Origin of the sequence: Fictibacillus phosphorivorans, from assembly GCF_023715845.1 — a bacterium.
Lineage (GTDB): Bacteria > Bacillota > Bacilli > Bacillales > Fictibacillaceae > Fictibacillus > Fictibacillus phosphorivorans_D.
Genome location: NZ_JAMBOR010000005.1, coordinates 1 through 56,917, shown reverse-complemented (window position 1 = coordinate 56,917; position 56,917 = coordinate 1). Strand labels below are relative to the sequence as shown.

The window sequence follows — 56,917 nt, the reverse complement described above, 5'->3', positions numbered from 1 at the left end:
AAATCACCATCTTTTATCATTTTCTGAATCTCATTTTTTAACTGTTCATATAGAGGCGCCGAATGTTTTCGATCTAGCATACTATCACCTTCTTCACTTGTTATGACCTATTATATCCATCGCACATTAGAATGAAAAGCATTTAGTTTCGTTGTTATTCTCTATAATATTAATAGATTGAATGTAAAATTAAAGGGTTTATATGACTATTTTATTAAAAAATCGTTTGATAATTCAAAATACTTTGATATAATTCTCTTAAATGTTATGACCACTTGTTTCTGGTTATAACCATAAAATGGAGGTGTGTGTAATGTTTGGTATTCCAGTAGCTATTCTATACCTTGCTGCTTTGTTGCTTTTTGTCGCCATTTTATTCGTAGTTTTCAAGCGGCCCATGTATGAGGTTATGGCTTTATCATTCGTTTTTATTGTAGTCATATCCGGTTCCTATGAATTATTTTGGGAGTCACTCATCTTTCCATCAACCAGCTCCCTTTTTTATGCAATCTTTGCTTTTATGGTGGTAGCTGTCGTATTTGATGCTACCAAAGTCGTCGATAGCATCATTAAACTGATGTTATCCATTGTAGGGAGATTTAGGGGAGGCGCTGGATATGTGGCTCTGCTAGGGAGTACTTTTATGGCTTCTTTATCAGGTACAGGACCAGGAAACGTTGCAACAACAGGCGTTTTCACGATCCCCATGATGAAGCGATCAAATTACCCCCGTGCCTTAGCGGCAACGACAGAAATGTCAGCCAGTATGCTTGGTAATATCATTCCACCTTCAGGAATCGTAATCTTAACGTTCGGGATTTTAAATAATGTCTATCCCGACAGAATCTCATTGAGCAGCTGGATGGTCGTGGCTTACGGAATCGGATTCTGGTTCTTTGTGCAACGTTGGCTTACCTTATGGGCACTCTGCCGTTACTATAAAGTGGAACCCGTTCAAAAAGAAGAACTGCCTACGTTTAAAAGAAGTCTATCACTCGGATGGCCCGCATTAATCTTACCTGCACTTATTTTTGTTCCGTTGTTAGCTGATTCTCATTTCAAGGATTTTATTATCGGTCGTATTGGTGAAGCAGGTGCAGGGGCGTATTCTTCTTCGGTATTAATGTTTACCCCAGCCTTAGCAGGGGCTTACGCGCTTGGAATCGGCCGCAAAGCGCTCCCGTCAAAGCGCATCAATTTTACTAACCTTTTTAACATGTTTCGTTCTTCATTGTTAAAGGTCGTTCCAATTGGCGTTACGATCTATATGGCCTATGCCATCTCACAAGTATTTGTTGGACTTCAAATGGATACAGTTGTTAGAGACTGGTTTGTATCCTTTAATCTTAGTGTAACCGCCCTGATTATTATTTTGCCGCTTTTCTTCATGATCTTAGGAATGGTACTGCCAGGTTCCGCACAGGTCGCTATTTTAGGTGGAGCGATGATTGCTGTCTTCGGTACTCTTGGAGGAGATCCGGTACTGTTGGCTGCATTACTTCCTGCGATGACTGGAGCTTTAGAAGGGATGACGCCTCCTCTTGCGTTAGGGTTATACGTAGCCATGGGTATTGCAGGCTCGACTTTTAAAGAAACCGCAAAACTCGCCGTACTTTGGGTGATCCTTCACGTGATTCTCAGTATGATTTTATTAACTGGTCTATTACCGATTTTAGGATTGTAACAAAAGGAGGAATAAAAACATGCATACAACGTTTATGGAAAGAACCTATACTTGGTTAACATTAAGTACGATGCTTCTCGGTGTGGTTATTGCAGGAATGTTTGGTGTTTCGCTTTTGATCGGCGGAAGTGCTGGAGAAAGTTTGGCTGTATTTTCCGGCAAACTGATGACTTGGGGCATCCGACTGGCGGCGATCGCCACTTTAGCAGGGCTTGTACACATTTATTTAAGTAAAAAACATTCCCTTACGATGGATGCAGACACCGATCTACCCGAGGAAGAAGAAGTGGTGGAATTGAACTCTTTAGAAAGACGAGCTCTATAAATGACAACGCGTCTAGCAGTCGGAATCACGGTGCATGCGGATGAAGGACAAGAGCATGAATTATATCCAGGCCATCCCCTTTTATACGTTGAACGGGATTCTGTAGAATTATTAAGAAGTGTTGGCTTAGAACCTTATCTCATCCCTATTTACCGGGATGGTTCATTACCTTCTTTGACATTTTTGAAAGCGCTTTTACTAACAGGAGGCGGGTATCTTTCGTTAAATAAACCCAACTCGCAATTAACGAGTCTTCAGACCACAGGACCTAGCCGATATGAAGCGGATGAAAAATTAATAAAATATGGGATAGAGAATGGTCTGCCTATGATCGGAATCTGCAGAGGCGCTCAAATGATTAATGAAGTCTTGGGAGGAACGCTAGAGAATATTACTGAAACCGAAGTTGATCATCATCAAGAAAGACACCAAATCCCGCCTGAGCTTCCTGTTCATGAAATTGAATTAGATGAGGATAGCCAACTCTTCTCCTATATTCATAAAAAAACATTGCCTGTAAACTCTTTTCATAGGCAACATATGAAAACATTAGGAGAAGGATTGAAGGTTGCAGCTCGTTCACGAACTGATGGATTAGTAGAAATTTTTGAATCTGAAACCCATCCATTTTTATTCGGCTTTCAATTCCATCCTGAAAAATTATGGACGAAGCAACCAACATGGATTAAGTTTTTCGAGGAGTTTGCTAGGGCAGCTAAGAACGTTGAGGCTATTCATCAAAGATAAATCCACCCCCCCATTTTTGAGAAATGGGGGGTACTTTTATTTGTTCATACTAAAATCTTCTTTTGATGTGAGTGCCTGTTTATACTCTTTTGTTAGCTCTTCCACTATTTCTTTAACCGTTGAGACTTTCTTTATGTTTCCTACCCCTTGCCCCGCTGACCAAATATCTTTCCATGCTTTGGCTTTTGATTCTGAAAAAGATAAATCTACTTCCTTTTTATTTAGTTGTTCAATATCAATTCCCGCCTTTTGTAAGGATGGCAGAAGATAATTTCCTTTGATTCCGCTTATCGCATCTGTGTAGATCAGATCTTCTAGCGTCGATTCAATCAGCATCTGTCTATATGCTTCACTCGCCGATGATTCTTCTGTCGCAATAAAGCGCGTTCCCATGTATACGAGATCTGCTCCTAAGATTTTCGCCGCTAGGATTTCTTCACCTGTTGAAATGGCTCCTGCTAAGACCGTTATGCCCTCCCAAAATTCTTTTACCGCTTTTAAGAAGGCGAACGGGTTAAGTGTTCCGCCATGCCCTCCTGCCCCGCTGCAGACTAGGATGAGGCCATCAATGCCTGTTTTAGCCGCTTTTCGGGCATGATCGAGTGAAATCACGTCTGAAAAAACGAGCCCCCCGTAAGCGTGAACGATTTTCGTTACGTCGCTTGGGTTCCCTAGGGATGTGATGACAATCGGCGGTTCGTATTTTTTGATAAGTTCCATGTCGTCCTCGAACCGTTTGTTCGTACGGTGAACGATTACGTTTACGCCCCAGGGTGCTATTTTGGCGGATGGATCTGTTTGTTGAGCTTGTGTGAGTTCTTCTGAAATTCGAATCATCCAGTTTTCTAAAAGTTCTGTTGTACGAGCATTTAATAACGGAAACGTACCGACAATGCCGTTTTTGCAGCTTTCGATCACCATATCTGGACTGGACACTAAAAACATGGGTGCATTAATAACGGGTAATACGAGTTGATTCGACAAGTTTAATGGCAATTTTTCCGACATACTGCTTCATCCTTTCAATCTATAACATGAATTTGACAGAAAATTCTACACTTTAAATTCCACAATCCCTTCTATAATCCTTTAAAAATCATTTATAGGGGTTGTAATACTTTTCTAATATTACATTTATATTACAGTCATTTTCTGACAACATTTTCTAATTTGCTTGTATATAATCAATTTGTGTTAGGAAATTTTTCCTAATGGTCCTTCAGACAAGGGCAAACATTCTCGAAAGAAATGGACGCAAAGCCACGGGTCTAAAGCATACGCCATGATCGCCGGGTTACCTGAACAATATGCTTCTGGAGGGATTTTTTAGTGGACAATATTTTAAAGTTGGATCGTGAGTGGGTCGAATTGATGAAAGAAGCAAGGGATCACGGTTTTACGAAAGAAGAGATTATGAATTTTTTAAAAAATCCTCAGTTGTTCATGCAGGAATACCTTTTGCAAGAAAATTAAATAAAAAGCTGTTTCAGAATTTATTTACTTCCCAAAAGTAGAAAGCTATAATAAAAGCAAATGACTACTGAATGGGGATTGCAAATGATGATTGGTGAACGTGTAAAAAAATACCGAACTGAAAAAGGCCTCTCCATTACGGCACTGGCTGATAAAGCAGGGGTGGCAAAGTCGTACATAAGTGCATTAGAGCGTAATATTCAACAGAATCCATCCATTCAGCTTCTTGAGAAGATTGCGGATGTACTGAATATTTCGGTAGATCACTTAATAAAACCTGAAGTAGACACTCAAAACTTAGACCAAGAATGGGCGGATCTTGTTAAAGAAGCCATGGGATCTGGTGTAAGCAAAGAGCAATTCAAAGAATTCCTTGAATTTAATAAATGGAAAAATAAACAGAAGTAATGGAGCCACCAGATGATGATCTGGTGGTTTTTTTGAACTTTTTTGGTTGGTGTCTTCGTGGAAAGAACAAAAGAGCGGTTTGTCTTTTTATGGGGACAGACCCGGGTCTGTCCCCATGTCGAAAAATTTATGTTTCACAGTCAAATAATTAGGGTAAATGATGAGGGTATTTGCTATTTTTAGCCTATGGAGGACGTATAGATGAATAAGACGCCGGATGAATTATTTCAAACTCAAACAAGTGTAGATGTAAACGGTTCTTCTTTTATGTGGGACACTTCCAAGGGAGTTTTCCAATTTGAGGGCGGAGACGTTATGTTGTTTTGGATAGATTCTGCCTTTAAAGTTTTTCTCGATTCTATAGAGGAGATTACCGGTGAAGGGACAGCGGATCTTGTTTATGAAACAGCTGGTTACCGTACTGGATTGGTAGTTAGTGATTTTTATAAGAATAAAATTGGCGATATTAAAAAAGCGCTTGAAGCACTGCCGAATACCTATGTAGCAGCAGGGTGGGGAAAAACATTCATCGAAGTAGATATTGAGAAAAAGGAAGCTGTTATTTCCATATCAAACAGCTGGGAAACGAAAGTAAAAAAGGCGCAGGGAAGTAATCGCATGGGCCGCTTCTTACCTGGCCATTGGGCAGGTGTTTTGACAGGATTATTCGATACACACATGTGGTATGAAATCCTAAGGGACGAATCCCCAGATATATTAAAAATAAAAATTACCGAAACTGATATTACCCCGAACGATAATATTCGCGACCTTGTTCAGCGCGAGGAACAAAATGAGATCATGAAACTTGAAGCAATGGTTGAAAATCGCACAAGAGAGTTAACGGATTTAATAAGAGAAATTTCATCACCTATTATTCCGGTAACGGATCACATTGTCGTTATCCCATTGATCGGAAAATATAATGAGCTGCGGTCTAAAGATATGCTGGAACATACTCTTACTTCCCTTCCGCAGCATCGAGCAAAGTTTGTCATCTTAGACTTAACGGGTATCAAATCCATCAATTCCGAGCTGATTGATATGTTAAATAAACTCGTCTCTTCTGCCCGACTTTTTGGAATGGAAACACTATTGGTAGGTATCTCACCAGAACTCAGTATGGAAGTGACGAAGCATCAATATTCACTAGGTGATAGCACTTATTTTAGAAATTTGAAGCATGCCATTCATTTTGCTTTCGCAAAAGAAGGGATGTTCATACAAGAGCCGAATCAGCCATAAATAATAAACGTAAGCCACGCCATTATAAAGGCGTGGCTTTTTTGTGCTGAATTATCCCCGGAGTCCACCTAGGAAGGACAAAAAAGTGGTATTTGTATTTGTGTGGGGACAGACCCGGGTCTGTCCCCTATATGTACATTTGTCCCAAATTTTCACAAACCCCATCATTCGTCTATGCAACTCGTCTCCCCCTACATAATATATAGAGAATCCGGAGCCTGGAAACAGGAAACCGGTACCATACCAGTGAGGTGAAATTGTTAATGTGTTATAAGTGTGGAGATTTCGACCACTGCGCGTTCGAGGAAGAGAAAAAGCATGACAAGCATGACATGAAGAAAAAGCATGATTGTCATTGCGAATCTAGCGTTGAAGTCTTGAAGTGCAAAAAGGTCAAAAAGAAGAAAAAGCGTCGCCATTGTTGCTGCGACCCTTGGGCAGAGATCTTGTTCTGCTAAAAAAAGAGGAGACCGAAGTCATCGGTCTCCCTTTTTTAATTCTATTACAGACGTTTTGTTCCAATATATCGAGGCTTCCAGTAGCTGTTATCCATCTCAGAGATCGTAACACCTGTAGATGAACCAGCATGAATGAACTTGCCGTTTCCAATATAGATTCCCACATGAGACGCACCAGGCTCATACGTTTCAAAGAATACGAGATCTCCTACTGCCTGTGTTGAAACTTTGTATCCTGTGTTCGCCCACAAGTCTTTTACGGTACGCGGAAGGGTAATGTTGTGAGATTTCTTAAATACATAATTGATGTATCCAGAACAATCGAAGCCTTCAGGAGTTGTTCCACCCCACTGATAAGGTGTTCCTACATAACGTTTTGCATAATCTACTAAATATGGGTTGTTAACGTTATAGACTCCTAGTTTATTGAATGTGTTGCGGCCCGCAACTCCATCCACTGTTAACCCTTTGGCACGCTGGAAGCTCTTAACGGCACTTTTTGTATATGAGCCATAATACGTAGTCGGTGATCCGGTGTATGTAAAATAACCTTTATCGCGCAATATTATTTGAAGTGTTTTTACATCTGAATGCGTCATCGTTGGCCGAAGCGTTTGATCTCCGATATTAGCAAAAGTTTGTACGGGTGACAGTAATAATGCCGAGCCTAGAACAGTAGTTGTAATCCATTTTTTCATAATATATCTCCTACCTCTTTTATTTTCCAAGTAATCTATTATTATCCTACTATAGAAAAAGAGGGTTGTGTTTTACGCTTTATTTACGAAAAATAGGAATATCGTCCATCTTGTCAAAAGATGGCGCTTCATCTTTAACCATAAAAAAAGAATAACCTCTAATGAAGTTATTCTTTCTATTCTCTATCAACCTACGATCTCACCTAGCGTCTCCGCAAAATTCTTCGCCTGCGCCACTGAACCGAACTGTCTTACTTTTTGCTTTGAACCATAAAAGAGCAGTTCACCTTCTTTTAAGATCAAGAACGACGTACATAGTGTTTCAAGTTCTTGTGCGTCATGACTCGAATAAAGGATCGTCTTCCCTTCACTCCCTAGCTCCCGCAGGTCATTCACGATCTCCTGTTTAGCTGAAATATCGATTCCAACAGTCGGTTCGTCGAGTATCAGAATATCAGGATGATGCAGCAAGGCGATCAAGATGTTGAGCTTACGTTGGTTTCCACCCGACAAGTGCTTCACTTTTTTATCCAGATGGGGAGCGAGCTTCCACTCTTCACACCTTCTCATCCAGCTTTCTTCCGATGAGTTCTTCGCTAACTTCGCAAAAAAACGAAGGTTTTCCCGTGCAGTCAGTTCGTGATACACCGCGATCTCCTGTGGGACATACCCGATCTTCTCACGGATTTTTTTCGTCTCTTTTTTTGTATCCAATCCATCGATCTGAACAGATCCATTCGTGCCTCTCATGATTGTTGCGATAATTTTTAATAGAGTAGACTTCCCTGCTCCGTTAGGTCCGACAACGCCGACGATTTCCCCTTTTTGAATGTGAAAGTTTAGATTTTGAAGTACTTCTTTTCTGCCAAACTTTTTTGATAGATTCTGTGCTGTAATCAAGCGTTGTCACCTGCTTTCATGGTTGAGATTCCGTATAAAACGATGCTGCTTCCGACAAACACCAATGGAATCATAAGTGTCTCTTGGTTTAAGGCGGAGATCATCCAATATTGCGGTGTCCATTGTGCTGCTTTTTCTAAAATACTCGAAAGTTCGTCACTCGGAAAAAACGTTCCGCTTAAAAGCGATGTTGCGAGTACGACAAAGAGTGTAAGTGCTTGCCACGTTCGATGGGAATGGACAAAAAAAGAAAACAAAAGGGATAAAGCATTTAAAAACATGATATAACCGAATAAAGCTAGAACAGTCGAGGCATTCAACAACAGCTCACCTTTCCACCAACCAAATCCGGCTAACAGTAAAAGGAGTACAAGCTGAAGAATGAATACACCTAGCGCATTACCTCCCCAATAGACTGAAAAACCGCCAACGGAGTATGGCACCCGTGAACGCATGCCCGAATCTCGGTCTTTAATCGGCCAGGTGTTCCATAAAAAGCTGAACAGCATGAGCACAACAAGCATTCCAGGAACGTAAATCGATACGCTTTGATCTTCAACAGATTGAGCTTTTTCTTTAGTGGCACCAATCTTGTAATTAACCGTCATCAAAGGCACAGGCTCCCAATGTTTATCACTGTACGCCCAGGCTTCTTTCCAAACAGAAGCCTGTTCTTTTGCGTTCAGCTTTTCGCTTTTTCCATACGTTCTTAAAACGGTATTGGCACCATAAGAGTTGCTGGATAACCGTTTCACTTCACTTGCAAAAATTTCACGAACTAAACCGTGTGAAAGGGTGCCTGTCGAAAGCCACATCGTCACGAGTTCGTCGTCATCATTCTTTTGAACGTGTTCCATAAATCCTTCTGGAATCAAAAAGCCGATCGCCGCTTTTTGGGTCTCGATTTCGTTTCGTGCGTTTTCTTCATTCAGGATTCTGACGGCAACTGCTGGGTTCTTGCGCACACGCTCTATAACCGTCTTGGAATATTCAGATGTGTCTTCGTCCACGATCACAACGGGGATCTTCGTAGCCTGTGCTGTTTTTTCCACAGTCAGATCGAAAAAAGCGAGCAAGCATACAGGAAGGATAAGCCCTGCCCAGCTCCACGGACTTTGAAGTAATAATTTTATACGTGTAATGGCAATTGTCCAGACCATGGCAACCTCTTCTTTATTAGGATGATCAGGATTCCCGTGACCCAGAAAACGACGGAGAACCCCATTAATGTGCCGACCAAGCCCCATTCACCTGTACCTGAAAACAGCGTCTTCACTAATCCAGCATGTGTATGATGCAGAACGTTTAAAAAGCTTACATTCTGCCACAGCTCCGGTAAATAGGATAGCGGCAAAACACTTCCACTTGTTGCAGTTAAGCCGATTACAAGCAGAAACCCCGCTCCCCATTTTGTTGCGTTTCGCTGAAAGAGCTCTTGCAACACGGCAAACAATGAAGAAACAGCTAAACAATAGGCTAATAGAATAGCCGTCGCAAGCAAACTCCACGTTTTTGTCACGCTATAAAAAAGGATAATCAAGAGTGCACTTTGGACCACGAGCAGCATGAATACCGATAGGATGTTACCGAAAAAGAATACAGAAGACCTCACTCCTTGCAGCGAAAGCCGTTCCCGCAGTGCGGTTTGTTCCCCTCTTGAGGTTAAGCTCATACTGAACAAGCCACCGATCAAAAGCAGGGTCATCACACCCGATAAGCTGTAAAACTCAACAGGTGTAATACCTCCAAATGCACTCAGCGTTTCTGTTTCATAGATCTTATTTCGGTTCAGAGCCTGCAGTGTAAAATCGGTTATAATCGCATTTCGGTAAGTCGCAAATTCGTCCGAACTCAGTCCCATCTTTCGCAAATAATGAAAAGCTGCGTTCGCTCCGCTTTGTGCGGCAGATATCAAGTTGGCGTTCGAGACCATAACTTGCTTTAGGAGTTCGGCTTGAAACGGACGTTCCGGATTCCCGATTACGGTAACAGGGATGTTGTTACCGCGACGGATTCCTTGCGTAAATCCATCAGGGACAATCACCATTCCAGCGATTTTATTATCCGCCAGCATCTCACTCGCTGTCTTCCCATCTGTTTTTTGAAAGGAAAGGACGGCTTTTAGCTCTTCAGATTCTTCGTATTGTTTCATTAACATTTTCGTTTCGAAGGTGTTGTCTTCATCCACGATTGCTACAGCAAAAGGCTCAACCCACTGTTTTTCGTCTAAAAGTGGCTTCAAGCCCAGATACGTGACACTGAGCAGCAAAAGCGGAAAGAGCATCATGGCGAACAGCGGCATCGGCTGCTTCAGCCAGCATTTCACCGTCAGATGGGCAATAAGAAACGTTTGCCTCATAACAAAATTCCTTTCGCTTAAGAAAATTTGAGTGCGCGTTGTTGCACCTGTAGGGAAGGTTTCCGTTCCAGGTTGCTCGCTTTCCGCAGAGTGTGCGGTGAGCCACTCATCCTGCAGGAGTCTCGCACCTTCCACTCCAACCTTCTTTTCAACGAAACGCACCCATTAAACATTCGATAGCAATATAAAAAGTGTTTAAAAAAAGGACAAAGATTTAAGTTATCTCTGTCCTTTTTATTATATATTACATGCCTTGGAACATTTGTGCGTTTTCACCGATAAATTGTTCGATGTTACGCTGGATTTCAGACATCATACCCATCATTTCAGCGTCACTCATCTCTGCAACGTTAACTGCTTTTCCTTCTGCTAACTCAGGGAAATTAAGCTTCTTGCCGAATGTTGTTTTTGTCTTGATGTTCAAGCCAACATTGATGTTACCCATTGAAGGGTCATTTCCTTTTAACGTTACTTTGTAATCATGGTTCGCATAATCTTTATCAAGGTTTTGGTCCCCTTTATGTTCGATCTCAACCGTCATATCAGGAAGTTCCATTGGTGCTTCACCTGCCGGTACAAGTTGAACCGTCCAGTTAGACTTCTTATCTGTGCCTTCACCTTTTACTTGGAATCCGATACCTTCTGTTGTACCGTTTTCGTTCGTTTCAAATTTCGCTTTAATGTCGCGTTTCTTGCCTTCTTTTCCTTTTGGTTCACTTTCCATTTTCACATCAACCAAAAGTTCTTCGCCTTCAGGACCTGCGTTGAGAACCCATGTATTGTGCTCTACATCGCCTTTCGCCCAGCTTTCAGACTTGTAATTCACCGGAACAGCTTCTTCGCCTTCAGCCGCGATTTTCATAGAAAGATCTCGGCTTACTACTGTATCCTCATCATCCACGATCACAACTTGCTTCATGCCGCCAGGGATTTTCAGATCATCTTTAATTGCTTTTTTAGCATCCGCGAGCATTTTTTCGATTTCTTTCTTCGCATCTTCTTTGCTCATTGGAGCTGTTGAAGCGGAAGTCATGTCGAGGTTAAGCCCGCCTTGTAGAGCTGTTTGCTCAGCAAGAGCATTCATGATCTCTTTGTCGTTCTCAACTTTTTCGATGAAGTTGATCAGAAGTGTCTTTGTTTCTTTTTCAGAAAGAGAAACAGTTAACTGGCGAAGCTTCTCGCCTTTGAAATCAACGTCATCTTTTAGTTTTACGTTTTCGTCTTTCACACTATCTGCATACACCTTCGCAAACTCTTCGAACGCTTCATCGCGCGCCTCTTTACTCAGGTCACCTTCAACGGCTTTAAAGAAGTTTTGAAGGTGTTCCATACCTGAGTATGCTGGATCGAACTTGCGCATCACATCGCCAAACTTGTTGTTCGGGAAGTATACGTGCTTATCGTAAGCAGCAGGTACGCTTAATGCCGTTTGTTTATTGTTTTGATAGAATTCCGCTTTAACAAGATCTGTGTTGTTCAAAACAAGTGCAAAATCAGCTGACCCTTCTTCTTTCTTAGGGTCGTGTTGTGTTGTCATTTTAATCTCACTGTTAGATAGAACAGAACCAATCATCGCTGCTTCCATTCCGCCCGCTCCGAACATGGACGGATCCACTTCCACACCAACACGTGCTTCAGACTTATATGCTTCGTCCATTTGCTTTTCTGAAAGTGCTATTGCATCTCCAAAGCTCTCTTCAAATGACTCGTTCATCGCTTTGAACGTGTTCATTTCTGATTTCAAATAAAGTTCACGTGGTGATAGATCCATAAACATCGCATAAGCGGTTGCTCCAATCGCTAAGACTGCGATAAGTGCGAGCCCAATTATCAACGGACGTTTCTTACTTGTACTTGGATTAACTTGAGTTTCCATCGTTTGGTTGTCCCCCTCTTAATAAATGTATAAGCTTTTCCCTACCAACTTATTACACTGTCATTCTAAAAAAATATTAGCTTACTTCTCTACTGGCAAAGATGGGTAATAAAGGAATTTGATACCCGCAGTTTTCTACTATACCTTAATTTTTGAATTATATCCATCAAAATACGTAGTAAGAAAGTATCGTTTTAATTGGCAGATAAAACTGTCCGAAGCCTCTTGATCGCTGATTTTCTCCACGATTTTACAGCATATACGGTGACCCCATACATTTCTGCAATCTCCGCCTCACTCTTCATCTGAACGACGCGCTGAACCACCCATCTTTGCTGATTTTCTGTCAGATGGATCAAATATAGATTCATATTTACATCCTCTAGGTATGGGATGGTGTCTTCGTGAGAAAGTGTTTTAAACGTCATAGATTCATGGGGATCCTGTATCTCTTCTGCTTTCTGGCGTCTCGCCTCTCCCCTTAATTCTTGAAGAATACTCCCCCTGACGAGCAGGAAAGCATATGAAGAGAACGTTCCTTTTTCAGGATTGAACGTCTCATAAGCTCTCCAGAGTCCTAGTAAACCAGCTTGGTAGTATTGATCAAAATGATTCGACAAATGGTAGAGCTTGATCTGAGATTTAATAAGCGGATCATACATAGATGCGATTTTTTCGAAGGGCATTTCTTTCATGAGAATTGTCCTTTATGAATGTGCGCACATTCGGGAATTCCGCGGTATCCTCACTATAAAAGTTGAAATGGAACGCCTTCAAAGTACTGTTTTTTAAAAGTTGGAATCTGTCATGGATCAGAAAAACCATTTTCACAGATGATCATTTATAAAGTTATCCACAGAGTAAAGATCATCTGACAAATTACGACACATTTTCGGTGCGATATTCTCGATATCGAAAAAAATCACGTCTATTTTGGAGTAAATCATCGACAGCTGTGGATAAATCACGGTGCGAAAATTTTTTCGGGGATGACTCTTTTGCCTATTCACTCTGGAACGTATGAAGTGAAAGGAGGTGAGGCACATGGCTACAGCAACATTGGTTGATTCCGCAATGCGTTTAGAGCTTGACGGGGGTTTAGATGCAGACAACAAACCGGTGATGAAGTACAAAACCTTTGCACACGTTAGAATAAATTCAACACCGGACCAGCTTGAAGCTGTTGGGACTGCACTTGCAGGACTTCAGATTTATCCTCTAGTTGGAATTCGCCGCAACGACGCTCTCTCGATTCTGCGATAATGACTGATTTGTAAGGAAAATATAGAGGAAAGGAGGGATTTCGATGGCCAAAGTACTTGAATTGCAGTTTCTAAACCAGGAGAACAAAACAGTGACTGTCCGTTTGGATGCACCCATTGAGCCGGTTGATCCAGTAGCTGTCAACGCTGCGATGGACACAGTAATCGCCCAAAACATTTTCATTTCATCAGGCGGAAGATATACGAGTAAAAAAGGTGCGCGTATTGTTGACCGTGAAGTGAGTGACATCAACCTCGGTTAGTTCACCTTTTAAGCGACTTTAAGCGACCAAAAAAAACGTCCTCTAGCCAATTGGTTAGAGGACGTTTTTTTTATGTTGTGGATAATGTTGATAATGTGGATAAGTAGTGCTATTTATACACATGTAGGAGAATTTCGCTTTTGGCTACTTGTGGATAAGTGGGGCTCGATACATTGATTTCTACCGTCATTGACTCTTTTTCAATAGCTTTGACGGTTCCTTCTATGCGGATGGTCTCCCCCACTAGAACTGGCGCTTTAAATTTCATCTCATATGTTTTTACCCGATACCCTTCCTGCAGATAAGGATCAATAATATGAGACGCGATCGCCATGGAGAACATGCCATGGATGATTTTTGACGGAAATCCTTTTTCTCTTGCAGAACGATCATCAAAATGAATCGGATTGAAATCTCCTGATACTTCGCCGTATTTGGTTACCATCTCTTCCGTTACTTCTATATGGAGAGGTTCAAGTGTGTCACCCGATTTTATAGAGCCAGCGTGCATTCTTTACTCCGCCTCCTTTAGAAGTGTCGATTTTGCCGAAAATACAATGTTTTGATGTTCGTTTTTGCCGATAAGCTCTTGGTCCAAAACAAGAAATTGGCGTCTTTTTTTAACCGATTTTAGGAAAACCGTACATTGAAGTGTATCTCCGATCGAGATAGGATGTTCGTAATGAAACTTTTGATCTTTGTGGATAAACGATTGCTCGTGAATCCACGGGACATTTAAATATTGATAAAAAATCATCGGCAGAGCTGGCGGAACATGATGTGAATGATTATTAAGAAAACCGGTCGTTTCATAATAAGCATCCACGAGTTCTTTCGTTACTGTAATGGAAACTGGCAGTGTAGTGGCACCTTCCCACTGTTTAAAATCCATAATGCTCACACCCTTCAAATAGCGTCGCGATGCCAAGCCCGCCGCCAATGCCTATTGTCGCTATACCATAGTGGTCCTTTGGCTTCATTTCCCTTAGGAGTGATGCCACTAAAATGGCTCCTGATGCCCCATAAGGATGCCCGAATGCGATGGCACCGCCGCCTTTGTTCAGCTTGTCCCAAGATATTTCAAGTTCTTGGGCAGACGCGACGACTTGGGCCGCGAATGCTTCATTCAGTTCAAATACATCAATAGCGTTGATCGAAAGGTTCATCCGCTGTAAAAGAGTATTAACAGCTGGGACCGGTCCGATTCCTGGTAAGTTTGGATCGACACCAGAAGTAACGGCGTCAATAAATTTTAATCGAGGTGCGAGATTCAGCTCTTCCGCTTTTTCTTCACTCATAACGAGTACGATTGAAGCACCATCATTTACCCCACATGAATTCGCAGCGGTCACCGTTCCATTCTCTTTAAACGCAGGTTCCGCTCGTTTGATCATTCTCTCGATCACAGACATCCTCTTAATACCTTCGTCGATTAGAGGCGTATCCTTGAAGGTAACGAGTTCTTTAGTAAAACGATTTTCCTCCATGGATACAATCGTACGCTTGTAACTTAACAGCGCATATTCATCTTGCATCTCACGAGTGATGTGGTATCGTTCGGCCACATTTTCAGCTCCAACACCCATGTCAGGGTCACCTATCGAATCAGGGGAAAAGCGAGCTCTCTTTGGAAGCGTTGAAGTACTGACTGACTCAGTGCCACCTGCTAAATAAATGTCTCCTGCGCCTGATTGGATGAGGCGGCATGCGAGATTAACCGCTTCTAGCCCAGAACCGCATTGACGATCGACTGTAAAACCTGGAACAGTGACCGGGAGCCCTGCTGTTAAAGCTGATAAACGTGCCAGGTTTCCGCCCGGTCCGACTGTATTTCCTACTATCACATCTGACACCATCTCAGGAGGTATGCTATTTTCTCGCAGTATTTCTTGGATGACAGCGGCCGCTAGTTTCTCAGCTCCCACATCTTTAAAGTAACCCGCTTTTTTTCCGATCACTGTACGTTTAGCGTCGATAATAACAGCATTTCTCATGAATTAAAAACTCCTTGGCCATACATCTCTTTTACTTTTGAACGCGCAATTTTCCCGCTCGACGTATAAGGTAATTTTTTTTTGAAAATGATGTGCTTTGGCACTTTATATATGGATAGATGCTTTCTGCAAATACGTTGGATGTCGCGAGTTGTCAGTTCTTCATGCTCATTCAATAGAATAGCGGCCGAAACCTTCTCTCCCCAATATGGATCCGGTATGCCGAAAACAACGGCTTCTTCTATACCCTTTAGTGAATGGAGCACGTTTTCGATCTCCTCCGGATAAACGTTTTGTCCACCCGAGATCATCATGTTGTTGCTGCGTCCGATAATGTAAAGATCACCATCCTCATCCAGCTTTGCGAGGTCACCTACTGTCAGCCAGCCATTTTCCCATACTTCTTTATTCGCATCAGGACGATTTAGATAATGGGAAAAAAGCATCTCACTTTTTACATAGAGCGTTCCAATCTCACCCCGTTCTACTTCGTTGCCATCTTTTCGAATGGACAGTTCTACATTATGAAATGGCCGTCCAACAGATAAAGCCTTTTGTTTATCTGCTCGATGAGTAATAAAGCTTACAAAACTCAGTTCAGATGCCCCGTAAAACTCAATAAGCTCTGATTTTGGGAATAACCTATTGATGCGACCTTTCAATCCAGGCTCCCATTTGGCCCCAGAAGAGATGATTTTTTTTAGTTGGAGCATGTTATTCGGTTTATTCATTTCTTTCGTAAGTCCAGCAAGCATTGTAGGAACTGTATAAAGAACGGAAGCTTCGTCTGTTTCGATCTCTGTTAACGTGCGGACAGCAGAAAACTTAGGCAGCAGTTTGACGGTTCCACCTAAATATATCGTGCTGATCGCTGCGTATAAAAACAAGGAATGAACAAGTGGTCCAGGAACAAGAACTGTGTCACTTTCTGTTAATCCAAAATCTTTCTTACTGCAGACAAAGCTTTTCACCCAAGAACGATGACTGCGTACAAAGCACTTAGGTATCCCTGTGGACCCTGAAGTGAATCCCATATAAAACAACGATTTATCTGAAACCCTATTTTTGTTTTCTTCAAATGGGACGGAATCAGCGATTGCTGAAACAAGAGTTAATGTTGCATTTTTATGATTCACTCTTCTCTGTAATACTTCTGTTGTAAGAATTAGATCCGGCTGACTTTGCTCAAGTCTTTCATTCAATTCCCTTTCTTTCCATTTTAGATCTAGTGGAATCGCAATCCACCCTGCTGAAATAGCGCCTAGGAAGGATTGTAGAAAATCAATTCCGTTGGGAAGGTAAAGTGCCGCTTTTCCTTGAGATTCTTCAAATGGTAGTTTGTTAAAAAAAGATGCAATCTTTTTAATGTTTTTGTCCAGCTCTCGATAGGAAATATTTTCTGTTCCCATCTGAATCGCTGTCTTATCTGGATATAAAGCAGCATTTTTTTGAATTGTATCGGTTATTCGCACAGGAAATCCCCCTATAGAAAAAGACTGCCCAGGGGCAATCTTATTGGCTGATCGTTCGGTTTTGAATAAGAGCAGTCTGATTTTTAAATAATCTTTGTCTTATTTTAACACCGAGTACTGCTGCTATGACAGCTTTTATCAGATCGCCCGGCAAGTAAGCAATACCTGAGATTGACGCTGTCTCCAAGCTGATATCCATTACAAAAGCAACGACTGGAATACCGCAAAGGTAAACAAAAACGATGCCTGCCACGAAATTATATAAGAAGACTTTCCACACTTGAAGTGGCTGTCTTGCTTTTTCAATCAGTAATCCGATCAAGAAAGCTGATAATGGCCAGCTCAGTAAATAACCTGCACTCGGCCCTACAAAAACACCAGCACCGCCTCGGCCACCAGCTAATCCTGGGACACCGGCTGCGATGACTAGTAAGAAAACAATCATACTTAATCCACCTAGTCTAGCACCCAGAACCACCCCTGCAAGCATTACACCGAGCGTTTGTGCTGTAATCGGAACTGGCGTAAATGGTAAGACGATAGGTGGCAGAAATCCTAATACAATCATAATTGCTGCGAATAAAGCTACATATGTCATCTCTTTTGTTTTCATGTAAAAAACTCCTTGTTGATTTAATGTTAACTATTTTATATTTTAAGTTAACATTAAAAGCGCTTTTATGGCAATAATCAATTGCTTCCGTTATAATGCTTAACAATAGAAGTTTTTCATCAAATAAAGGAAATTGTATTACAATTATGGTAAAATAGGACAAACGAGATGGAGTTGGAGGAAAAGGCATGGAAATTAAAATCGGTGATATCATTGAAACGTTTGACGGACTTAAAGGAGAAATTATTTCATTATTAACCAACACCGCTGTTGTGGACTTTTCCGTAACAGAAAACTACGAAGAACACTTCGAAGATGCCAAACAAGTAGTCCGATTAAATGATATTAGACAAGTAGTAAATAGTTAAATCATATACATAGAAAACAGCCCGCTGAATGAACGGGCTGTTTTCTTTCTTACTTATCTTTTAATATTTATTGGCGTTATTTGTTCCTGTGTTTACAGGGTCATTTGTACTTTTCGATGGAAATCCTGTATTGTAGTTGCTTAGGTTCTCGTTTTGTGAAGAATTACTTGTATCAATTGGGTTTTCCGTCACTTCAGTCCCTGCATCTTTTAGTTTCGATGTAATGTTGTTAATGTCGCCTTTCGCATTTTTTGTTGTGGAAAGGACATCATTTGAAATTTCTTTTAACGTGTTAATATTGCCGAAGACATCCTTGTTTAAGCGTTCATACAGTTGCTGTGCATCACTAATCGCTTCTTTCAATGTGTTTGAAGCTGTCTTAAATTGGCTGATCATCTGATCTTTTACTTCACCTGGATTTTGTTTCACCTCGGTGATCATTTTGCTTGATGAATCTTTCAAGCCAACCGCTGTGTTTTTTACTTTTGATCTCGTGTTATAGTCAATGAGAGCCAAAGCCCCACCAACTAATCCTCCAATGACGATACCCTTTAGAAGCTTGCTGTTGTTTTCACTTTCATATAGATCATTTCGTACTGAGTCATTTTGATAGAAATCATCTTGATACATATCTCCTGAATTAAATGGTTGTTGTGCCATGATAACTCCTCCTTTAAGATTTACTCTCTTGTAATTACTAAGATTTACTCTCTTGTAACTACGGATTTCCCTTTTATATGAATGATAAACGTTTTAATGCGTCGGTAAAAAATGACTCATTTGCGATTTCTTCCTACATTTTGAATTGGTTTCTACATAAAAAGGGTTGTTTTTCTGCATACTAGAGGGAAATCTTGCAAAGAAGGAGGTTTTTTAAATGGGAAAAGACAGACAGGAGAAAAAACTTAGAGAATCACACCGCGTTGAGTCGGATCGGGATCAAAGCTTAAAGTATTCCGGTGCTGCGAAAATGGAAAGTCCTGAAGAGGCTCGCGCCCGCAATCATCAAGATCAATAAACAGAAAAAACACTTGGGATTCCTTCATTGTCCCAAGTGTTTTTTATTTGAGTTTAATGGATCTGATTGCTTCTATAACGAAAATAATAGAAAGGATAGATATAATAATATAATGAAAGTTAAGAGTCCAAATAAAACAGACACTGCCAATATAGAGGACGTTGAAGGCTTAAAAATCCCCATGTTTATTCTTTCCTTTTTTTGATTATATTCCCGCGTAGACATTATCGCGATCACGCAACCCACTAAGCATGCAAAGATTCCTAAAACGATAGCTAAGGCATTAATAAAATGAGTGGTGGACACATGAATGGTAAAGTGGAGTGACGTGGTTAAAAAACCTACCCCTATTATGGAAACAGCAGTGCGCAACCACGCCAAATAGGTTCTCTCATTGGCTAAGTGTTGCTGCGCATATATAATATCAAAGTTTTCTGTTTCCTTTTTTTTAAGCGCCTTCACCGGTAAACATCCCCCTTCTCACGCCCCGTTAGCGTTATTGACACACTAATGTGTAATCTGTGTTCATTTCATAGAGATAGGATTCTATTTATTACGATGCACCCGCTGTTACATGATTTAACAGCTTACCACAGCATTTTTTAAATTTTTTACGGCTTCCGCAGGAACAACAATCATTTCTATTTGGAAGCTTTGTTCCTCTTTTAATCCTTTCCTCCAGCCAATGGATTTTAACCTTTTCTGCTAATTTGCGCATTCGTACATCCGCATATCGATATAACATCTTGTAGCTTTCACAAAAGTAATCAACATCTCTTCCCTGTTCCATCCGGCTTCTTGGACAGCCACCATGGCAAAGGTTCAGATACTCACATCTTTTACACTTATCGGGAAGATCAGGTTTCAAATTTAGAAATGTTTCATATGTAGGATGGCTGAGTATCGATTTCAGTGAGTTGGTTCCAACATTGCCAAGCTTATATTCATCATTAATATAAAAATCACACGGATACGCATCCCCATTTTGTTCAAGAACAAGCATTTTGGGACAAGATTGACGATGGATGCAGATCTCAGCATTTTGATGCAGATACATATCTAGTAAATTGTCAAAAAATCGAATTGAAGTACGAGGATTCCCTTCGTTATACCAATGATCAAAAGCTTCACATAAGAAGTTTCCATATTCCTCATCCGTTATTAAATACGTTCCGTTTTTTTCGGTCTCCTGTGCACGAAAATCCATGCATGGAATAAATTGAACATACTCAAATTGTTGCTCTTCATAAAATGTCAATAAATCTGCTGCCTTGCCTACATTGCCTTCATGTATCACGGTTAAAATATTAAATTGAACTCCTTGTTCTTTTAGAAGGTTAATTCCTTCCATGACTGTATTAAAACTTCCTTTTCCTGAGCCTGTAACCCGTCGCGAATCATGAATGTGCTGTGGCCCATCCAAACTGACACCAACTAAAAAATGATAGTTTTTAAAAAATTTTGCCCATTCTCTGGTAATCAAGGTAGCATTAGTTTGAACTGAATTTGAAATACGCATATAAGGTGGGGCATACTTTTCCTGAAGCTGTATGATATTTTGAAAAAAATCCAGTCCCGCAAGGAGCGGCTCTCCTCCTTGCCAGACAAATGCAGCTTGACCATTCGCAAGCTCCATGTATTCCTTTATAAATTTTTCAAGTGTATATAGATCAATAGCATTAAATTTCCCTGGGTTACCATTACACCGGCTGTAATAACAATAATCACATGCCAGGTTACAAGCCTCCGACACCGTTTTCCACATCACAGCAAACGATTCTTTTTGTACGGTTGCACAACTATCCATCCAACCACTCCTATACATTGTTTAGAGGAACCCTTAAACCTAAGCGTTCATATTGTTCTATAGGTGCATCACTTTCTTCCATTAAATCGATAAGATATTGAATCATTTTTTCCTCTATTTGAGGATCCTGAATGGGATTTTGTTGAAGTGGATCCTGGTTAAGATCGAACAACATGGTCTTGCTTCTGTCCAAAATACTTCTTTCATTAAAGATCGATTCAATTTTCATCGTTTGTAATTCTTTCGTGAAAGAAAAGGGTTGCGATAAGGTTAACGTTTTAAGCTCCTCAACGGTAAAGAATCTTCTTAAATGGGCAGGCATTAACGTATAATGATAGAGCGTTTGACTGTTGTCTTCTGACGTGCCACGCATATATACATAACGTCCGTCCGTGCAATTGACATGTCCCCCATGTATACCGAACAACAGAGTTTCTCTTACGGGACGATTTGATTGAATCGTTTCTCGTAATGGTTTTCCTTGCATATCCTTAGGAATCTCCACATTGAAGAAATCCAACAGGGTAGGTGGGATATCAATCATTTGCACTAAACAATCCGAGCGCTCTCCACGTCTTTTACTTCGGGGATCCCAGATAAATAAAGGAGTTCGCGCCACCTCGTTGTAAAATGGCTGCACACATTTTCCCCAATAATCATGTTCACCAAGCAAAAAGCCATGATCTGTATTCACGATTAACATGGTATCCTCCCACAAGTCGAGAGCATCCATCTTATCAAGCACTTTTCCTAAATACGCATCACACATGCTAACTAACGCTTTGTATTCTAGTCCGCAATGTTCCACTTGCTCTGCTGTTTCTTTTACCGGCCCATATTTTGGCCAATCAAAATGCGGGCCATTATATTCATGTTTGTATACCTTCCTAAAATTTTCTGGTGCATAAAATGGCTCATGGGGATCAAAAGTTTCTATTTGCAGAAACCAGTTATCTTCGTCATAATACTGATCTATAAATTCCAGACCGGCTTGAAACGTTTTAGCCTGAGGGAAATTTTCTTCCTTATCCATCAACTTTCTGTTTACCCAATCATGTTCATTCACACGTTGAAGGTCATGTCCACCAATAAAAAGGGGAATGTGGTTTACTTTTGCTGCTCCCTTCCAGGTATCGCCTTCCTGACCACGGGAAAATTCAAAACTATTATAACGGGTATGATAGTTATATCCCCCATCTTCCCAATAATGCTGATGATCAGTGATTAAATGAGTATATATTCCATTATTCTTTAAGAGTTCAGGCATCGAATCATCAAAGGGTTCAAGCGGCCCCCAGCTTCGATGCAAAAAGTTGTACCGTCCTGTATGCAACTCACGTCTGGCCGGCATGCATGGCATACTTCCTACCCAGCTTTGATCAAAAGTTACGGTCTTCTCTTGAAGACGCTTAAAATTGGGTGCATGAATATCCTCAAAGCCATAAGGAGGTAGCATATGACGATTTAAGGAATCAAACATTACCATTATTGCCTTCAAAACAAACACCACCTTATCTTTAATAATGGGAGGGGAATGGATGATTTTTACGTAGATTCCCGAATAATCAGCTCAGTCGGCAGGGTGATGGTATTTGCTTCATCAGCACCTTCCAGTTGTCTAATTAATTCCTGTACGGCCATTTCCCCCATTAATTTCTTGTCTGTTCTAACCGTTGTTAACGCAGGTTCATAAATGGAACTGAACTCTATGTCATCAAAACCTACAACTGCAATGTCATACGGAACTTGCAAACCTCTGGATTTAATTTCCTTAATAACGCCGATTGCCATCATGTCATTACCTGCAAAAATGGCAGTAGGGAGAGGATCTGCAGCTAATAACTGTTTAGTTGCCTGTATTCCTCCCTCAATATTAGGAGTTTCTTGATAAACGACATATCTTTCATCCCATTCAATTTTGCCCTGTTTGAATGCTTCTTTATAACCGGATAATCGCTGATGATAACTTTGCGAATCCTTGGGACCATGAATAAATCCGATAGTTTTATGTCCCGAGTCTATTAGATACTGAATGGCTTGAAAGCTGCCACCAAAATCATCATTAATGACATAGCTTGTTTCATATGTGGTATCAATTAAATCGTTTACTAAAACAACGGGAATATAGTTGGACTTTAATTCTTGAACAATCGATTTATCTACATAACCTGCCAGAATAATACCATCCATTTGTTTTTGCCTAATGTTATCTAGAGAGTTTTGAATTTCCTTATCATTAAACACCATAACGCTATATCCTTGCTTAGTTGCAGCATCCACCGCCGATGAAACAATCGATGCAAAGAAAGGATGAGAAATGACCGGATAGATTCTTGAATGTATAACCAAACCGATATTATTGGTTTTCTTAGTAATCATAGCTCTGGCGAGGCTATTTGGTTTGTAATTTAGTTCCTGAGCGATTTTGAGTACCTTTTCTTTACTTACATCACTGTAAGAGCCAGAATTAGAAAGAATTCGTGCAACAGTAGATTTCGATACTCCAGATAAACGAGCAATATCTTTAATCGTTACCATGAAAATGCCCCCTTTATCTATTGGTAACGTTCCCAATATTAGTTTATCGTTCTTTCTTGTTTTTGAGAAGATGGAATAGTCTGAATAATTTTACGTATGCACTATTAGACTATTTGTTGACAGCTATCTTATCTGTACCACTGTCTTCAATTCTATCAAAACTTGCATCTTCCAAAGATTTACCTTTTGGCTCGTATTTGCGGCCAGTTATTCCATAAATAGCAAGGAGAAGTCCACTAAATCCTAAAAGTTGGATGGTTGTAGAGAAGCCTATTTTCTCAATTCCAACAGGCACAATATAGGCGGTAAATGCCACCATAAAACGCGCACCTGCATTTGAAATCCCCTGTGCTCTTCCGCGTAAATGGGTAGGAAGCAATTCAGTTGGTATAACCCAGAACGAGCATGCCCCAAACTTATCCACTATGGCAAGGCTGTAGAATGTCAGCAAAAACCAAAACGGATACTTTTCAATTCCGGTTGACAGTATCATAGCAATGACAAATCCAGCCGAACATGCAAATATTACTGTGTTAAAGCGACCGATTTTATCAAGATATTTATAGGCAAGAAGTGCTCCAATCATAGCACCAACCCAAAGGAAGGTTCCTGCAAAAATGGAAAAGACTTCACCTAAATTCCCAACATATTTAATGACATAAGTACCTGTCACACTGCTCACTGAACCCCATAAAGGCGCGGCGGTTAAGATAATAAAACCGAGAAGCGCTTGTCTTGTATAAGGCTTTCTAAAAACATCTAAATATGATGCTTTTTTCGTTGGTTGGGAATGATCCCTTTGTTGATAGCTAGTAATAATGCTTTCGGACATGCCTAATTTCGTTAAGGCTTTCCTCGCCTCTTTCACTCTTCCTTGCTGCAATAACCATCGCGGGGATTCAGGAATATATGCACGGCCTAACAGAATTAACGCAGCTGGAACCGCCCCAAATGCAAATAGCCATCTCCAGGCTCCTTCACCGATATTTAGATACAATATTCCACCTAAAACCTGGGCAACTATGGCACCAAGAACCCAAACGATTTGCGGCAAAGCTCCTGCAAAAGCCCCCCTTTTTTCACGGGGGGAGATCTCAGCAAGAAAAGCCATACTCGTCACAATATCTGCTCCCACTGCAATACCGATTAATAATCGAACAGCCAACAGTTGCTCAAAGTTCATGACAAACGCAGAAGCAATAGATAAAATAATGAAGCTAATCAGAGTAACAACGAATACTTTTTTTCTTCCTAACCGATCCGTTAACTCACCAAATATTAATAACCCAATTCCAGCACCCACAAAAGCAGCTGCCCCGAGCAACCCTACTTGAGAAGCAGTTAAACCCATTTCAGGTGTTAACATGATTAAGGCAGCTCCCATAACCAACAAATCATAACCGTCAACAAATTCCCCAAGTGCAACCAGCCATATCGCAAGTTTACGAAGCGGTGTCATTTTGGCATCATCAAACGTCGAAAAGTCAGTAGAAGACATCTTTCCCCATCCTTCCATAGATTGAAATTTACCCTTTTAATCTATGTGTGGCGGGAACGTTCCCATTTCTTGGTGAAAGGGATTAATGAAAATAGTAAGGGATGATAGAAATCTTGTCAATTATATTTTTGAATTTTCAAAAAACATATCAATAATTAAGAATGATATTCTCATTCCACTATGTAAGCAGATGAACATAATCTTTGTTCAGTGTCTTATTCTTCTACTAATAAAACGGTGAGTTTTTACTCAGGATGTATGAAATGTTTACTATCAAATTCCTATCTCGAGATAATAGTTAAGTCACACTTATTATACTTTAAGTCTAGTTAAATCGAATCAGTTGCTTGTTTATGGTGGTAAATAATCATTATTTTAAGATAAGATAAGAGGGTTTTGTAGAAAATTGTTGAATCCCTTACCTACCGTCGCCAAGCTTGCTTGGAAAATACTATCGAGGAGTGATTTATATGTTAAAGCGTTTCGTGGCAGGTGCCGCATCTTTACCATTATTAGTTTCATTGGCTCTCCCAGCTTCGGCTGTTGAGTCTGAAGTACAGGAGGCTTCTTTTACCACCTCTGTTAAACAAGAGGCTGCTACACAAGAGGTTATCGTGCGTTATAAGGATTCAATTTCCGCTTTTTCTGCTCAAAATACGATTTCAACGTTTGGTAAGGTCGTTGATGCAACAGAAGATTTTTCAGTTGTTAAGGTGAATGGAGATGTATCTGAGGCGATTAAAAAGTTAGAGAGCCTTGATTCTGTAGAATATGCAGAGCCTAACATTACTTTACATGCAAGCTATGTTCCTAATGACCCCGATTATCAAACGAAACAATACGCTCCTCAAAAGGTTAGTGCTGAACAAGCTTGGGATACTACTCAAAGTTCGTCAAATGTAAAAATCGCTGTTATTGATACGGGAGTTGATTACTACCACCCAGATCTAGCTGGGAAAGTCATCAAAGGGGCCGATTTTGTCGATGACGATAACGATCCGATCGATGAAAACGAACATGGCACACATGTCGCTGGTATCGCTGCTGCGAACACTAATAACGGCATCGGAATCGCAGGGCTTGCTCCTAAAGCTCAAATTCTAGCTGTTCGTGTATTAGATGCTAACGGAAGCGGATCGCTAGATGATGTGGCACAAGGAATTCGCTATGCGGCAGACCAAGGGGCTCAAGTAATCAACTTAAGTCTCGGTGGCTCAGTTGGTACACAAACCCTTCAGGACGCAGTTAACTATGCTTGGGATAAAGGTTCCGTTGTTGTAGCGGCTGCAGGAAATTCTGGGGTTTCTCTACCAAGCTACCCCGCTTATTATGAAAATGCGATCGCAGTTGCCGCAACAGATCGAAACGACCAAAAAGCGTCCTTCTCTAACTTCGGAACGTGGGTTGATATTGCAGCACCTGGTGTAGATATCTATTCTACGATACCAAATAATCAATATGCGAGCTTCTCTGGAACTTCCATGGCTTCACCGGTTGTTGCTGGTGTAGCAGGATTATTGGCTGCTCAAGGTAAAAACGCTTCGCAAATTCGCGCAGCCCTTGAAAATACAGCGGATCCTGTAACCGGCACGGGTACACTGTTCCAAAACGGACGCGTGAACGCAGCAAAAGCCGTTCAATAATAAAGAATGAATGTTTCAAAACCTCTGTGACTTCTAGTTTCAGAGGTTTTTTGTTTAAATTTCTCCGCTTATTGAAACACTGATAATAAGATGATGGTGGTAAGAGCGGAGGAATTCATATGTTTGGTTTTGGAAAAAAGAATAAGCATGACCAAGGTAAGCAAAATGGAACAGATGTCTCGTCGACAAAAGCAGAGAAGGAACAATCGGAAAGAGAAGCCGAAGAAAAGATCGTGTACTTCTTTTTAATCGGTACCGCGATACTTGGTACAATCCTTTTATACCTTGGCATTTCAAAAGAGTTTACCTAAAGAAGCTCTCTAGATAATGCGAGAAACGGTCCTCGGTAGGGGACCGTTTTTTGTTATTGAGTCTGATTTGCGTGGAATTAGGTGTAAATCAAGATTATTAGTCTTTAGACAAATTTCACATATTCCATTTTGCCAAAGCTAACTCCCCACTTGGCTTTTTCTATGCAAAAATAATTGTTTGATGTAGAAGGATACCGGCAAAATGTGTCGAAGTTTGAATCTGACAAGTCATAACACCTGTTACTCCAGCAAGATTATCCTCATCAGCAGCTTCTATCACAACACGTGGTTTAAGGTACTAACTTCTTCATCACAGGGTTTTATACCATATGTGTTTTCCTTTACGGTGCTCTAGCCTATTTGATTTCGTTTTGTTTTCAACAGCAAATCATTCTTTTTTCGTGAGAGATTCTTGAATTTGCAGGCATTTTGACCGATACAAGTGATTAGAGGGAGGTTTGGCGATGGAACAGTGGCTTTCATTTCGAATTTCATTTGATATCTTTTCAATTTACATCTTACTCGCCGCTTTTATTATAGTCGGCATTTTATCTGGCGTACTTCGAACTGCCTTACCAGAATGGTCTGTTAAAATCTTTAGTTATGCTGGATTCGTGGGAGTCGTGTTTGCTTGGTTGAAGCTTTTGGAATACTAAATTTTACTTACATAAAAAAAACGCCCGGAGGTCCCATGATGGCCACCGGGTGTTTCTTCGTTTAGATCGATTTAAACAGGAGCTTTCTTAAAACAGGCATCAAGTAATCAACAAGTTCAGCAGCACTTGGTACCACAACGTTTTGCGGACCATAGATATTCTGCATGAGTTTCTCTTCTTCTTCTGTTATTTCACCGTTTGCGATGAACATGCCGATCGTTTCGATTCCGAGCTTTCGTGTATGGGTGACGGCTTCGTGAGTATCGAGTACACCATGTGTTTCGTAATCAAAAGCAGCCGGTTCACCGTCGGAAAAGACGAGCAGTACTTTTTGCTGTTCCGGACGTTTTGCCAGTTCTTCGCTCATTCGGCGGATGGAATAGCCGTCACGGTTATCTTCTTGGGGCTCCAATTGAATGATCGAAGCACCTGGCTGATGAAGAGAATTTCGGTACGAGATCACTTCATGAAAGTAGTTCGGCTGGTCGTCACTTGTCGCGTCAGCTGCGTCTTCCCAGAAACCTACGACGGAATGAGGAATCCGGAGAGCTTTTAATGTTTCATGGAAAAGAACGATCCCTTTTTGCGTCTCTTCCATCTTGTTAAACATCGATGCTGAGCAGTCGACTAAAAGCGTAAACGTCGTATCTAGTTCATGCTGAGACTCTTGTTTTTTTCTAAAAAGTCTCGGGTTTTTGTCGGTTGCAAGTCTCGTAAGCTTTTTACCTAGTCTTCCAAAATGCAGGTCTTCTCTTGGTGCTGATCGTTTATGTTCCATCGTTTTGAGGAAGTTTTGTTTGAGCTGTGTAACGAATGGGGCAACCTCTTGTTCATAAAGCTGGTATTGAGCGAATTCTTCAGAAGTTGCCGGTTTAGCAGGCAGTACATGCTCTGTCACGTTTTTGTTTACTTCACCGTATCGGTAGTGTGTTGATGAGTCTGAGCCGGTCTGATTGTTGTCCGTTTCCGCTTCATGTTCGTTTTGTGTGTTGAAGTCGTTGTTGTCTGTCGTTTGTGCGCTCGTTTGGACAGATCCGAACACGGCATCCCCACTATCCGCTTCTCTAGCCGCTTCGCCTAAAAGATCGGTATTCGTTCCTTGATCAAGGTCCATCTGTAAAAAGGAGTCTTGCGGGTCGGATGTTTCATCATGCCAGGAGGAATACTCTTCTTTTTCTGGGTCGTCTTTCTTGTCCTCTTTATCTTCGTCCTTTTGGATCGTTTTTTTCGTTTTGGTTTCAGTGTTTCGGGTGAGGTCGTCGAAATGTTGATCTTCTGATGCGTCATCATCCGCTTTCGGCTTATCGCTAAAGCTGCGGTAAGCTGTTTTCATGTCGGAGAATTCCGTGTGTTTGATCATGACATTTGCCATCTTTATTATGGTTTGAGCGATATCTTGGGTCGATTTTGCGGTTGGGAGCTCTTCAAGCAGTAATGGTTTGAGCTCTTGATAGAGTTCCTGCGTTTCAGACGGAACAGCCACAAAGCGTCTATTTGCTAAAAGAATAGCATGGCAAAACAAAGCGTCAAGAATGCGCTTTTGCTGGATATGTTTTTTGAATTCACGTTGGTAATGTACCTGGAACGTCTCTTTGCGAAGGTTGAACGCATGAGTCATTCCAGGTCTTTTTTGTATGCAGATTTGTTCCAAACGAACGTCTTCTGCAAAAAGCAGCATCTGTTTCAAGAACTCATGGTGCGGATGGGATTTCAATTCATCGAGCGTGTTCCAGATCACCTGATCATCAGTGTGAAACATGGTACCAAAACTGCGTAGATACACGTCGGATTTCCAGCCTTCAAGCTGAATCTCCCGTGGGTATGGGTTCCAAAACTGACTGACATGGGTGATGCCTTTTTTTCTCTCTAGGTTAGAATGGTACGAAAAAGAAACGTCCATTTTCTTCACTTTTGAGAGGGAACGCGCAAGGTCGATCAGCTGCATATGAACGAATGAATCGATCTTTGTATCCGCAAAAACAAGGAATTTCATCTAGGCGAAACCTCCAAAATCATCGTGGGAAATAAATTGTTTGGGGTCTGACCCCATTTCCCAAGCTTACACAAACAGCGTCGCGGCCACGTTAGCGACGAGGGCTCGTTCGCGTGCGTCTTCGAGCTTGTCCGCGATTGCGCGCTGGATCGCACGCTTTGGCGGCAAGTAGACAGAGAGATCAGCAGCATCCAATAGTGCTCGGATGGAAGCAGCGTCCTCAGACAGATGACCTGCTTTCGCCTGACCGATCAGATCTGAAGAAAGCTGAACAAACTTCTCGAGCACTTCTTCGTCTTTTTGCTGAGACTGACCTTTCAGCATGTCTTTTAACGTATCTCCTTGAATATATGGCACCTCGATTACGACGAATCGATTTTTCAGCGCTTCATTCAATGGTACCGTTCCGATGTAGCCTTCGTTGATCGCAGCGATCACATTGAAACCTGGTTTAGCTTTTACCACTTCACCTGTAAATGGGTTCGCGATCGTACGGCGGTAGTCTAACATTCCGTTTAGAATCGGCAATGTTTCCGGCTTTGCGATGTTGATCTCATCGATATATAGGAAGTGACCGTTGTTCGCTGCCTTCGTTACAGGTCCGGGAATGAATTCGATTTCTTGTTTGCCTTCATTATAGCTAAGTGTTTTATGGCCAAGAAGGGCTTCCGCATCAAGGTCAACAGATGCATTCACCTGATGCAAGGGCTGACCGAACAAATTTGACAGCAACTCGGCGAGCTTTGTTTTACCTGATCCTGTCGGCCCTTTAAGCAACACGTTCTTCCCTAATGCAAGAGCGATCACCGCGTCTTCCACGAGCGAGGTGTCTGGCGCCGTGTATCCTGGCTCTCCGATCAAATCTCTATAAAAATCGGGTAATTTCTCTATTCGTTCTGCTGCCTCATTCTGCAGCTTTTCTTTTATCTCAATCGGGATTTGAAGGTTCATTTTAAAAAATCCTTTCTTTCATCTCTCCACTATCTATCTACAGTATTTCCAGTAATTTCGGTACATAAATCTTTACACACTGTAACATTGTAAGCTTTTTCAAGGCAAGTTGGGTGTTTTATCAACATAAAAGCTCTGATCCATAAAGTGATCAGAGCTTTTGTTTAAGATCCTGCCTTCTCTTTTCTGTAGGACATGTAAAAGTAGATGCCGATTAAAATAAACGGGATCGTGACCGTTAAAATTAACTTCATTTCTTGATTAAGTGAAGTCATCTTTATCAGCAATTCCGGTGTAAACAGAAGTACAGGAATAATAATCGTAAACCACGTTTTGCTCCATATGGAGATTGAGACAAAAATGAGAACAGCAATGAAGGCAGCTGCAATGTTACCCTTTATACCTAAATGAATGATCATAGGCGAATCCACCCTGTCATTTAAGATTAATAAACCTATAAACAAAGTTATGGGCAAGCAGCCAATTAAGAATAAAACCATCCCATTAGCTGTTTTGGACAATTCCATGCTCGCTGTATACTTGAATATCTTCATATATACTACTAATAAAATCAAACAAAGGAGTGGATATCCGATTACTTGAATGAGCGAATATTTCACACCGCTGCGAATTGCATCCCCTAATAAGATGTAAGCGAACACACCCAAGAGCAATACCGGAACATACTTGATCAATGCCATAAAGTCCACCGGCATCTCTTTTGATAACTGTTCCATGTAAGTTTTTGGAGAGTGACCGATGATATCCTCAGTTGATTTCCCGTGCTTTTCAGCTTCCAAAAGATGGTCTTCCAGTTCCGATACGATATCTTCAATCTCATCTTCTTTTTTTCCGCTCGTGGTCAAATAAAGCCTTAGGTTATCTAAAAAATCTTCACTTCTTTTTGAAAGTTTGTTCGGCTGCACATTCATTTTTCTCCACTCCCTTTCCTTTGGATAATTTGATCGACTGAACGGCTCAATTGATTCCAGCGTTCAATGAAAGCTGCCAGTTCTTCCTCGCCTTTTTGGGTTAAGGCATAATATTTTCTCCTAGGGCCAGCCGTTGATTTTTTAAGTGTTGTGGTGACGAGCTTTTCTTTTTGCATGCGTAATAGCAAAGGATAAATGGTTCCTTCACTCGTTTGATGAAATCCAAATGACGCTAGCTTTTCTGCTAGTTCGTATCCGTAAACTTCTCCTTCATCTATAATCGCTAGCAAACATCCGTCTAGAATCCCTTTTAACATCTGAGTAGATGACACGTAATCCACCTCATTTATTCGCTATCCTGTATTACAAGATATATTTGAAAGATAAAATACCTTGCATTACAAGATATACATTTATTATAAAATACACTATCTTGTTTTACAAGGTATTGTTATTATCTTTAATCTGTCTTTTTATTTTCTTCTTTTTTCATCAATTCCACGATATGCGGTTTCGGCTCCCAGCAATTGAACGTATAATCTGGTTTCGTCTCATAACCAAGCCGGCTGCAATAGTAATACATGCCCTGTTCCGTTTTCAGGGGCTTAAAATTCACGCAAGTCGCGCAGCAATGATACTTGTTTGTTTTCATTGGAGTCACTTCCTTTTGCTACCGGTCCGTAAAGTAGCTTTTGATGATCGCCATATACTCTCTCACATGAGCTTGAGGAATGGATGAAATCCTAAGCGATGACCCGAGCCCTTCCGCTTCAATCCCAATACGCTTTGCGATCATTTTTGTTCGAAAAAGATGAAAATCACTTGTTACGATTAACACTTGATCCTCCGGTTGTATCATCTCTTTCGTATATAAAAGGTTTTCGTATGTACTCGTCGCTTTTTCTTCAATAATAATACGTTGTGGCTGGAGTGTCGGAAGAATAAGTAAAAAAGATTAAAAGGCGTATTAATAAAAGAAAAGCGATATCGTCCGCCTGATGCGGACAATATCGCTTAAAATGTATTTGTCTGGGGTCTGTCCCCCTTTGTGAAACTACCCAAAATGTAGGCAAAGAACGATAGTACAACCGGGATTACGACCGTGTGCATTCCCCAAAGGTTAGGATCGTTCAAGTGAAGCCACATATAGGAGCCTACCCCGACTAAAATCGAAGCAATGGCCCCCGTTGCATTTCCTCTCTTCCAATAAAGGCCCATCACAATAGGCCAGATAAAGGCTGCTTCTAAACCACCAAAGGCGAAAAGATTCAACCAGATCAAAAGATCAGGCGGGTTGATCGCCATTGCGAATACACTTAATCCTACTACTGCTGTAATCCCAAAGCTTAATCTTTTTACGAAACGTTCACTAGCATCGGGTTTTATATAATTGATATAAACATCTTTAATAATTGCTGAACTAACGAGTAGAAGGACGGAATCAACGGTAGACATTACTGCCGCAAGCGGCGCAGCAAGAACGATCCCTGCTAACCATCCCGGCAGTACTTCAAGTGCTAGTAATGGCATCACTTTGTCCGGCACTTCAATGCCAGGAAGAATCACTCGTCCGAAGACTCCAGCCAAATGCATGCCAAGCATGATAAACCCAACCACAAACGTTCCGATGATCATAGCACGGTGCATCGCTTTCGAATTACGATAGCTCATAGCGCGTACCGATATCTGTGGCAACCCAACGACACCAACGCCGACTAATATCCAAAAAGACGATACGAATAATGGTGTAAGTGATTCGTCCGAACCAAAAGGAGAAATCAGATTAGGATTTTCCGCTTTTAGCTCGCCCATGATGTTTTCAATACCGCCACCTGCCATAACCGTTCCCGCTAATATGATAACTGTCCCGATTACCATGACGACACCTTGAATGGCATCTGTTATCACAACCGCTCTGAATCCACCCGCTATGACATACACCAATACTGAAGCTGAAAAAGTAAATAATGCAGTCGTGTACGATACACCTGTAAACGATTCGATCAGCCTTCCGCCTCCGACCCATTGTGCAGCCATGGCAGAGAACAGGAAGATTACAATACTCACTGCGGATAAAATAACTACCCACTTGCTTTCATATCGGGATTTAAGAAAATCAATCAGTGTAACCGCATTGATCTTTCGGGCTACGATCGCAAATTTTTTCCCTAAAACCGCGAGTGTAAAGTATCCTGTTACAAGCTGCGCCATCGCGAGAAGAACCCATCCAAGACCGAGCTGATAGGCCGCACCAGGTCCACCGATGAAACTCGAAGCACTCCCATATGTAGCGACCATCGTCATGGCAAGAACAAACCCTCCAAGCTCACGACCTGCTAAGAAGTAGTCTTGTAAAAAAGAAGGTCCACTCTTGATGTGCTTTGATGTATAAATGCCAACTAAAAAAACAAGTATTAAAAAGACAGCTAAAGGAAGAATTACGTCCCAGTTCATTGAGAGCCACCCTCCCTTTCTTGATCATCTGCATCAAATGGAACTTCTTTAAAGAAGAACTTAACCATAATATAGACGAGTATTGTAAAAACGATAAAACCAACAATACAGCTATAAAAAAACCAAGCAGGAAAGCCTAGTATGTATGTATATTCCTTAACCGGCCGGCCACCTAGCCCATATGCGAAAGCATACCACCAAATGAAGTTCAAAACCGCAAGTACCGTCCCCATGATCGCTTCTTTATTCGAGATCTTGTATCGCCAGTCATTCCCTTTTTTCATCGTACAACCTCCCCGAACTTACCATCAAAAAGAATAAAAAGCTCCTCCATTACTATGGCAAATTCCTAAACGCTTGTCGAGTTCTTTCGACTAATTGTACACTTCGAACTAGTCATTTATACTCCTTGTTTCACTTCAATAAAAATAGTTTTGTCCTTTAAGGTATTGCCGTTTTCATTTCGGCTAGATTAGGAGGAAAGAATATGAGTATTTCCGGGGAAATTTGATAGAATGTGCGGTGAAGATACAACACTCGACAACATATGAAGGGTAACATTCTAAAATCACCCTAAAAGAGCTGGTTGTATATTGCTTTTCGCTAAGGTGTTTTACTCGAAATCGCTGAGGGAAATAAATTGTTTGGGGTCAGTCCCCATTTCCCACTTTGACCCCGTTCGTTGTAAAATGAAGATATAACTTAAAAGGAGGTGATATCTATTCCTAGAACCCGCCGCATTTGGTACCCAGATGCTGTATATCATGTAACGACACGTGGAAATCGCAAAGAACCCCTCTTTTACTCTCATTTGGATTTCCATCGCTATCTTAAGATCTTAAGTCACTGTGTACGAAAGCATTCTGTTGATTTATTCGCTTATTGCCTCATGTCGAACCACACTCATCTTCAAATTCAGTGCAGCAAGTCCCCACCTGGAGAATTCATGAAAGAATTAAACGAAACTTACGCTATGTATTTCAACAAGAAGTATGAACTTACGGGGCATGTGTTTCAAGGCCGCTATGGTTCAGAATTAATCGAGGACCGTTCCTACCTCTTAGACACGAGCCGATACATTCACCTGAATCCGGTAGCCGCAGATGTTGTCATGTACCCTCTTGAATATCCATGGAGCAGTTACCGTTACTATGTAACCCAGTCGGTATGCCCCTTCGTTGATACCTCTATGATCCTAGAACAATTTCAACATTCGAAACCTCAGTATCGTGATTATGTAGAAAGCAGGACCTCACCGGTAGCAGAACTTTAGCCTCATTTGATACATTTCTATCAAAATACAGATAGTAGAATAAGAGAAAGCCGAGCTTGTCCTTCTCATGAAGACAAAACTGGCAAAATGTATTTGTATGGGGTCTGTCCCCCTATATCTGTAAAAAAATAATAGACTAGACACAAAATATAGTATATAATTAGTACAAGATTTACCGATATAAATGGTGCAGAATTATTTGAGGGGGAATGGACCATGAGCCGAAGCAATGCTCTTGTCTTAACTACAGAGATAGACGCCATTCGCACGACCATGTATGAGGTAAGTAAGAAAGTAAACAATCTAGCAGATCCATTGCTCGTTCAGTTGAGCCAAATTCTAGATGAAAAGTTAAACAAACTAGATCAAATTAAAGATTGCGCCTAATAAAACAACCATATAAAAGCGAACGTGTACCGGTGTCCATGTCTTTATTGATAGGAAGCCGGTTTTTTATTTTTAAAAAAAGCCAGCCCAGCTTTGTAAGTCTTTAACCAAATTTCTCTCCGGTCATGATCGTCATAAAGTCGTTAAAAAAGTACGTGTAATTAAAGTCAAAGGCGATCCGATGCTTTTTATCTTCTTCACCAAAATTGATATATGGCCGAATGTCAGCAATACTTTGACCTCTGGCAATCGCATCGTCTCTAAGACCAATGTGTACAGGCAGCGTTCTGTAGGTGAACATGTCCTCTCGAATAACCGCCATCAATGTAATCGCATCATGGACCGGACTTCCTTGGATGCTCGGGTTGGTTTTTTTATAGAACTTATAATAGAAATCCAGCAATGGTTTTACTAAAGGAGCTTTCCCTTTATAGTCAATATAGTCCACCATCTCTGGTGTGACTAATGCGCGGTCCGTTACATTTAACGGGATAATCGTCAGGTTGTTTGCGTATGTAAGAACGATCTTAACCGCAATGGGATCGCCATGAAAGTTTGCTTCAGAAACTGCCGTAACGTTACCCGGGACCCAAAACGCTCCACCCATGATATAGTAAGCTTTCACTTTTTTCATTAAGGATTGAAACAAGATAAACATCGTTGCTAGAGAGGTAAGTCTCCCAACATTTACGATGATTAGTTCGTTTTCATATTGATTGATTAGATTCACTATCTCGAAAAAATTTTCAATCACCCCTTCATATAGACCAGGTACGATTGGTCCTAAGCCGTATTCTCCGTGAACTTCTGGGTAAAATTTGGGCTGTTCTCCCGTCATAGGAACTTCTGCTCCACCAATGGTCTTTACATCTTGGGGAAAATGAAACAGTTTGGCGATATAATGTACGTTCGCTATCGTCTGTTCTCTGGAGACATTTCCATAGTCCGAAACAACGCCAACGATATCAATTTCGTCATTAAGGTATGCGTAAGTTAAAGCGATGGTATCATCAATCCCCACATCCCCAAAGAACAAAACTTTTTGCCCCATAGCAAAAACCCCTTTTAGGTTTTTCTTTTATCCTATTAAGAGGTATGTTTTTTTATGAAATTTGCTCCTCAAAACTATTCCAGAAACCTTTTCTTTCGTTCTGGTGTTGGAATCATACAGCTTTCCCGTTTCCCAAACCATTTGTACCGGTTTAAGGCGACCTTCTTATAAAAGAAATTACGGATTGCTTTTGGAATAACGAACAGAACTTTCCCTAAGCTGTATGGAAACTTTAGATGGTGCGTTACCTTTAACACCGCGTCAGATTCTGTATATACGTGATTATTTGCTATCAGGATGACCGAGTTTGTTTCGTTGGGATCCATTTTATAATGTGCCAAAAGCTTCTTCCCGGCTTCAGACTGGATAGCAGCAAATGCAAGATCGGGTTTCTTTTCGTTTTTTAGTATGAACTGCACACTGGAATTACAGAGGTTGCATACTCCGTCAAAAAGTAGGACAGCCGGATATCCCTTCACTAGATCACTCATTGGTTCCCCCCCAATCTGCTTTCGTTTTTGTTTATTCTATTTTACTCATAATCTTGAAGTAATTATAATAGTAGTCTACCCTTTAAACAGTACTATTCACCAAAATATAGTAGTATAATCAACTGAGTGTGAAGGAAAGGTGAAGAGGAATGAAATCTAAAACGTTTAAAAAAGAAGCGAAACAACAATTAAAAGGACAATGGGGCCGAGCAGCAATATTTACTTTGTTTTTCGGTGCTTTATATTATGTAATTCCACTGCTTATCGAAATAAATCAGAGCGGCGGTTTTGAAAACTGGCTATCCACCGATCCTTCTGAGGGTACTCAAGCAAGCACGTTTATCGTTACACTCGTATTGCTTCCCTTGTATGTCGGATATCTGTGGACGTTCTTATCTGTCGTTCGTACAGGAGAAAGAATCAAGTTTTCCAGTCTCTTTCAAGCCTTCTCAGAGATCAGCATGTACTTGAAGCTCCTTGGAACGTATCTCCTCACGATGGTCTATTTGTTTTTCTGGTTCCTGCTTTTAGTAGTTCCAGGGATCATTAAGGCGTTTGCTTATTCACAAACGTATTTCGTGCTAAAAGATAACCCTGAGATCGGAATCAATGCGGCAATCACAAAAAGCCGTAAGCTGATGCACGGCTATAAGTGGAAATACTTCGTTCTTCAGCTGAGCTTTATCGGCTGGATCCTTTTAAGTATAATCACTTTGGGAATCGGATTTATTTGGCTCTCTCCATATTTAAGCACGGCTAATGCCGCATTCTATAATGAATTGGTAAAAAGACAGAGCGATGAAGAAGAAGCCGCTTAAAAGAAAAATAGGTTGAAATGGTAAACCCCGGGATTGTCCATTCGAGATGGACAATTCCGGGGTTTTTGTATTTGTTTGGGGTCAGACCCCATTTCCCTAAATATTTCCCACAACTAGGACATATCTATCAGTAGTGAAGACAAGACATCTGAGGGGTGGCATTATGGATCAACTTACTTTAATCATCGTGGGGGTCATTGGATTTCTGATTTTCCTAGGCATCGTGGGCTATACACAGACCGCTTATCATCTTCGGAAATGGACGAAAGAAGTACAGCAGCTTGAAACGAATCCAGAACAGCAGGCATATTCACAGTGGATTCAGCGTGTCACAACGGACTATAAACAGTTTCACCTGGCAGGTGTGCCGCAGCTCAACACACAGGCGCTTATCGAAAAACATTTGTACAACGAACGCATTCCGTTACTCGGCATCTTCCGCGTGCCTGTCGGCAACATTCAGAAACTATTAAATCAGCTTCCGTCTTTCACCATTATCCTTGGTGTACTCGGAACATTTATCGGGCTCACCCTTTCCCTGTTATCGATGCAGGACACTTTAATGACGCTTGGCACCCAACCGGCGGATTCAAATCTTACGTTAAATTCGATCATCTCATCGCTCACGGCACCTTTTGAAGGGATGAGTGTTGCCTTTTTTACGAGTATCGCGGGGATTGGCGCGGCACTCTTTCTTAACCTAATTCAATCCGGCTTTTTTTCACAAGGTACTTCCCTTTCTTATATGCAAAACAAGCTTTTAGCAGATTGCGAGGTCTATCTGGATCATCATGTGAACAGTGTGCTCATCAACGACAAGCCGCAAGATTCTGTTGAACGCTTGCTTGATCGCCTTGCCGCACGTGTGGAATCTTCCTTTGACAAAACACTTGGAGAATTTGCTTCACAGATGGTGAATTTCACGGCAGGTCTAGAAAAAGCGATGGAAGACGTAAACGGTATTTTTGAAGCGCAGCGTCAGCATTCAGAGCGTTTTGCCGCTTCCGCCACCCAGCTCGATGAGTTTGGCCAGCGTTTTAACGAGACAACAAAAGAACTAGGCACCATTCAAAAGACCGTCGACACGAGCATCAATGCGCTCGCCAAAAACATCTCCTCGTTCGAGCAGCAGCTCAAAACGAGTAACGACCGCCACACGCAAGGCCAGCAAAAGTTTGAACAGCTCATCCAGCGTTCCGATAAAATGCTGCAGGAAGCTCAGCGCCGGTCAGAAGAACATGCACAGAGCATGCTCCGCGGTATGCAGGAACAGCTTCAGCACTACCAGAACCAGCATGAAGCGCTCGAGAACCGCCTCGCCCAAAAACAGGATGAGTGGCATTATCGCTATGCTGAAAAACAAGGCGAATATGGCAGAGCGTCAGCGGACTTCGCATCATCTGTCGGCCAACTCGAAAAAAGCTTTTATTCCGCGGTGGAACACATCAAAAGAGATTTTACAGACCAAGTCCGAAACATCATGGACAGTCAGAGCCGTCAGCTCGCTTCTGCCCTTCATAACTCGCAAAATCAGCATGGCCGTGATGATGAGATGCGTGAACTTGCACGTACGCTTGAAAATCTGCATCAAGGCTTGAACCGCAGCATCACGGATAACAACCGCACACTTTCCGATATGTATCATCTCTTGCAGCGAATCTATCAAGCCGCTATGAATCAATCGAACCAGGTTGTCTATGAGACTCGGATTCCGCGTCAGCCTGAATATGTGGCCGATGAACGCATGCCTGAGATTAGGAGACGATAACAGCTATGAAGGCACGTAAATCTTACTACCACCTAGACGATCAGGATACGAAAGAGATTTTCTGGCCGAGTTTTACCGATATGATGGCCATGATGGTACTCGTCATGGTGTTCATTGCGATCCTCGCGTATGTGCAGAGCATCTATAACGCGTATGATCAGGCGCAGATCAAACGTGAGCTCGGTCAAGTGGCTGAGGTGAAGAAGCATATTTCTGACCTCATCCAAAAACAGCTGGAAGAAAATGTGGGTAAAGACAAGATCGTCCGCGGTCCGAACAACACGATCTCCGTGGAGGGAAATATTTTATTCGATACCGGAAGTGCCGAGATCTCTGAAAAAGGAAAACAGGTGCTTGATCCGCTCGCCGATGCGCTTGCTGCGATCATCGAAGAAAAGGACATGAGCCAGTACCTCTATATCATCTTGATCGAAGGCCATACCGACTCGGTTCCCTATGACAATTGGTCACTTTCCACTCAGCGTGCGGTGGCGGTCGTTGATTATCTCGGAAAAGCAAATCCGAAACTCGCTAAAAAAGAGTATGCACAGTACTTAGCGGCAACCGGCTACAGCGAATATAAGCCGATCGCAAAAGGCAATTCGGCTGGGGCACTCCAAAAGAACCGCCGGATCTCCTTTCAAATCATTCTGGATGATGACAAGTGGCAGACCAAGCTGAAGGAAATCGTGGATCAGTAATCGCGCAAAAACATCCATCCTGCATGCAAAAAAGCATCGGTGTTTAAGCCGATGCTTCTTTCTTTATGATAGATACTTTCATTACGATTATTTCTTTTTCACCGGTATCCAGATCTCGCTTCTAAACGTTGGAGAAGTAGTGTCTTTATCTGCGTTCCATAGGATTTCTGGTCCTTTTGTCTGTTCATAATTCGATGACGGGAACCACTCCGAGTAGATGCGTCCCCAAACATTTTGCAGCGTTTCCGGAAACGGTCCGATCGCTTCAAAAACAGCCCATGTAGAAGCCGTAACCTCCAGCTTTTCTAAATGATCGGGACATTCCTTTGTTGTGGCTGCCGCAATATAATGATCGAGCTCACTGTTTTCAGCCAGTCTCTCTGAAAAGTTTGTGGATGCACTGATCAGTCCTTTTGGCTCGATGTTTGATAAATCTTTCATCTCGTTTATCAAGTCCATCGTCAAACTCTGCCACATCGCTGCGATCTCAGGATTTACCCCTTCATAGATCAGCGGTACTCTCTTTTTTATACCAACAATACGAAACGCGTCTTTCTCCACGATACGGTAGTTCATTTCATTTCCTCCTTGTATGGATAATTGGAAGGTCATGCGTGGATACGCTTTTAGCGAATGTTCATGCTTCTTAGCTTCTGATGGAGTCACGCCATGCAGCTGCTGAAAGGCTTTCGTAAACGCATCAGGTGAGCTGTACCCGAATTTTACAGCGACGTCGATCACCTTGGCATCACCATGTACAAGTTCAAAAGCGGCAAGCGTCAGTCTCCGCCGGCGGATATATTCGGATAACGGAACACCTGCGAGAAAATTAAACATCCGTTTAAAATGGTACTCCGAGCAATACGCACGTTTTGCAACTTCCCTCATATCAATCTCATACTCGAGATTCTCTTCCAAATACTGAATCGCATCATTCAACCGTTTAAGCGAATCCATTCAAAACCCTCCTTTCACCCTCAAGGATAGATGGAAATCCCATTCACTACCCGATAATCTATGTATTCATTTTAACGGATTTCTCTATATACATAAAAATCCCTCTCTTTTTTAGCACAAAAAAACAACCGCTGCTACGGGCAACGGCTGTTCCAAATTACTATATAAAAAGGGGGGGTAGTACTACTATTCCCAACCTACATTTTTTTATTCATCATTTTGCAAGTTTGATAGACTTTTTTTGCACAACCTCGGTTTTTCCATAATAACTGTGTAAAAACATGCCCAGCATGATGACAAGAACACCAAATAAAGACAGCACTGTTGGCGTTGCGATCGATAACAGCCACATTTCGCCTGCGAGTACGAAAATGATTTCAGCTGATTGGGTGGCTTCCACACCTGCTAGTTTAACAGGGTTGTTCGAACAAAGGTCCGTCGCTTGGAAAAAGAGTACCGTTGCGATGACACCAGATGAGATCGCGACTAAAAAACTTTGCCAAAGCTGATCTGTTGTCGGTGTTCCGGTTTGAAACCAGCCAACAGCCGCGAGGATAACCCACCACGGTAGAGATGCGATCGTCATACCGAAAGCACGCTGAAACGCATCAAGCCGTTTGTTCGTAACGATCATCATCTTTCGGTTGCCGAGCGGATAGGCAATTGCTGCTATAAGTACAGGCAGGACTACATGCAGCCAAGCCGCGCCGTTTACTCCGTCAGCCTCCTGAATTTGAACAAGTCCGACACCTGCTAAGATGAGCACAGAAAATCCGAGACCTTTAAACGGTATTTTCTGCCGAGCTCCTTTATTTTTCCCATCTCCTTCATAAAAAAACGGAACGAGCAAAGATCCCGCAACGATCGTAATCTGCCAAGTCGCGGCGACGAGCCATGCTTCTCCAAAACCTGCTGCGTACGTGATCGGTGCGTAAAACAAAACGAACGCGACTGAACTCCACAAAAACCATGTTCCAAAACGCGCTTTTAGTTCCTGAAATACGGGCTTGATGTTGCCTCGCATCCAGACGATGATCCACAGTAACGGGACCATATAAAAAAAGCGAAGCGATGCACTCCAGTACCAGCTTCCCCCTGTTAGATCCATCGATCGGTTCAATATAAAGGTGACGCCAAAGAAAAAGGCGGCAGCGATTCCCAACACTATCGGTTTCATCCTGATGACCCCCGCTTCCTTAAAAAGTATTCATTTGTTTTGTCCAGAATGCCTGTTACTCCATAATGAAACTATTCTATCATAAGGAAGTAAGAAGTTGGTTCAATGTTTTTGAGACACAAAAAAACGTCTGGCATGTCTCACCCAAACGTTCCACTCTATCTATCCTAATGGATTTTTTTCGATCGTTCCTTGTTTGATAACATCCCATGCTGCTTTTCCGTCTGTTGGATGTCCGTTGTGCGTGATCGGAATCAATGAAAAGAAAACAAAGTAGAAGGAGAAATACACGAACTGATACGTAAAGACGCCGGCCTTTATGATTTCCAAATGAATGAGTCCATTCACGACCAGCATGCTCAAGATCGTAAAAAGCGGACCTCCCAGATAAACCGCTACTAAATGCCTTCTTGTATGATTGCTCAAATTTTCATATTCACACCAGCCATCCCAAAAATAAAGCTTTCGAATATGACATGGACCGATTGTAAACAGTCTGTTGCCGCTTCCTATATGGATGCGCACGTGCCCGCCCGTTACTTTTCCAAAAAAGAGATGACCTGCTTCGTGGATAAAAGTCACGATCGGTAACACCAGAAAAAAGGAAAAGAAAAACTTCCACAAATCCTCGAACCCAAACATGAACATCCCTCCTATTCCCTAGTTTTTTCTATTACTAGGTATACTATTTCCTATCTCGTTTGCTCTCACACTAGGCTTTTGACCCGAATTTTTAACAGGAAAAGTAGATGGAGGGTTATTATTCCACAAAAGTAAAAAAGACGAAACCTCCCACTAGGTTCCGTCTTTCATCAAGCTAAAAATACAGCGCCATATCCAAGTGACCCAATAATCACGAAAACAGGTGATACCTTCACTCTCTCCATTAGGAAAAAGCTCATTGCGGCTAAAAACAAGGTATGCATCCAGCCTACACCTGTAAACGACTCGGAAAAGAATTGATACGCCATAATCCCAAGCAGCACAGCGATAGTGGGTTTTACATACGCACTCATATTCTTTACTCGTGGGGAATCTTTGAATTTATAAACAAGGCCGAGAAACGCGACCATGAGTATGAGCGATGGAGCGACTGTCGCAAAAACACCGACCAAGGCTCCGAGCCAACCGCCTTCTTGAAACCCGATATAGCCTGCCATTTTGGTGGCGATCGGTCCCGGCAATGTGTTGCCGAGCGCTAATACTTCAGTGAATTCGGTTACCGACAGCCACTCATACCGATCGACCACTTCATTCTCGATCAAAGGAATAGAAGCCGGGCCGCCGCCATAACCAAGAATACCTGGTATAAAAAACGCGAGAAATATATGCCAGTATGTCATCCTGTTTTTTCTCCTTCCCGCACGCGAACCGCATTTTCATTACGATCCTTCTTTTCTTTAACTGGACCAAATAATGCGTATGCCAGCAATAGTCCGATGATGATGCCTGGGTGCATACCGAGGAACTGTAGAAGCACGACACCAGCGAACAAGTGTAGAAGGCTTACTTTTAGTCCAAGACTCTTTTTGGAAGCTTGAACGAACTGCCAGGTCAACACGGCCAGCATCACTGCAACTACTGGTATAACCCCTTTTGTCATGCCTTGAACCCACGACTGATCTTTAAATTCTCTTAATGACGTCAGCAGTAAGATCATCAGGAAAATCGTCGGGAGCATGGTAGCCAGGAGCGCGATGGTGAGCCCGAGAAACCCAGCTACACGATACCCGATATAGCCTGCCATCTTGGTCGCGATCGGTCCCGGCAGCGTGTTCCCAAGCGCCAACACATCGCCGAACTCTTCATCGTTCATCCATTTGTATTTTTCGACGACTTCTTTATGGACTAAGGGAATCGAAGAGGGGCCTCCCCCGTAGCCAAGCATGCCTGACCGGAAAAAGGCAAGAAACAAATTAAGATACGTCATGTTATCAAGTCCTTTATTCTAGGTTGTTGTGGATGGTGTTTACCAAGCGGCAATCGAGCCATCTGTTCTACCTTCTGTTCCTCCCGCGAGCACGCCTGTTTCCGGGTCTCTCCAAATGATCTGGCCGCGGCCAAAGTTCCCCGAATCCATTGCAACCTGAACATCGTGCCCCCTTCTTGCTAATTCGTCTGCGATATGAGCAGGCAACGAGCGTTCAACGAGAACCTTTTTATCCTCGATCCATTGCCAGCGTGGGGCATCCAGTGAGGCTTGAGGGTTTAAGTGGAAATCGATCGTGTTCATCACGACCTGCACATGGCCTTGAGGCTGCATATATCCACCCATCACACCAAACGGACCTACCGCTTCCCCGTCTTTTGTTAAGAATCCAGGAATAATGGTGTGATACGTTTTTTTACCAGGTTCGAGCGCATTATCATGGTCAGGGTCTAACGAAAAATCGTGCCCTCTGTTCTGAAGTCCGATCCCTGTTCCGGGAACAACGACACCTGAACCGAAGCCCATATAGTTGCTCTGGATAAACGACACCATGTTACCGTCTCCATCGGCCGCTGCCAGATAGACAGTTCCTCCACTCGGCGGAGTTCCAGGCTCTGGCTGAAGGGCTTCATGCCCAATTAAGCCGCGTCTTTCTTCACCATATCTTTCAGACAACAGACCTTCTACAGAAACCCGCATACGAGATCTGTCCGTTACATATTTTTTAGCATCAGCAAAGCCAAGCTTGATCGCTTCAATTTGTTTATGATACGTTTCCGCTGATTCTTTTTCCGAAAAATCAAAGCCCTTTAACGTGTTGAGGGCCATGAGTGCTACGATTCCTTGCCCGTTCGGTGGAATCTCCCACACATCGTAACCTCGATAGTTCACGTTAATGGGGTCTACCCACTCCGGGTAAAAGGATGCCAAGTCCTCACGTCTCAGAAAACCGCCTTGAGATTCGGAAGCATCGGCTATACGTTGGGCGAGGAAACCTCTGTAAAAGGACTCGCCGTTTGTTTCTGCGATCTCTTTTAACGTTTCAGCATGGTCAGGTGAACGCCAGATCTCACCTACTTCCGGAGCACGTCCGTCAGGCGCAAAGGTTTTAAACCAGCTCTCAAATTCTTTACCTTTTAATTCCCGTTTGTACGTTTCATAAGCGCGTTTCCAGTACTTGCCGAGGATCGGCGTCAATGCGTAGCCTTCTTCTGCATAAGAGATAGCCGGTTCAAGGACCTCTTTTAGTGAAAGTTTACCGAACCGTCTCGAAAGCTCTGCCCAAGCTGCTGGTGCTCCCGGAACAGTGACTGGTAACCAGCCGAACTTCGGCATCGTGTCATACCCGGCCTTCTTCACTTCCTCGATCGAGATCCCTCTTGGTGCGGGACCGCTCGCATTCAATCCATGCAATTCACCGTTTATCCAGACGAGGGCAAAAGCATCTCCCCCGATTCCGTTCGATGTTGGTTCTACAACCGTGAGACAAGCTGCTGTGGCGATCGCAGCATCAATCGCATTTCCGCCTTTTTTTAAAATATCAAGACCCGCTTGTGCCGCTAAAGGCTGGCTAGTGGCAACCATCCCTTTCTTGGCGTAGACGGTCATCCTTTGAGAAGAATAAGGATGGTTCAACGCATTGTACGCTAGTTTTTGTTTTTTATGTGGCAATGTTTGGTTCGTTCGATTCATCTTCTTCACCTCTTGTATTTACCTTTCGTGGCAGGCGATAAAATGACCTTCATCAATCTCACGCCATGCTGGTTTTTCGATTGCACAATGTTCTTTCGCGATCGGACAACGAGTATGGAACGGACAGCCCGTTGGTGGATTAGAAGGACTCGGCAGATCGCCGGTCAGACGAATCCTTTCTCTTTTTCGCCCGACAGCTGGTCTTGGAATAGCTGACAACAAAGCTTCTGTATAAGGATGAGTCGGGTTATCATACAACTTTTCTACTGGCGCGAGTTCGACCATCTGTCCTAAATACATGACGAGCACCCGGTTACAGAGGTGGCGAACGACTCCGAGATCATGCGAAACGAACAAGTACGTTAGTGCGTGCTTTTCCTGCAGATCTTTTAATAGTTTAATAACTTGCGCCTGTACGGAAACATCGAGGGCGGAAACCGGTTCATCACATACGATAAAAGAAGGATTGATGGAAATCGCACGGGCGATTCCGATGCGCTGCCGCTGACCACCGCTGAATTCATGCGGATAACGGTCATAATGCTCTTCTTTTAAACCGACTTCATTTAAAAGTTGAATCACTTTCTCCCTTCGTTCCTGTGCCGACAACTTCGTATGGATGATTAAAGCTTCTTCTAGCGCATCGCCAATCCGCTGTTTCGGGTTAAGAGAGGCATATGGGTCCTGAAAGATCATCTGCATCTCTTTTTTAAACGGCTTTAACTGGCGCGCAGAGTGTTTACTGATGTTATTCCCGTTAAAGACAAGTTCCCCTTCTGTTAGAGACTCAAGTCCAAGGATGGTTCGCCCGAGTGTCGACTTCCCACAGCCTGACTCACCAACGACACCTAATGTTTCGCCTTTATAAATATCAAGGGTAATTCCATCGACCGCTTTCACATGGCTTTTTACCCGCTGTAGCAAACCTCCTTTAATAGGGAAGTGCTTCTTTACATTTTTTACACTATAGAGAACTTGCTCGTCTACCGCCATTCTGTCCTACCTCCTCTTGCAGCCAGCATCGTACGCTCTGTTTATCTGTTACGGAAAAAGTCTTTGGCGATTCACTGAAACATTTATCAAATGCGTGAGGGCATCTTGGATGAAAGCGACACCCGCTGATCTGTTCGTTCAGCATCGGCATCGATCCTGCGATCGGCTTCAGTTCAAAGTCAGGATCATCGACGTTTGGAACGGAGGATAGGAGTCCCTTCGTGTATGGATGCTGCGGATTTTCGAAGATCTCTTCTACTCTTCCTTCTTCGATCACTTCTCCTGCATACATGACGATAACACGGTCCGCGATCTCGGCCACCACACCCATGTCATGCGTGATCATGACCATACTCATATCGAGTTGTTCTTTTAGATCGTTCAAGAGATCGATAATCTGAGCCTGAATGGTTACATCCAGTGCGGTTGTCGGTTCATCAGCAATCAAGAGGGCAGGATTACAGGATAAGGCGATCGCGATCATGACCCGCTGTCTCATCCCCCCGCTCAACTCATGCGGATATTGGTTCATCCGATCTGCTGGAGACGGGATTCCTACCATCTTTAAAAGTTCGATCCCTCTTAGATGTGCTTGTTTCTTTGAAAGTTTCTGATGGATCATCAACGGCTCACAGATCTGAAAACCTATCGTAAACACGGGATTCAACGCTGTCATCGGTTCCTGAAAGATCATCGAGATATCATTTCCGCGCAGCTTCTGCATTTCTTTTGGGGACAGCGAAGCTAAGTCTTTATTGTGAAAGGAGATGGAACCCTCTGTTATCCCTCCATTTGAAGGGAGAAGCCTCATGATGGAAAGGGCTGTGATACTTTTACCACAGCCTGATTCACCAACGATGCAGAGCGTTTCACCTTTTTTTACTGAAAAAGAAGCGCCTCGGACAGCCGGAAGAGGGCCGTCCGCGGACTTAAACGTAGTAACTAGATTTTTCACTTCTAATACCGAATCATTCATCGTTATCCCTACTCTCTATGAACGCTGTATAGTGACCACTGTCCTGTAGGTTCCATCGTAAAGCCTTTAACCGATTTGTCATAAGCCGCTGATGCGATCCCATGATAGATCGGCAATACAGGGAGCTGTGTCATCACATACTCATCTGCTTTCGTTAAGATCTCCTTACGCTGTTCCTGATCGACAACAGAACGAGACTGTTCGATCAGCTTATCAAGTTCAGCATCTTTATAACGGCTTAAGTTTGTTGCATCAATGTTCGCCGAATGAAGACGCGGGAATAATAGTTCACTTCCATCACCCGTTACGTTCGACCAGCCGGCGATCGTGATATCAAAGTCACCCTTTTTGGATACATCTAGATATGTGCCCCACTCGAGTGTTTCGATCTTGACTGGAATCCCTGCTTCTTTGAGTTGAGCTTGGATGACTTCTGCCATGTTCATATAAGATGCGGTGTTCGGTACAAGCATCTTGACTTCTTTTTGTTCTAATCCGTTTGCCTTTACGAGTTCTTTTGCTTTTGCTTGGTCGTACTTAGGACCTTTCTCTTCTTCTGGATGTCCGAAAACTTCCGGCCCGATGAAGGTGTTGGAATAGACGCCTAATCCGTTCAGCTTCTTCAGATAGCCTTCACGGTTGATCGCATGAGCGACAGCTTGTCTGAATTTCAGGTCGTTCATCAGCGCTCTTTCCATGTTGAACGCCAAGTAGTAAACTGGTGTTCCGTCCACTTTTTGCGTTTCAACATTTTTGATTTTTTCCAGTCGCGGCATCAGTTCAGGTGCCAACCCATCAATCAGCTGAACTTTTCCAGTCTGGAGCATGGAGATCGCAGTTGATACTTCTGGAACGACCGTGAACGTGATTTTATCGAGCTTCGCGGGCTTCTGCCAGTAGTCTTCATTCTTCACAAGTACGATGTCATCACCATTTACTTTTTCAGAGAACTTGAATGGACCTGTTCCAACAGGATCTTTCATCAGATCTTGTTTTTTGTCGGCAGTCGGTGAAACGATGGCAGCATTTGAGTGTGTTAAAGCGGCAAGCATCGGACCGTACGGCTTTTCAGTTTTTAATACCACCGTATGTTCGTCTTGGACTTCGATCGAGGAAACCGGCTCTAAAAGAGAAGCACGCGGTGCAGCTGTTGCAGGATCTTTTAACTTATCAAATGTGTATTTCACGGCTTCTGCATTAAAAGGTGTTCCGTCATGGAACTTGATGTCTTTCTTAAGCTTGATCACCCACGTATTCTCATCTGGGTTTTCATAAGACTCTGCAAGGTGAGGAACGATCTCCCCTTTGTTGTCACGAACAAACAGCGTTTCATAGATCTGCTCGATTATTGTAGAGGATACAGAATCGTTTGTAAGAATTGGAGAAAGTCCAACCACTTTTGACGTTGTTGCATACGTCAGCTCTTGTTTTGAATCACCAGCGCTTCCTCCTGATGAAGAACTGCTGCTGCAACCCGTTAAAGCCAACGACAATACAAAAAGAACCGCTAGTAAACTCGTAAACCACTTTTTCCCCATTTATAACTCTCCCTTCTATTTATCCAAGCTCATCCCTTGATCTAGTGCATCGCGGAGTGCGTCTCCGACAACATTAAACGCAAATACGACGAGCATGATCGCGATCCCTGGAACAACGATCATATGAGGCGATGTCCACATATACTCTTGTCCGGCAGCAATCATCGCTCCCCATTCAGGAGTCGGCGGCTGTGCACCTAACCCTAAGAAACTTAATGATGCTGTTGATAGAATGGCTGTGGCCATCCTCATCGTGGCAAAGACGATGATCGGTGCTGTACAGTTCGGCAGCACATGCTTCAACATGATTCGAAGGTCGCTTGCCCCAAGTGATTTCATCGCCATGATGTATTCTTGCTTTTTAATCGAGAGGACACTTCCTCTGACGATTCTTGCACACGTTGGAATCGACCAAATACTAATCGCGATCACGACGTTCACGAGGCTTGTCCCTAAAATGGCGATTACTAACATGGCCAAGAGAATTCCAGGAAACGCAAACATCAAATCTACAAATCTCATAATAATACCATCCAGTCTTCTGTAATAACCGGATAATAGTCCAAGGATCACACCGCCTACCAGTCCGAGACTTACCGCTCCAATCCCAACGAATAACGAGATTCTTGCGCCGTAGACGATCCTGCTCCAAATATCCCGTCCGTAATTATCGGTTCCGAGCCAGTGTCCTTCCGTACCAACCGGCAGTTCACTGAGTTCCAGGTTCTGCTTGTTCGGATCAACGTCTATGATGGCAGGTGCTGCGATCGCCATGAATAGTTGGATGGCGATAATGACCAGTCCGACAATTGCCATCTTGTTTTTAATGAGCCGCTTCCATGTTTTTAGAAGGGCAACATCCTTCTTTTTCTGATGTGAAGGTACTTGCTGTGTCACGACTTCCGTTGACATGGTATCCCCCTCCCCTTTTATTCGTAACTGATTCGTGGATCGATAAAGGCATACACGATATCGACGATCAGGTTTACTAGAACGAAAAGTGTTGCTACAAGAAGAACCGAACCTTGAACCATCGGGAAATCACGAGCCGCGATGGATTCAATCATGAGTCTTCCTACTCCATTTATGGCAAAAACAGATTCCGTAATGATCGTGCCTCCAAGCAGGAAGCCGAAGTTTAAGCCGATAACCGTAATGACGGGGATCATCGCATTACGTAGACAGTGCATCATGATCACTGTTTTTTCACGAACCCCTTTTGCTCTGGCAGTCCGTACATAATCGGCCCGGATGACTTCGAGCATCGCCGACCGGCTCATTCGAGCGATCATGGCAGCTGAACCTGTACCCAGTGTGATAGCTGGAAGGGCAAGCTGTTTCATCCCTTCGATCGTCCAGAATGGTTCGGTGAGACCACCAACCGGGAACCACTGCAGGTTGACGGCGAATATCAGGATCAGAATCGCACCTAGCCAAAAGTTAGGTATCGAGATTCCTCCTAATGCGATGACCGTGCTTAATCCGTCAAACCATGTGTTATGTTTTAAGGCTGATATGATGCCTGTTGTTACCCCGATTACGATGGCGACGATTATACTCGCAATCGCTAGATTCAGTGTGTTCGGAAAACGATCGATGATGGCTTCAGAGACTGCTTGTTTCGTTTGATACGAGAACCCTAGGTCACCTGTAAAGATGCCTTTCACATATTCAAAATATTGGGTCAGCAAGGGGTCGTTCAAACCGAGATTTTCTCTTATCGCCTCCACATCTTCCTTGGTCGCAGTCGGTCCGCCTATGATACTTGCCGGATCTCCTAGTGCAATGTGCATGCTCATGAAAACGATAAATGAGATGCCTACTAATAAAAGCAGCAGCTGGAAAACCCGTCTGATGATCAAGCCTGCCATTTTCTCTTCACCTCTCCCCTTTTTTCAACTTTTCGATTGTATTACGTTCTTTTACTTTCCGTTTGTTAACCTAATTTACAATTCAAGTTAACAACCGATTAATATTGTTTCTGATTATAAAATATATTCTGACTATTATCTATAGAATTGTTATAAACCAAATAAAATCACAACTATGTTCTTATCCTTTTGAATGAAGGGGGCGGAATTTGTCCTAGAAAAACGAAAAATGTAGTATTTTATGCTTATAAAAGATGGAAGTGTGTTCAGAACATGAGGGATGAAGGGAATTGCAGAGTCGAGTGATTGTCGACAACTAAAAAGGCAGCATGCTATGTAACGAGCATGCTGCCTTAGCTTTCATTATAGTTTTAATCCGGATCTGCTTTTAAATCTTCTTAATAGGATATGAGATTCCACTCTTGAGATTCCCTTGATTCCATAGAGTTCATTGTTGATGAATTTCTCGAGCGAAGGAAAATCCTCTACTAATACGTGCATATGTAAGGTACTCGGGCCTGTCATCTGGTAGCAGCTGGCCACACTTGGGTTATTCACTAGCTTCTCGGCTACTTTTACGAGATAAGCGGGTTCACAATCTACTTCAAAGAACGCTGAAACGGTTTTCCCTGCTGCCTCTGAATCTATAACGACGCTGAACTTCTCAATAACACCCGCTTTTTTCATCTGGTTGACGCGTTCGCGAACGGAGACCCGAGAAAGGTTCAGCTCCTTGCCGATCTCCGCATAAGACATTCTTCCATCATGAGTCAACAACTCTAATATTTTTCGATCTGTATCATCTATTTTCACTACGATCACCACGTTTACTTTGAATGCATTCATTGTAAGGTTTATTTTCTAAAAATTCAAATAGAGTTGTCGTTTTGTGTTATACGGTTTGTACTATAACAGCATTTAAACATCTGTTTACACGTTGCAGCATATTGGGGGTAGTTGATTTCTGCTCCAGATGCTCGCTTTCCATGGGGCGGGCGGTGAGCCTCCCGGCGCTTTGCGCCATTAGGGAGTCTCCACCTGACCACTAGTCCCGCATCTTGTGCTCCAATCAACTTGCTAAGGAGAACAAACCTTTAGAAATTCATATTTGGATGAAAGCTAAAAATATAGGACAGATGACTTAATTTATGAAAAAACCGAAAAATGTTATAAAACAGTTGTTGCAAAATTAAAACTGTTATAATACAATGCATTATAATCAAATCAATCAAAAAAAACAGGAGGAATTTAAAATGAAAAACTATCTTGAGCTTCACCATAATATCCCTAAGAAGACGTGTGTGGAATGTGGATGTGTGATCGAGGAGCAGCATGAATCTTACCTTTATGAATGCGAACGCTGCATGGGTAAACACGAAAGGTAAATATTTTTTTGCCTGTACTGTTATATAACAAATGAAATACGCAACACCTGTTTGATAACATAATCAGAAAGGAATGTCGCTCAAAGTGAAAATTGATACGTCAAATCTTCAAGTCATAGGAAATACCCCGCCCGAATATGAAAAGATCTTAACACCTGGTGCCCAACTATTCTTGAAATCGCTTCATCTGCAATTCCATTCAACACGAAAAGAACTCCTAGAAATGCGCAAGATCAAACAACAGGAAATCGATGCTGGGGTATTCCCTACCTTTCTGAGAGAAACAGAGCATATCCGCAACAGCGATTGGACAATTGCTCCCCTTCCTCAGGATCTTCAAGACCGCCGGGTTGAGATCACAGGACCTGTTGACCGGAAAATGATCATCAATGCTTTAAATTCCGGTGCAAAAGTTTTCATGGCAGACTTAGAAGACTCCAACTCACCGACTTGGGAAAATACAATTGAGGGTCAGATTAACCTTAAAGACGCGGTCAACCGCACCATTTCTTTTGAAGGACCAAACGGGAAAAGATATGAGCTTGGGCAAAACCCAGCTGTACTCATCGTCCGTCCCCGCGGCTGGCATTTAGAAGAAAAGCATATCGTTGTCGACGGCGAACCGATGTCTGGCAGTTTAGTAGATTTTGGACTTTATTTTTATCATAATGCTAAAACGCTGATCGAAAACGGTTCTGGCCCTTACTTCTATCTTCCTAAGATGGAAAGCCACTTAGAAGCACGTCTCTGGAATGATGTGTTCATCTACGCGCAGGAACAGCTTGGTATTCCAAGGGGAACCATCAAAGCGACTGTACTCATCGAAACGATCGTTGCAGCGTTTGAGATGGATGAGATCCTCTATGAACTGCGTGAGCATTCAGCAGGTGTGAACTGTGGACGCTGGGATTACATTTTCAGTTATATAAAGAAGTTCCGTAACCAGCCACATGTGATTTTGCCTGACCGTTCCCTTGTTACGATGACTGTACCATTCATGCGGTCTTATTCACTGCTTGCGATCCAAACGTGCCACAAACGAAATGCTCCTGCAATCGGCGGGATGGCCGCACAAATTCCGATTAAAAATGATGAGGAGGCAAATGCAGCCGCTTTTGAAAAAGTGCGGGCAGATAAAGAACGCGAGGCGACTGACGGCCATGATGGAACCTGGGTTGCTCATCCGGGACTCGTACCTGTTGCAATGGAAGTGTTCGACCGTATCATGCCACAGCCGAACCAGATCGATCGTAAACGTGAAGATGTTGTGGTAACCGCTGACGATTTAGTAGCTGTGCCAAAAGGTGATATTACAGAAGAAGGTTTGCGCGTCAACATAAGTGTGGGCATTCAATACATCGCTTCATGGCTGAGAGGGAAAGGCGCGGCGCCGATCAATCATCTGATGGAAGACGCAGCGACGGCTGAGATCTCAAGAGCCCAAGTGTGGCAATGGATCCGCCATCCTAAAGGTGTTTTAAAGGATGGACGTAAAGTTACGTTCGAACTGGTAGAAGAGCTTAAGTTGGAAGAAGTTCAAAAACTGAAACAGCAACTGAATGAAGAGTCATTCAATAATGGCCGGTTTATGGAAGCAGTCACGCTGTTTGACGAACTGATCCGTGAAGACGAATTTCAGGATTTCTTGACTAACAGAGGTTATGAGATTTTATAAAGTATTTTTTTGTAGCTCTTGAAAGAGGTTGATTTCCGTTACTGGTGCTCCTTTCCGCGGGGTGCGCGGTGACCCTCCGGCGCCTTGCGCTATTAGGAGTCTCACCTTTCACTCATCCCGCAGGAGTCTTGCACCTTCACCGCAATCAACTGGTCAATGAAGGGAAAAAACATTTTTAATCAACATCCAAAATATAAAACACATTAAGGAGAGGGACCAATGACGAATACACGTGTGGAGAAACTTAAGGAAATGTGGAAAAATGATGAGCGCTGGCAAGGGATTACCCGCCCTTATACAGCGGAAGAGGTTATCCGCCTGCGCGGATCGATCGATATCGAACATACATTAGCTAAACATGGTGCAGAAAAGTTCTGGAACATGCTTCAAAATGAAACATATGTAAACGCTTTAGGTGCTTTAACGGGGAATCAGGCGGTTCAACAGGCAAAAGCAGGTCTAAAAGCCGTATACTTAAGCGGTTGGCAGGTCGCAGCAGATGCCAACCTTTCTGGAAACATGTATCCGGACCAAAGTTTGTACCCGGCGAACTCTGTGCCGCACGTGGTAAAACGAATCAACTCTGCTCTTCAGCGCGCCGATCAGATTCAGCATTTAGAAGGCGGAAATGAGGTAGATTATTTCTTGCCGATTATAGCGGACGCCGAAGCTGGATTTGGCGGACAACTGAACGTTTTCGAATTGATGAAAGGCATGATCGAATCTGGTGCCTCCGCAGTTCACTTTGAAGATCAACTGTCTTCTGAGAAAAAATGCGGTCACCTAGGCGGGAAAGTATTGCTTCCAACACAAACAGCAGTGAAGAACTTGATCTCGGCCCGCTTGGCAGCTGACGTGATGGGCGTTCCGACTGTGCTGATTGCCCGTACGGATGCGGACGCCGCTGACTTGATCACGAGTGATATCGACCCGGTTGATCAGGAGTTTATTACAGGAGAACGTACAGCTGAAGGATTTTACCGTACGAGAGCTGGCCTGGATCAAGCGATCGCTCGCGGTTTAGCTTATGCGCCGTACGCCGATCTGATCTGGTGCGAGACATCTGAACCTAACTTGGAGCAAGCTCAGAAGTTTGCGAATGCGATTCATGAACAGTTCCCTGGTAAACTATTAGCCTACAACTGCTCCCCTTCGTTTAACTGGAAAAAGAAACTGGATGATACGACGATCGAAACCTTCCAGCAGCAGCTCGCAGCCATGGGCTACAAGTTCCAGTTCGTAACACTGGCTGGATTCCACGCGCTGAACCATAGCATGTTTGAATTAGCAAAAGGCTATAAAACACGCGGGATGGGTGCTTATTCCGAGCTGCAACAGCGCGAGTTTGCTAGTGAAAGAGACGGCTACACAGCTACACGCCACCAGCGCGAAGTTGGAACAGGTTACTTTGACGAAGTCACACAGCTCGTTTCAAGCGGTACAGCATCTACAACGGCATTGAAAGGGTCAACGGAAGAAGATCAGTTTCAGTCTCAGCAAGCGTAAATCGTATATAGATAGAATAAGTGGATAGGAGACCAATAGACGAAGGACAGGAGCAGAAGCCCCTGTCCTTTTAGGTTGTTCATGAGATTTTGTGTTTTTACGGTACGTGTTCTTATATTCTGTTACACGTTCGCTCAGAATATTGAAGTTACGCTCAAAAAAGCTGAGTTTTGGACTTCTGTCAATAAAGTGGAGATAAATTTTGTGAGAAATATTCAATTGAGTCCCATTCTTAAGGGATTTTCATATGAACATCAATGAGCCTCTTCACAGAGGCTTTTTATTATGGGCGCTTTATGAGATTTTTGACATGCTTAATAAACGATGCGCCCGTTCCACTTTATTCGGCGTTGAATAGCCAAGCGTAGAGTGTTTTCGTCTTTCGTTATAAAAGCTAATAATATATGTGGTAATGGAACTTATCGCTTCTTGACGGGACATAAAACGATGGCGATATATGAGCTCCTTTTTGATTGTGGCATGAAAAGACTCTATACACGCGTTGTCATAAGGATCTCCTTTTCGGCTCATACTGATTTTCACACCGTATTTTTCTAATGAGTTCACGTATTCATTCGAGCAGTATTGAGAGCCCCGATCAGAATGATGAATGAGATCACTTGTCGGTTTTCGATACTGGATAGCTCTTTCTAGTGCTATTTTCGGCAGCTCTTTTGTCATACGAGTCCCTATGTTCCAGCCAACAATCTTCCGAGAATAGAGGTCCATAACACTCGCTAAATAAACCCATCCCTCCATTGTCCATACGTAGGTAATATCCG

Annotated in this window: 63 protein-coding genes and 1 riboswitch (1 of these 64 cut by a window edge); of the genes, 21 read left to right on the top strand and 42 right to left on the bottom strand. The window is 42.5% G+C overall.

Going from position 1 to position 56,917, the window contains the following annotated elements; translation table 11 throughout:
- A protein-coding gene (locus M3206_RS05910; protein ID WP_251311588.1) for a GntR family transcriptional regulator crosses the window boundary here: on the bottom strand, nt 1–80 show its 5' end (the start). The gene continues 667 nt to the left of window position 1, outside the view; the window shows 80 of its 747 coding nt (coding positions 1–80); it begins with the start codon at nt 78–80; the stop codon falls past the left edge of the window.
- Nucleotides 81–313: 233 nt separating this feature from the next.
- On the opposite strand from M3206_RS05910, the gene M3206_RS05905 reads away from it, so the two are divergent.
- Genes M3206_RS05905 through M3206_RS05895 form a run of 3 tightly spaced genes read left to right on the top strand, consistent with a single transcriptional unit; the run spans nt 314 to nt 2,756 of the window.
- Nucleotides 314–1,684 (top strand): TRAP transporter large permease subunit, encoded by a 1,371-nt coding sequence (locus M3206_RS05905; protein WP_251311587.1) that lies wholly within the window; start codon nt 314–316, stop codon nt 1,682–1,684.
- Between the two features lie 19 nt (nt 1,685–1,703).
- Entirely contained in the window at nt 1,704–2,009 is a 306-nt protein-coding gene (locus M3206_RS05900) for a hypothetical protein (RefSeq protein ID WP_251311586.1), read from the top strand.
- On the top strand, nt 2,010–2,756 hold the full coding sequence (locus M3206_RS05895; RefSeq protein ID WP_251311585.1) for a gamma-glutamyl-gamma-aminobutyrate hydrolase family protein: 747 nt from the start codon (nt 2,010–2,012) through the stop codon (nt 2,754–2,756).
- A 36-nt stretch (nt 2,757–2,792) separates the two neighbouring features.
- Here the strand turns inward: M3206_RS05895 and M3206_RS05890 are convergent, their stop codons facing one another.
- The gene (locus tag M3206_RS05890; protein ID WP_251311584.1) at nt 2,793–3,764 is read right to left on the bottom strand and encodes an NAD(P)H-dependent flavin oxidoreductase; all 972 of its coding nucleotides are present in this window, start codon (nt 3,762–3,764) and stop codon (nt 2,793–2,795) included.
- Nucleotides 3,765–3,974: 210 nt separating this feature from the next.
- Nucleotides 3,975–4,058: riboswitch (cyclic di-GMP riboswitch) on the top strand.
- A gap of 27 nt (nt 4,059–4,085) precedes the next feature.
- Between M3206_RS05890 and M3206_RS05885 the strand changes: the two genes are divergently transcribed.
- The 3 genes from M3206_RS05885 to M3206_RS05875 all read left to right on the top strand — a co-directional run bounded on the left by M3206_RS05885 (nt 4,086) and on the right by M3206_RS05875 (nt 5,882).
- Entirely contained in the window at nt 4,086–4,229 is a 144-nt protein-coding gene (locus tag M3206_RS05885; RefSeq protein ID WP_251311583.1) for an anti-repressor SinI family protein, read from the top strand.
- Nucleotides 4,230–4,316: 87 nt separating this feature from the next.
- Nucleotides 4,317–4,637: a helix-turn-helix domain-containing protein gene (locus M3206_RS05880; protein WP_251311701.1), complete on the top strand. Its 321-nt coding sequence runs from the start codon at nt 4,317–4,319 to the stop codon at nt 4,635–4,637.
- 201 nt (nt 4,638–4,838) lie between these two features.
- Complete coding sequence (locus M3206_RS05875) at nt 4,839–5,882, top strand: STAS domain-containing protein (RefSeq protein WP_251311582.1); 1,044 nt, start codon at nt 4,839–4,841, stop codon at nt 5,880–5,882.
- A gap of 502 nt (nt 5,883–6,384) precedes the next feature.
- Here the strand turns inward: M3206_RS05875 and M3206_RS05870 are convergent.
- The 6 genes from M3206_RS05870 to M3206_RS05845 form a co-directional block, all read right to left on the bottom strand.
- A complete protein-coding gene (locus M3206_RS05870) occupies nt 6,385–7,038 on the bottom strand; it encodes an NlpC/P60 family protein (RefSeq protein ID WP_251311581.1) in 654 nt (217 codons plus the stop codon).
- 186 nt (nt 7,039–7,224) lie between these two features.
- The gene (locus M3206_RS05865) at nt 7,225–7,938 is read right to left on the bottom strand and encodes an ABC transporter ATP-binding protein (protein WP_251311580.1); all 714 of its coding nucleotides are present in this window, start codon (nt 7,936–7,938) and stop codon (nt 7,225–7,227) included.
- Nucleotides 7,935–9,098, bottom strand: a complete 1,164-nt coding sequence (locus tag M3206_RS05860) for an ABC transporter permease (protein WP_251311579.1) — start codon at nt 9,096–9,098, stop codon at nt 7,935–7,937. The genes M3206_RS05865 and M3206_RS05860 overlap by 4 nt, the downstream gene beginning before the upstream one ends.
- The gene (locus tag M3206_RS05855) at nt 9,068–10,432 is read right to left on the bottom strand and encodes an ABC transporter permease (RefSeq protein WP_251311578.1); all 1,365 of its coding nucleotides are present in this window, start codon (nt 10,430–10,432) and stop codon (nt 9,068–9,070) included. The genes M3206_RS05860 and M3206_RS05855 overlap by 31 nt, the downstream gene beginning before the upstream one ends.
- A 109-nt stretch (nt 10,433–10,541) precedes the next feature.
- Nucleotides 10,542–12,173: a DUF6583 family protein gene (locus M3206_RS05850; protein WP_251311577.1), complete on the bottom strand. Its 1,632-nt coding sequence runs from the start codon at nt 12,171–12,173 to the stop codon at nt 10,542–10,544.
- A gap of 194 nt (nt 12,174–12,367) precedes the next feature.
- Nucleotides 12,368–12,868 (bottom strand): sigma-70 family RNA polymerase sigma factor, encoded by a 501-nt coding sequence (locus tag M3206_RS05845; protein WP_251311576.1) that lies wholly within the window; start codon nt 12,866–12,868, stop codon nt 12,368–12,370.
- Nucleotides 12,869–13,217: 349 nt separating this feature from the next.
- Here M3206_RS05845 and M3206_RS05840 point away from each other — a divergent pair, with 349 nt between their 5' ends.
- Both M3206_RS05840 and M3206_RS05835 read left to right on the top strand, forming a co-directional pair.
- Nucleotides 13,218–13,436 carry a DUF1659 domain-containing protein gene (locus M3206_RS05840; RefSeq protein WP_251311574.1) on the top strand — a complete coding sequence of 73 codons (219 nt, stop codon included), beginning with the start codon at nt 13,218–13,220 and terminating at the stop codon, nt 13,434–13,436.
- Nucleotides 13,437–13,479: 43 nt separating this feature from the next.
- Nucleotides 13,480–13,698 (top strand): DUF2922 domain-containing protein, encoded by a 219-nt coding sequence (locus M3206_RS05835; protein ID WP_251311572.1) that lies wholly within the window; start codon nt 13,480–13,482, stop codon nt 13,696–13,698.
- 109 nt (nt 13,699–13,807) lie between these two features.
- On the opposite strand, the gene M3206_RS05830 is transcribed toward M3206_RS05835, so the two are convergent.
- The 5 genes from M3206_RS05830 to M3206_RS05810 are packed head-to-tail and all read right to left on the bottom strand — an operon-like array spanning nt 13,808 to nt 17,777.
- On the bottom strand, nt 13,808–14,209 hold the full coding sequence (locus M3206_RS05830) for a MaoC family dehydratase (protein WP_251311570.1): 402 nt from the start codon (nt 14,207–14,209) through the stop codon (nt 13,808–13,810).
- A gap of 3 nt (nt 14,210–14,212) precedes the next feature.
- Nucleotides 14,213–14,590, bottom strand: a complete 378-nt coding sequence (locus M3206_RS05825) for an FAS1-like dehydratase domain-containing protein (protein ID WP_251311569.1) — start codon at nt 14,588–14,590, stop codon at nt 14,213–14,215.
- Nucleotides 14,580–15,692 (bottom strand): acetyl-CoA C-acyltransferase, encoded by a 1,113-nt coding sequence (locus tag M3206_RS05820; protein WP_251311567.1) that lies wholly within the window; start codon nt 15,690–15,692, stop codon nt 14,580–14,582. Before M3206_RS05820 ends, M3206_RS05825 begins: the two co-directional genes overlap by 11 nt.
- The gene (locus M3206_RS05815; protein ID WP_251311565.1) at nt 15,689–17,164 is read right to left on the bottom strand and encodes an AMP-binding protein; all 1,476 of its coding nucleotides are present in this window, start codon (nt 17,162–17,164) and stop codon (nt 15,689–15,691) included. Before M3206_RS05815 ends, M3206_RS05820 begins: the two co-directional genes overlap by 4 nt.
- 40 nt (nt 17,165–17,204) lie before the next feature.
- Nucleotides 17,205–17,777 (bottom strand): biotin transporter BioY, encoded by a 573-nt coding sequence (locus M3206_RS05810; RefSeq protein WP_251311563.1) that lies wholly within the window; start codon nt 17,775–17,777, stop codon nt 17,205–17,207.
- Between the two features lie 188 nt (nt 17,778–17,965).
- On the opposite strand from M3206_RS05810, the gene M3206_RS05805 reads away from it, so the two are divergent.
- Nucleotides 17,966–18,145: a DUF2187 domain-containing protein gene (locus M3206_RS05805; protein WP_251311562.1), complete on the top strand. Its 180-nt coding sequence runs from the start codon at nt 17,966–17,968 to the stop codon at nt 18,143–18,145.
- Nucleotides 18,146–18,205: 60 nt separating this feature from the next.
- On the opposite strand, the gene M3206_RS05800 is transcribed toward M3206_RS05805, so the two are convergent.
- The gene (locus M3206_RS05800) at nt 18,206–18,805 is read right to left on the bottom strand and encodes a coiled-coil domain-containing protein 22 (RefSeq protein WP_251311560.1); all 600 of its coding nucleotides are present in this window, start codon (nt 18,803–18,805) and stop codon (nt 18,206–18,208) included.
- Between the two features lie 217 nt (nt 18,806–19,022).
- On the opposite strand from M3206_RS05800, the gene M3206_RS05795 reads away from it, so the two are divergent.
- Nucleotides 19,023–19,163, top strand: coding sequence for a YpzI family protein (locus M3206_RS05795; RefSeq protein WP_251311558.1), 141 nt, complete (start codon nt 19,023–19,025; stop codon nt 19,161–19,163).
- 72 nt (nt 19,164–19,235) lie between these two features.
- Here the strand turns inward: M3206_RS05795 and M3206_RS05790 are convergent, their stop codons facing one another.
- The 5 genes from M3206_RS05790 to M3206_RS05770 all read right to left on the bottom strand — a co-directional run bounded on the left by M3206_RS05790 (nt 19,236) and on the right by M3206_RS05770 (nt 25,006).
- Nucleotides 19,236–19,625: a YidH family protein gene (locus M3206_RS05790; RefSeq protein ID WP_251311557.1), complete on the bottom strand. Its 390-nt coding sequence runs from the start codon at nt 19,623–19,625 to the stop codon at nt 19,236–19,238.
- A 91-nt stretch (nt 19,626–19,716) separates the two neighbouring features.
- Complete coding sequence (locus tag M3206_RS05785; protein WP_251311556.1) at nt 19,717–20,970, bottom strand: anaerobic sulfatase maturase; 1,254 nt, start codon at nt 20,968–20,970, stop codon at nt 19,717–19,719.
- Nucleotides 20,971–20,980: 10 nt separating this feature from the next.
- Entirely contained in the window at nt 20,981–22,468 is a 1,488-nt protein-coding gene (locus tag M3206_RS05780) for a sulfatase (RefSeq protein ID WP_251311554.1), read from the bottom strand.
- Nucleotides 22,469–22,515: 47 nt separating this feature from the next.
- Nucleotides 22,516–23,508: a LacI family DNA-binding transcriptional regulator gene (locus M3206_RS05775; protein WP_251311553.1), complete on the bottom strand. Its 993-nt coding sequence runs from the start codon at nt 23,506–23,508 to the stop codon at nt 22,516–22,518.
- Between the two features lie 109 nt (nt 23,509–23,617).
- Nucleotides 23,618–25,006, bottom strand: a complete 1,389-nt coding sequence (locus M3206_RS05770) for an MFS transporter (protein WP_251311552.1) — start codon at nt 25,004–25,006, stop codon at nt 23,618–23,620.
- A gap of 470 nt (nt 25,007–25,476) precedes the next feature.
- On the opposite strand from M3206_RS05770, the gene M3206_RS05765 reads away from it, so the two are divergent.
- The 3 genes from M3206_RS05765 to M3206_RS05755 all read left to right on the top strand — a co-directional run bounded on the left by M3206_RS05765 (nt 25,477) and on the right by M3206_RS05755 (nt 27,616).
- A complete protein-coding gene (locus tag M3206_RS05765) occupies nt 25,477–26,649 on the top strand; it encodes a S8 family peptidase (protein ID WP_251311551.1) in 1,173 nt (390 codons plus the stop codon).
- Nucleotides 26,650–26,768: 119 nt separating this feature from the next.
- Complete coding sequence (locus M3206_RS05760) at nt 26,769–26,960, top strand: hypothetical protein (RefSeq protein ID WP_251311550.1); 192 nt, start codon at nt 26,769–26,771, stop codon at nt 26,958–26,960.
- A gap of 464 nt (nt 26,961–27,424) precedes the next feature.
- Nucleotides 27,425–27,616, top strand: coding sequence for a hypothetical protein (locus tag M3206_RS05755; protein ID WP_251311549.1), 192 nt, complete (start codon nt 27,425–27,427; stop codon nt 27,614–27,616).
- A 61-nt stretch (nt 27,617–27,677) separates the two neighbouring features.
- On the opposite strand, the gene M3206_RS05750 is transcribed toward M3206_RS05755, so the two are convergent.
- The 8 genes from M3206_RS05750 to M3206_RS05715 form a co-directional block, all read right to left on the bottom strand.
- Entirely contained in the window at nt 27,678–29,609 is a 1,932-nt protein-coding gene (locus M3206_RS05750) for a vWA domain-containing protein (RefSeq protein WP_251311548.1), read from the bottom strand.
- A 66-nt stretch (nt 29,610–29,675) separates the two neighbouring features.
- Entirely contained in the window at nt 29,676–30,560 is an 885-nt protein-coding gene (locus M3206_RS05745) for an ATP-binding protein (RefSeq protein WP_251311546.1), read from the bottom strand.
- A 164-nt stretch (nt 30,561–30,724) separates the two neighbouring features.
- Nucleotides 30,725–31,492 carry a DUF1129 family protein gene (locus M3206_RS05740; RefSeq protein WP_251311545.1) on the bottom strand — a complete coding sequence of 256 codons (768 nt, stop codon included), beginning with the start codon at nt 31,490–31,492 and terminating at the stop codon, nt 30,725–30,727.
- Complete coding sequence (locus M3206_RS05735) at nt 31,489–31,824, bottom strand: PadR family transcriptional regulator (protein ID WP_251311544.1); 336 nt, start codon at nt 31,822–31,824, stop codon at nt 31,489–31,491. Before M3206_RS05735 ends, M3206_RS05740 begins: the two co-directional genes overlap by 4 nt.
- Before the next feature lie 128 nt (nt 31,825–31,952).
- Entirely contained in the window at nt 31,953–32,144 is a 192-nt protein-coding gene (locus M3206_RS05730; RefSeq protein ID WP_251311543.1) for a hypothetical protein, read from the bottom strand.
- 18 nt (nt 32,145–32,162) lie between these two features.
- Nucleotides 32,163–32,405, bottom strand: a complete 243-nt coding sequence (locus M3206_RS05725; protein ID WP_349773997.1) for a YdcF family protein — start codon at nt 32,403–32,405, stop codon at nt 32,163–32,165.
- A 101-nt stretch (nt 32,406–32,506) separates the two neighbouring features.
- Complete coding sequence (gene panF / locus M3206_RS05720; RefSeq protein WP_251311542.1) at nt 32,507–33,946, bottom strand: sodium/pantothenate symporter; 1,440 nt, start codon at nt 33,944–33,946, stop codon at nt 32,507–32,509.
- On the bottom strand, nt 33,943–34,230 hold the full coding sequence (locus M3206_RS05715; protein WP_251311540.1) for a YhdT family protein: 288 nt from the start codon (nt 34,228–34,230) through the stop codon (nt 33,943–33,945). The genes panF and M3206_RS05715 overlap by 4 nt, the downstream gene beginning before the upstream one ends.
- Before the next feature lie 428 nt (nt 34,231–34,658).
- Between M3206_RS05715 and M3206_RS05710 the strand changes: the two genes are divergently transcribed.
- Nucleotides 34,659–35,219: a transposase gene (locus M3206_RS05710; protein ID WP_251311539.1), complete on the top strand. Its 561-nt coding sequence runs from the start codon at nt 34,659–34,661 to the stop codon at nt 35,217–35,219.
- A gap of 216 nt (nt 35,220–35,435) precedes the next feature.
- Complete coding sequence (locus tag M3206_RS05705) at nt 35,436–35,606, top strand: aspartyl-phosphate phosphatase Spo0E family protein (protein ID WP_251311538.1); 171 nt, start codon at nt 35,436–35,438, stop codon at nt 35,604–35,606.
- A gap of 103 nt (nt 35,607–35,709) precedes the next feature.
- Here M3206_RS05705 and M3206_RS05700 read toward each other — a convergent pair whose 3' ends face one another.
- Both M3206_RS05700 and M3206_RS05695 read right to left on the bottom strand, forming a co-directional pair.
- Nucleotides 35,710–36,657, bottom strand: a complete 948-nt coding sequence (locus M3206_RS05700) for a nucleoside hydrolase (RefSeq protein ID WP_251311537.1) — start codon at nt 36,655–36,657, stop codon at nt 35,710–35,712.
- A gap of 74 nt (nt 36,658–36,731) precedes the next feature.
- On the bottom strand, nt 36,732–37,148 hold the full coding sequence (locus tag M3206_RS05695) for a thiol-disulfide oxidoreductase DCC family protein (protein WP_251311536.1): 417 nt from the start codon (nt 37,146–37,148) through the stop codon (nt 36,732–36,734).
- A gap of 149 nt (nt 37,149–37,297) precedes the next feature.
- On the opposite strand from M3206_RS05695, the gene M3206_RS05690 reads away from it, so the two are divergent.
- The 3 genes from M3206_RS05690 (at nt 37,298) to M3206_RS05680 (ending at nt 40,435) form a co-directional block, all read left to right on the top strand.
- The gene (locus M3206_RS05690; protein WP_251311535.1) at nt 37,298–37,966 is read left to right on the top strand and encodes a DUF975 family protein; all 669 of its coding nucleotides are present in this window, start codon (nt 37,298–37,300) and stop codon (nt 37,964–37,966) included.
- 223 nt (nt 37,967–38,189) lie between these two features.
- Entirely contained in the window at nt 38,190–39,734 is a 1,545-nt protein-coding gene (locus M3206_RS05685; RefSeq protein ID WP_251311533.1) for a hypothetical protein, read from the top strand.
- 5 nt (nt 39,735–39,739) lie between these two features.
- Nucleotides 39,740–40,435 carry an OmpA/MotB family protein gene (locus tag M3206_RS05680; protein WP_251311532.1) on the top strand — a complete coding sequence of 232 codons (696 nt, stop codon included), beginning with the start codon at nt 39,740–39,742 and terminating at the stop codon, nt 40,433–40,435.
- 87 nt (nt 40,436–40,522) lie between these two features.
- Here M3206_RS05680 and M3206_RS05675 read toward each other — a convergent pair whose 3' ends face one another.
- The 12 genes from M3206_RS05675 to M3206_RS05620 all read right to left on the bottom strand — a co-directional run bounded on the left by M3206_RS05675 (nt 40,523) and on the right by M3206_RS05620 (nt 52,382).
- On the bottom strand, nt 40,523–41,392 hold the full coding sequence (locus M3206_RS05675) for an AraC family transcriptional regulator (protein WP_251311531.1): 870 nt from the start codon (nt 41,390–41,392) through the stop codon (nt 40,523–40,525).
- Between the two features lie 214 nt (nt 41,393–41,606).
- Nucleotides 41,607–42,569, bottom strand: coding sequence for a DMT family transporter (locus M3206_RS05670; RefSeq protein ID WP_251311530.1), 963 nt, complete (start codon nt 42,567–42,569; stop codon nt 41,607–41,609).
- A 162-nt stretch (nt 42,570–42,731) separates the two neighbouring features.
- Nucleotides 42,732–43,211, bottom strand: coding sequence for a hypothetical protein (locus M3206_RS05665; protein ID WP_251311529.1), 480 nt, complete (start codon nt 43,209–43,211; stop codon nt 42,732–42,734).
- 170 nt (nt 43,212–43,381) lie between these two features.
- Nucleotides 43,382–43,912, bottom strand: coding sequence for a chromate transporter (locus M3206_RS05660; protein WP_251311528.1), 531 nt, complete (start codon nt 43,910–43,912; stop codon nt 43,382–43,384).
- A complete protein-coding gene (locus M3206_RS05655) occupies nt 43,909–44,499 on the bottom strand; it encodes a chromate transporter (protein WP_251311527.1) in 591 nt (196 codons plus the stop codon). Before M3206_RS05655 ends, M3206_RS05660 begins: the two co-directional genes overlap by 4 nt.
- A gap of 39 nt (nt 44,500–44,538) precedes the next feature.
- Nucleotides 44,539–46,191: a gamma-glutamyltransferase family protein gene (locus tag M3206_RS05650; protein ID WP_285876770.1), complete on the bottom strand. Its 1,653-nt coding sequence runs from the start codon at nt 46,189–46,191 to the stop codon at nt 44,539–44,541.
- An 18-nt stretch (nt 46,192–46,209) separates the two neighbouring features.
- Nucleotides 46,210–47,184, bottom strand: a complete 975-nt coding sequence (locus M3206_RS05645) for an ABC transporter ATP-binding protein (protein ID WP_251311526.1) — start codon at nt 47,182–47,184, stop codon at nt 46,210–46,212.
- Entirely contained in the window at nt 47,156–48,160 is a 1,005-nt protein-coding gene (locus M3206_RS05640) for an ABC transporter ATP-binding protein (RefSeq protein ID WP_251311525.1), read from the bottom strand. The genes M3206_RS05645 and M3206_RS05640 overlap by 29 nt, the downstream gene beginning before the upstream one ends.
- An 8-nt stretch (nt 48,161–48,168) precedes the next feature.
- Nucleotides 48,169–49,698 carry a glutathione ABC transporter substrate-binding protein gene (locus tag M3206_RS05635; protein ID WP_251311524.1) on the bottom strand — a complete coding sequence of 510 codons (1,530 nt, stop codon included), beginning with the start codon at nt 49,696–49,698 and terminating at the stop codon, nt 48,169–48,171.
- A gap of 15 nt (nt 49,699–49,713) precedes the next feature.
- Nucleotides 49,714–50,610, bottom strand: a complete 897-nt coding sequence (locus tag M3206_RS05630; RefSeq protein ID WP_251311523.1) for an ABC transporter permease — start codon at nt 50,608–50,610, stop codon at nt 49,714–49,716.
- Nucleotides 50,611–50,627: 17 nt separating this feature from the next.
- Nucleotides 50,628–51,569, bottom strand: coding sequence for an ABC transporter permease (locus M3206_RS05625; RefSeq protein WP_251311522.1), 942 nt, complete (start codon nt 51,567–51,569; stop codon nt 50,628–50,630).
- A gap of 363 nt (nt 51,570–51,932) precedes the next feature.
- Nucleotides 51,933–52,382, bottom strand: a complete 450-nt coding sequence (locus tag M3206_RS05620) for an Lrp/AsnC family transcriptional regulator (protein WP_251311698.1) — start codon at nt 52,380–52,382, stop codon at nt 51,933–51,935.
- A 440-nt stretch (nt 52,383–52,822) separates the two neighbouring features.
- Here M3206_RS05620 and yhfH point away from each other — a divergent pair, with 440 nt between their 5' ends.
- The 3 genes from yhfH to aceA all read left to right on the top strand — a co-directional run bounded on the left by yhfH (nt 52,823) and on the right by aceA (nt 56,135).
- Nucleotides 52,823–52,954, top strand: a complete 132-nt coding sequence (yhfH, locus tag M3206_RS05615; RefSeq protein WP_251311521.1) for a protein YhfH — start codon at nt 52,823–52,825, stop codon at nt 52,952–52,954.
- A gap of 73 nt (nt 52,955–53,027) precedes the next feature.
- Nucleotides 53,028–54,629, top strand: coding sequence for a malate synthase A (aceB, locus tag M3206_RS05610; protein ID WP_425590710.1), 1,602 nt, complete (start codon nt 53,028–53,030; stop codon nt 54,627–54,629).
- Between the two features lie 219 nt (nt 54,630–54,848).
- Entirely contained in the window at nt 54,849–56,135 is a 1,287-nt protein-coding gene (gene aceA / locus M3206_RS05605; RefSeq protein WP_251311519.1) for an isocitrate lyase, read from the top strand.
- 294 nt (nt 56,136–56,429) lie between these two features.
- Here the strand turns inward: aceA and M3206_RS05600 are convergent.
- A partial coding sequence (locus tag M3206_RS05600; protein WP_251311518.1) for an IS3 family transposase occupies nt 56,430–56,917 on the bottom strand: 488 nt, incomplete at its 5' end.

Bases quoted from the DNA above. Each gene is read 5' to 3' on its own strand.
- M3206_RS05800 (WP_251311560.1), bottom strand. From the start codon at position 18,805: ATGGCACAACAACCATTTAATTCAGGAGATATGTATCAAGATGATTTC.
- M3206_RS05840 (WP_251311574.1), top strand. From the start codon at position 13,218: ATGGCTACAGCAACATTGGTTGATTCCGCAATGCGTTTAGAGCTTGAC.
- yhfH (WP_251311521.1), top strand. From the start codon at position 52,823: ATGAAAAACTATCTTGAGCTTCACCATAATATCCCTAAGAAGACGTGT.
- M3206_RS05745 (WP_251311546.1), bottom strand. From the start codon at position 30,560: ATGAACCTTCAAATCCCGATTGAGATAAAAGAAAAGCTGCAGAATGAG.
- M3206_RS05775 (WP_251311553.1), bottom strand. From the start codon at position 23,508: ATGGTAACGATTAAAGATATTGCTCGTTTATCTGGAGTATCGAAATCT.
- M3206_RS05845 (WP_251311576.1), bottom strand. From the start codon at position 12,868: ATGAAAGAAATGCCCTTCGAAAAAATCGCATCTATGTATGATCCGCTT.
- M3206_RS05690 (WP_251311535.1), top strand. From the start codon at position 37,298: ATGAAATCTAAAACGTTTAAAAAAGAAGCGAAACAACAATTAAAAGGA.
- M3206_RS05850 (WP_251311577.1), bottom strand. From the start codon at position 12,173: ATGGAAACTCAAGTTAATCCAAGTACAAGTAAGAAACGTCCGTTGATA.
- M3206_RS05770 (WP_251311552.1), bottom strand. From the start codon at position 25,006: ATGTCTTCTACTGACTTTTCGACGTTTGATGATGCCAAAATGACACCG.
- M3206_RS05810 (WP_251311563.1), bottom strand. From the start codon at position 17,777: ATGAAAACAAAAGAGATGACATATGTAGCTTTATTCGCAGCAATTATG.
- M3206_RS05665 (WP_251311529.1), bottom strand. From the start codon at position 43,211: ATGTTTGGGTTCGAGGATTTGTGGAAGTTTTTCTTTTCCTTTTTTCTG.
- M3206_RS05805 (WP_251311562.1), top strand. From the start codon at position 17,966: ATGGAAATTAAAATCGGTGATATCATTGAAACGTTTGACGGACTTAAA.
- M3206_RS05705 (WP_251311538.1), top strand. From the start codon at position 35,436: ATGAGCCGAAGCAATGCTCTTGTCTTAACTACAGAGATAGACGCCATT.
- M3206_RS05625 (WP_251311522.1), bottom strand. From the start codon at position 51,569: ATGGCAGGCTTGATCATCAGACGGGTTTTCCAGCTGCTGCTTTTATTA.
- M3206_RS05670 (WP_251311530.1), bottom strand. From the start codon at position 42,569: ATGAAACCGATAGTGTTGGGAATCGCTGCCGCCTTTTTCTTTGGCGTC.
- M3206_RS05660 (WP_251311528.1), bottom strand. From the start codon at position 43,912: ATGACATACTGGCATATATTTCTCGCGTTTTTTATACCAGGTATTCTT.
- M3206_RS05740 (WP_251311545.1), bottom strand. From the start codon at position 31,492: ATGAATGTGCAGCCGAACAAACTTTCAAAAAGAAGTGAAGATTTTTTA.
- M3206_RS05825 (WP_251311569.1), bottom strand. From the start codon at position 14,590: ATGGATTTTAAACAGTGGGAAGGTGCCACTACACTGCCAGTTTCCATT.
- M3206_RS05905 (WP_251311587.1), top strand. From the start codon at position 314: ATGTTTGGTATTCCAGTAGCTATTCTATACCTTGCTGCTTTGTTGCTT.
- aceA (WP_251311519.1), top strand. From the start codon at position 54,849: ATGACGAATACACGTGTGGAGAAACTTAAGGAAATGTGGAAAAATGAT.
- M3206_RS05680 (WP_251311532.1), top strand. From the start codon at position 39,740: ATGAAGGCACGTAAATCTTACTACCACCTAGACGATCAGGATACGAAA.
- M3206_RS05875 (WP_251311582.1), top strand. From the start codon at position 4,839: ATGAATAAGACGCCGGATGAATTATTTCAAACTCAAACAAGTGTAGAT.
- M3206_RS05730 (WP_251311543.1), bottom strand. From the start codon at position 32,144: ATGAAAACAAACAAGTATCATTGCTGCGCGACTTGCGTGAATTTTAAG.
- M3206_RS05675 (WP_251311531.1), bottom strand. From the start codon at position 41,392: ATGGATTCGCTTAAACGGTTGAATGATGCGATTCAGTATTTGGAAGAG.
- M3206_RS05795 (WP_251311558.1), top strand. From the start codon at position 19,023: ATGGGAAAAGACAGACAGGAGAAAAAACTTAGAGAATCACACCGCGTT.
- M3206_RS05785 (WP_251311556.1), bottom strand. From the start codon at position 20,970: ATGGATAGTTGTGCAACCGTACAAAAAGAATCGTTTGCTGTGATGTGG.
- M3206_RS05820 (WP_251311567.1), bottom strand. From the start codon at position 15,692: ATGAGAAATGCTGTTATTATCGACGCTAAACGTACAGTGATCGGAAAA.
- panF (WP_251311542.1), bottom strand. From the start codon at position 33,946: ATGAACTGGGACGTAATTCTTCCTTTAGCTGTCTTTTTAATACTTGTT.
- M3206_RS05830 (WP_251311570.1), bottom strand. From the start codon at position 14,209: ATGCACGCTGGCTCTATAAAATCGGGTGACACACTTGAACCTCTCCAT.
- M3206_RS05650 (WP_285876770.1), bottom strand. From the start codon at position 46,191: ATGAATCGAACGAACCAAACATTGCCACATAAAAAACAAAAACTAGCG.
- M3206_RS05895 (WP_251311585.1), top strand. From the start codon at position 2,010: ATGACAACGCGTCTAGCAGTCGGAATCACGGTGCATGCGGATGAAGGA.
- M3206_RS05835 (WP_251311572.1), top strand. From the start codon at position 13,480: ATGGCCAAAGTACTTGAATTGCAGTTTCTAAACCAGGAGAACAAAACA.
- M3206_RS05760 (WP_251311550.1), top strand. From the start codon at position 26,769: ATGTTTGGTTTTGGAAAAAAGAATAAGCATGACCAAGGTAAGCAAAAT.
- M3206_RS05880 (WP_251311701.1), top strand. From the start codon at position 4,317: ATGATTGGTGAACGTGTAAAAAAATACCGAACTGAAAAAGGCCTCTCC.
- M3206_RS05755 (WP_251311549.1), top strand. From the start codon at position 27,425: ATGGAACAGTGGCTTTCATTTCGAATTTCATTTGATATCTTTTCAATT.
- M3206_RS05655 (WP_251311527.1), bottom strand. From the start codon at position 44,499: ATGACGTATCTTAATTTGTTTCTTGCCTTTTTCCGGTCAGGCATGCTT.
- M3206_RS05900 (WP_251311586.1), top strand. From the start codon at position 1,704: ATGCATACAACGTTTATGGAAAGAACCTATACTTGGTTAACATTAAGT.
- M3206_RS05860 (WP_251311579.1), bottom strand. From the start codon at position 9,098: ATGGTCTGGACAATTGCCATTACACGTATAAAATTATTACTTCAAAGT.
- M3206_RS05765 (WP_251311551.1), top strand. From the start codon at position 25,477: ATGTTAAAGCGTTTCGTGGCAGGTGCCGCATCTTTACCATTATTAGTT.
- M3206_RS05640 (WP_251311525.1), bottom strand. From the start codon at position 48,160: ATGAATGATTCGGTATTAGAAGTGAAAAATCTAGTTACTACGTTTAAG.
- M3206_RS05630 (WP_251311523.1), bottom strand. From the start codon at position 50,610: ATGTCAACGGAAGTCGTGACACAGCAAGTACCTTCACATCAGAAAAAG.
- M3206_RS05695 (WP_251311536.1), bottom strand. From the start codon at position 37,148: ATGAGTGATCTAGTGAAGGGATATCCGGCTGTCCTACTTTTTGACGGA.
- M3206_RS05715 (WP_251311540.1), bottom strand. From the start codon at position 34,230: ATGAAAAAAGGGAATGACTGGCGATACAAGATCTCGAATAAAGAAGCG.
- M3206_RS05700 (WP_251311537.1), bottom strand. From the start codon at position 36,657: ATGGGGCAAAAAGTTTTGTTCTTTGGGGATGTGGGGATTGATGATACC.
- M3206_RS05890 (WP_251311584.1), bottom strand. From the start codon at position 3,764: ATGTCGGAAAAATTGCCATTAAACTTGTCGAATCAACTCGTATTACCC.
- M3206_RS05635 (WP_251311524.1), bottom strand. From the start codon at position 49,698: ATGGGGAAAAAGTGGTTTACGAGTTTACTAGCGGTTCTTTTTGTATTG.
- M3206_RS05645 (WP_251311526.1), bottom strand. From the start codon at position 47,184: ATGGCGGTAGACGAGCAAGTTCTCTATAGTGTAAAAAATGTAAAGAAG.
- M3206_RS05750 (WP_251311548.1), bottom strand. From the start codon at position 29,609: ATGAAATTCCTTGTTTTTGCGGATACAAAGATCGATTCATTCGTTCAT.
- M3206_RS05870 (WP_251311581.1), bottom strand. From the start codon at position 7,038: ATGAAAAAATGGATTACAACTACTGTTCTAGGCTCGGCATTATTACTG.
- aceB (WP_425590710.1), top strand. From the start codon at position 53,028: ATGTCGCTCAAAGTGAAAATTGATACGTCAAATCTTCAAGTCATAGGA.